General features: G+C 75.9%; 39 protein-coding genes and 1 pseudogene. 22 read left to right on the forward strand and 18 right to left on the reverse strand.

Features of this window, described 5'->3' with window-relative positions; genetic code table 11:
- Nucleotides 1-252: pseudogene (locus AB0D08_RS24210) on the reverse strand (SAM-dependent methyltransferase); the annotation flags it as partial.
- A gap of 66 nt (nucleotides 253-318) precedes the next feature.
- Complete coding sequence (locus tag AB0D08_RS24215) at nucleotides 319-1,482, reverse strand: glycosyltransferase (protein WP_033821573.1); 1,164 nt, start codon at nucleotides 1,480-1,482, stop codon at nucleotides 319-321.
- A gap of 56 nt (nucleotides 1,483-1,538) precedes the next feature.
- Here AB0D08_RS24215 and AB0D08_RS24220 point away from each other — a divergent pair, with 56 nt between their 5' ends.
- Both AB0D08_RS24220 and AB0D08_RS24225 read left to right on the forward strand, forming a co-directional pair.
- Entirely contained in the window at nucleotides 1,539-2,318 is a 780-nt protein-coding gene (locus AB0D08_RS24220; RefSeq protein WP_359891514.1) for an aspartate/glutamate racemase family protein, read from the forward strand.
- Nucleotides 2,319-2,343: 25 nt separating this feature from the next.
- Complete coding sequence (locus AB0D08_RS24225) at nucleotides 2,344-3,093, forward strand: tyrosine-protein phosphatase (RefSeq protein WP_233289111.1); 750 nt, start codon at nucleotides 2,344-2,346, stop codon at nucleotides 3,091-3,093.
- A 237-nt stretch (nucleotides 3,094-3,330) separates the two neighbouring features.
- On the opposite strand, the gene AB0D08_RS24230 is transcribed toward AB0D08_RS24225, so the two are convergent.
- Complete coding sequence (locus AB0D08_RS24230; RefSeq protein WP_359891516.1) at nucleotides 3,331-4,374, reverse strand: polysaccharide deacetylase family protein; 1,044 nt, start codon at nucleotides 4,372-4,374, stop codon at nucleotides 3,331-3,333.
- Between the two features lie 298 nt (nucleotides 4,375-4,672).
- Between AB0D08_RS24230 and AB0D08_RS24235 the strand changes: the two genes are divergently transcribed.
- The 6 genes from AB0D08_RS24235 to AB0D08_RS24260 all read left to right on the forward strand — a co-directional run bounded on the left by AB0D08_RS24235 (nucleotide 4,673) and on the right by AB0D08_RS24260 (nucleotide 9,169).
- Complete coding sequence (locus tag AB0D08_RS24235; protein WP_359891518.1) at nucleotides 4,673-4,912, forward strand: hypothetical protein; 240 nt, start codon at nucleotides 4,673-4,675, stop codon at nucleotides 4,910-4,912.
- A gap of 273 nt (nucleotides 4,913-5,185) precedes the next feature.
- Nucleotides 5,186-6,019 (forward strand): polysaccharide deacetylase family protein, encoded by an 834-nt coding sequence (locus tag AB0D08_RS24240; RefSeq protein WP_359891520.1) that lies wholly within the window; start codon nucleotides 5,186-5,188, stop codon nucleotides 6,017-6,019.
- 100 nt (nucleotides 6,020-6,119) lie between these two features.
- Nucleotides 6,120-7,220, forward strand: coding sequence for a glycosyltransferase family 4 protein (locus AB0D08_RS24245; protein WP_051812323.1), 1,101 nt, complete (start codon nucleotides 6,120-6,122; stop codon nucleotides 7,218-7,220).
- 37 nt (nucleotides 7,221-7,257) lie between these two features.
- Nucleotides 7,258-7,944 (forward strand): sugar transferase, encoded by a 687-nt coding sequence (locus AB0D08_RS24250; protein ID WP_082526486.1) that lies wholly within the window; start codon nucleotides 7,258-7,260, stop codon nucleotides 7,942-7,944.
- Nucleotides 7,945-8,051: 107 nt separating this feature from the next.
- Complete coding sequence (locus AB0D08_RS24255; protein WP_233289016.1) at nucleotides 8,052-8,672, forward strand: acetyltransferase; 621 nt, start codon at nucleotides 8,052-8,054, stop codon at nucleotides 8,670-8,672.
- A gap of 11 nt (nucleotides 8,673-8,683) precedes the next feature.
- Entirely contained in the window at nucleotides 8,684-9,169 is a 486-nt protein-coding gene (locus tag AB0D08_RS24260; RefSeq protein ID WP_033820287.1) for an NUDIX domain-containing protein, read from the forward strand.
- 55 nt (nucleotides 9,170-9,224) lie between these two features.
- On the opposite strand, the gene AB0D08_RS24265 is transcribed toward AB0D08_RS24260, so the two are convergent.
- Nucleotides 9,225-10,154, reverse strand: a complete 930-nt coding sequence (locus AB0D08_RS24265; protein WP_359891525.1) for an NAD-dependent epimerase/dehydratase family protein — start codon at nucleotides 10,152-10,154, stop codon at nucleotides 9,225-9,227.
- 138 nt (nucleotides 10,155-10,292) lie between these two features.
- Nucleotides 10,293-10,727, reverse strand: coding sequence for a PTS fructose transporter subunit IIA (locus tag AB0D08_RS24270; RefSeq protein WP_359891561.1), 435 nt, complete (start codon nucleotides 10,725-10,727; stop codon nucleotides 10,293-10,295).
- Nucleotides 10,728-11,138: 411 nt separating this feature from the next.
- On the opposite strand from AB0D08_RS24270, the gene AB0D08_RS24275 reads away from it, so the two are divergent.
- The 4 genes from AB0D08_RS24275 (at nucleotide 11,139) to AB0D08_RS24290 (ending at nucleotide 14,195) form a co-directional block, all read left to right on the forward strand.
- A complete protein-coding gene (locus AB0D08_RS24275; protein ID WP_051812317.1) occupies nucleotides 11,139-11,399 on the forward strand; it encodes a DUF397 domain-containing protein in 261 nt (86 codons plus the stop codon).
- A gap of 750 nt (nucleotides 11,400-12,149) precedes the next feature.
- Nucleotides 12,150-12,644 (forward strand): hypothetical protein, encoded by a 495-nt coding sequence (locus AB0D08_RS24280; RefSeq protein ID WP_033820289.1) that lies wholly within the window; start codon nucleotides 12,150-12,152, stop codon nucleotides 12,642-12,644.
- A 125-nt stretch (nucleotides 12,645-12,769) separates the two neighbouring features.
- A complete protein-coding gene (locus AB0D08_RS24285) occupies nucleotides 12,770-12,853 on the forward strand; it encodes a putative leader peptide (protein ID WP_359891564.1) in 84 nt (27 codons plus the stop codon).
- A 157-nt stretch (nucleotides 12,854-13,010) separates the two neighbouring features.
- A complete protein-coding gene (locus AB0D08_RS24290; protein ID WP_359891528.1) occupies nucleotides 13,011-14,195 on the forward strand; it encodes an acyl-CoA dehydrogenase family protein in 1,185 nt (394 codons plus the stop codon).
- A 90-nt stretch (nucleotides 14,196-14,285) separates the two neighbouring features.
- Here AB0D08_RS24290 and AB0D08_RS24295 read toward each other — a convergent pair whose 3' ends face one another.
- Nucleotides 14,286-15,473 carry a phosphotransferase gene (locus AB0D08_RS24295; protein WP_359891530.1) on the reverse strand — a complete coding sequence of 396 codons (1,188 nt, stop codon included), beginning with the start codon at nucleotides 15,471-15,473 and terminating at the stop codon, nucleotides 14,286-14,288.
- 420 nt (nucleotides 15,474-15,893) lie between these two features.
- Here AB0D08_RS24295 and AB0D08_RS24300 point away from each other — a divergent pair, with 420 nt between their 5' ends.
- From AB0D08_RS24300 to AB0D08_RS24310, 3 genes are all read left to right on the forward strand, one after another.
- Nucleotides 15,894-17,363 (forward strand): hypothetical protein, encoded by a 1,470-nt coding sequence (locus AB0D08_RS24300; RefSeq protein ID WP_359891532.1) that lies wholly within the window; start codon nucleotides 15,894-15,896, stop codon nucleotides 17,361-17,363.
- A gap of 340 nt (nucleotides 17,364-17,703) precedes the next feature.
- On the forward strand, nucleotides 17,704-19,140 hold the full coding sequence (locus AB0D08_RS24305; RefSeq protein ID WP_359891534.1) for a HEAT repeat domain-containing protein: 1,437 nt from the start codon (nucleotides 17,704-17,706) through the stop codon (nucleotides 19,138-19,140).
- Between the two features lie 168 nt (nucleotides 19,141-19,308).
- Nucleotides 19,309-20,061 (forward strand): DUF1775 domain-containing protein, encoded by a 753-nt coding sequence (locus AB0D08_RS24310; RefSeq protein ID WP_359891537.1) that lies wholly within the window; start codon nucleotides 19,309-19,311, stop codon nucleotides 20,059-20,061.
- Nucleotides 20,062-20,192: 131 nt separating this feature from the next.
- Here AB0D08_RS24310 and AB0D08_RS24315 read toward each other — a convergent pair whose 3' ends face one another.
- Nucleotides 20,193-21,038 (reverse strand): undecaprenyl-diphosphate phosphatase, encoded by an 846-nt coding sequence (locus tag AB0D08_RS24315; RefSeq protein WP_359891540.1) that lies wholly within the window; start codon nucleotides 21,036-21,038, stop codon nucleotides 20,193-20,195.
- Nucleotides 21,039-21,365: 327 nt separating this feature from the next.
- Here AB0D08_RS24315 and AB0D08_RS24320 point away from each other — a divergent pair, with 327 nt between their 5' ends.
- Together AB0D08_RS24320 and AB0D08_RS24325 are read left to right on the forward strand one after the other, a co-directional pair.
- Nucleotides 21,366-22,142 carry an SDR family NAD(P)-dependent oxidoreductase gene (locus tag AB0D08_RS24320; RefSeq protein ID WP_033824139.1) on the forward strand — a complete coding sequence of 259 codons (777 nt, stop codon included), beginning with the start codon at nucleotides 21,366-21,368 and terminating at the stop codon, nucleotides 22,140-22,142.
- 366 nt (nucleotides 22,143-22,508) lie between these two features.
- Nucleotides 22,509-23,915: a YncE family protein gene (locus AB0D08_RS24325; RefSeq protein WP_359891542.1), complete on the forward strand. Its 1,407-nt coding sequence runs from the start codon at nucleotides 22,509-22,511 to the stop codon at nucleotides 23,913-23,915.
- A gap of 376 nt (nucleotides 23,916-24,291) precedes the next feature.
- On the opposite strand, the gene AB0D08_RS24330 is transcribed toward AB0D08_RS24325, so the two are convergent.
- The 4 genes from AB0D08_RS24330 to AB0D08_RS24345 form a co-directional block, all read right to left on the reverse strand.
- Nucleotides 24,292-25,200, reverse strand: a complete 909-nt coding sequence (locus tag AB0D08_RS24330; RefSeq protein WP_359891544.1) for a biotin-dependent carboxyltransferase family protein — start codon at nucleotides 25,198-25,200, stop codon at nucleotides 24,292-24,294.
- Entirely contained in the window at nucleotides 25,193-25,822 is a 630-nt protein-coding gene (pxpB, locus tag AB0D08_RS24335) for a 5-oxoprolinase subunit PxpB (RefSeq protein WP_359891546.1), read from the reverse strand. Before pxpB ends, AB0D08_RS24330 begins: the two co-directional genes overlap by 8 nt.
- Nucleotides 25,822-26,598 (reverse strand): 5-oxoprolinase subunit PxpA, encoded by a 777-nt coding sequence (locus tag AB0D08_RS24340; protein ID WP_233289164.1) that lies wholly within the window; start codon nucleotides 26,596-26,598, stop codon nucleotides 25,822-25,824. Before AB0D08_RS24340 ends, pxpB begins: the two co-directional genes overlap by 1 nt.
- A 195-nt stretch (nucleotides 26,599-26,793) precedes the next feature.
- Nucleotides 26,794-27,324: a hypothetical protein gene (locus AB0D08_RS24345; RefSeq protein WP_051813190.1), complete on the reverse strand. Its 531-nt coding sequence runs from the start codon at nucleotides 27,322-27,324 to the stop codon at nucleotides 26,794-26,796.
- A 176-nt stretch (nucleotides 27,325-27,500) separates the two neighbouring features.
- Here AB0D08_RS24345 and AB0D08_RS24350 point away from each other — a divergent pair, with 176 nt between their 5' ends.
- The 3 genes from AB0D08_RS24350 (at nucleotide 27,501) to AB0D08_RS24360 (ending at nucleotide 34,939) form a co-directional block, all read left to right on the forward strand.
- Nucleotides 27,501-29,024, forward strand: a complete 1,524-nt coding sequence (locus tag AB0D08_RS24350) for a hypothetical protein (RefSeq protein ID WP_149038336.1) — start codon at nucleotides 27,501-27,503, stop codon at nucleotides 29,022-29,024.
- 394 nt (nucleotides 29,025-29,418) lie between these two features.
- Complete coding sequence (locus tag AB0D08_RS24355; RefSeq protein WP_033822290.1) at nucleotides 29,419-30,291, forward strand: hypothetical protein; 873 nt, start codon at nucleotides 29,419-29,421, stop codon at nucleotides 30,289-30,291.
- 73 nt (nucleotides 30,292-30,364) lie between these two features.
- Nucleotides 30,365-34,939, forward strand: a complete 4,575-nt coding sequence (locus tag AB0D08_RS24360) for a hypothetical protein (protein WP_359891549.1) — start codon at nucleotides 30,365-30,367, stop codon at nucleotides 34,937-34,939.
- Between the two features lie 46 nt (nucleotides 34,940-34,985).
- On the opposite strand, the gene AB0D08_RS24365 is transcribed toward AB0D08_RS24360, so the two are convergent.
- The 6 genes from AB0D08_RS24365 to AB0D08_RS24390 all read right to left on the reverse strand — a co-directional run bounded on the left by AB0D08_RS24365 (nucleotide 34,986) and on the right by AB0D08_RS24390 (nucleotide 43,216).
- Complete coding sequence (locus AB0D08_RS24365) at nucleotides 34,986-35,825, reverse strand: alpha/beta hydrolase (RefSeq protein WP_033822876.1); 840 nt, start codon at nucleotides 35,823-35,825, stop codon at nucleotides 34,986-34,988.
- A 37-nt stretch (nucleotides 35,826-35,862) separates the two neighbouring features.
- Nucleotides 35,863-36,453: a hypothetical protein gene (locus AB0D08_RS24370; RefSeq protein WP_051813461.1), complete on the reverse strand. Its 591-nt coding sequence runs from the start codon at nucleotides 36,451-36,453 to the stop codon at nucleotides 35,863-35,865.
- Nucleotides 36,450-37,529 carry a beta-ketoacyl synthase N-terminal-like domain-containing protein gene (locus AB0D08_RS24375; protein WP_359891552.1) on the reverse strand — a complete coding sequence of 360 codons (1,080 nt, stop codon included), beginning with the start codon at nucleotides 37,527-37,529 and terminating at the stop codon, nucleotides 36,450-36,452. The genes AB0D08_RS24370 and AB0D08_RS24375 overlap by 4 nt, the downstream gene beginning before the upstream one ends.
- A gap of 178 nt (nucleotides 37,530-37,707) precedes the next feature.
- A complete protein-coding gene (locus tag AB0D08_RS24380; RefSeq protein ID WP_359891555.1) occupies nucleotides 37,708-38,223 on the reverse strand; it encodes a hypothetical protein in 516 nt (171 codons plus the stop codon).
- A gap of 352 nt (nucleotides 38,224-38,575) precedes the next feature.
- Nucleotides 38,576-41,476 (reverse strand): SGNH hydrolase domain-containing protein, encoded by a 2,901-nt coding sequence (locus AB0D08_RS24385; protein WP_359891567.1) that lies wholly within the window; start codon nucleotides 41,474-41,476, stop codon nucleotides 38,576-38,578.
- 84 nt (nucleotides 41,477-41,560) lie between these two features.
- A complete protein-coding gene (locus AB0D08_RS24390; protein ID WP_033822874.1) occupies nucleotides 41,561-43,216 on the reverse strand; it encodes a cellulose synthase catalytic subunit in 1,656 nt (551 codons plus the stop codon).
- A 305-nt stretch (nucleotides 43,217-43,521) separates the two neighbouring features.
- Here AB0D08_RS24390 and AB0D08_RS24395 point away from each other — a divergent pair, with 305 nt between their 5' ends.
- Nucleotides 43,522-43,713, forward strand: coding sequence for a hypothetical protein (locus AB0D08_RS24395; RefSeq protein WP_033822873.1), 192 nt, complete (start codon nucleotides 43,522-43,524; stop codon nucleotides 43,711-43,713).
- Between the two features lie 12 nt (nucleotides 43,714-43,725).
- Here AB0D08_RS24395 and AB0D08_RS24400 read toward each other — a convergent pair whose 3' ends face one another.
- Nucleotides 43,726-44,046, reverse strand: coding sequence for a helix-turn-helix domain-containing protein (locus AB0D08_RS24400; RefSeq protein WP_033822879.1), 321 nt, complete (start codon nucleotides 44,044-44,046; stop codon nucleotides 43,726-43,728).
- Between the two features lie 153 nt (nucleotides 44,047-44,199).
- On the opposite strand from AB0D08_RS24400, the gene AB0D08_RS24405 reads away from it, so the two are divergent.
- Nucleotides 44,200-45,291, forward strand: a complete 1,092-nt coding sequence (locus AB0D08_RS24405; protein WP_359891558.1) for an NADH:flavin oxidoreductase/NADH oxidase — start codon at nucleotides 44,200-44,202, stop codon at nucleotides 45,289-45,291.
- The last annotated feature ends 56 nt before the right edge of the window (nucleotides 45,292-45,347 follow it).

The raw sequence follows: 45,347 nt of genomic DNA on the forward strand, positions 1-45,347 counted from the left end.
CACCCCGACCCCGCTCGGCGAGTCGACGTCCAGGGCCGCCTCCCACAGCCCGGTGGGGCCGACGGCCCGCAGCCCCGGGCGGGCGGACAGCGCGCGCAGCAGCCAGGCCCCCTGCCCGCAGCCGAGGTCCAGCAGCCGGCCGTCCCCGGCCGGCAGGGCCCGCTCCAGCAGACGGGCCACCGACCCGTCGGACAGCGGGGCGGCGACCGGGTGGTGCCGGTGGGCGATGCGGGAGATCTGTTGACGGTCCATCGGCCAAGTCTGACCCTTGCCGCCCGCCGCCGCCCGCTGTTTTCGCGTCCCCGGCCGGGCCCGGCCTCAGCCCTCCTGCGGCCGGGAGTAGGTCCGGCCCTTCCAGGCGGCCCCGCGCCCGCGCCAGTGCTGGACGGCGGAGTCCACCGTCATCAGCAGGTACAGCGCCGCCGTGAACGGCAGCAGCACCGCGCCCGCCACCGGCAGCCGGTAGTACCGCAGCATCGGCACGAAGGTTCCCGCCATCAGCGCCCAGGCCGCCGCACCGGCCACCGCCACCGCCGGGCGCCCGCCCAGCAGCCCGGCCACCGTCGCCACCGGCGGCACCAGGTAGACCAGCCCCAGGCCCAGCACCGTGCCGAGCAGCAGCAGCGGCGAGTGCCGCAGCTGCGCGTACGCGCTGCGCGACACCATCCGCCACAACTGCCCCAGCCGCGGGTACGGCCGCACACTGTCCACCCGCTCGGCCAGCCCCAGCCAGGTCCGCCCGCCGGTCCGCTTCACCGCCCGCGCCAGCGACACGTCGTCGATCACCGCACCGCGGATCGCCGCCACCCCGCCCGCCCGCTCCAGCGCCGCCCGCCGCACCAGCGAACAGCCGCCCGCCGCGGCCGCCGTCCGCGCCCCGGGCCGGTTGCTCCACCGGAACGGGTACAGCTGGGCGAAGAAGTACACGAAGGCCGGCACGATCAGCCGCTCCCAGCCGGTCACCACCCGCAGCCGCGCCATCTGCGACACCAGGTCCAGCCCGCCCGCCTCGGCCGCCGCCACCAGCTCCGCCAGCGAACCCGGTCCGTGCGCGATGTCCGCGTCGGTGAGCAGCAGGTACTCCACCGGCCCGGCCAGCTCCACCCCGTGCCGCAGCGCCCACAGCTTGCCGGTCCAGCCGTCCGGCAGCGGGGGAGGGACGGTCACCGTCAGAGCCGGACCACCGGCCGCGCCCAGCTCCCGGGCGAGCGCGCCGGTGCCGTCCGAACTGTGGTCGTCCACCACGATCACCCGCGCCTCGCCCGGATACCGCTGGGCCAGCAGACCCGGCAGGGAGAGCGGCAGCACCTCGGCCTCGTCCCGGGCGGGGACCACCACCGCCACCGACGGCCACCGCCGCGGCCCGGGCTGCTCGGGCCCCGGCGGCAGGCGCTGGTCGGTCCGCCAGAAGAGACCGTGGCAGCAGGTCAGCCAGACCCACGCCAGCAGGGACACCACCGAGACCCACAGCAGCACCGTCATCCCGGCAGTCTGCCGCAGCGCGGGCCGCCCGGCCCGGTCAAGTAGAGTCGTGCCTCGTGAAGATCGCACTGGTGGACTCCGGAATCGGACTGCTCCCGGCCGCGGCGGCCCTGCGCCGGCTGCGCCCCGACGCCGACCTGGTGCTCTCCAACGACCCCGACGGCATGCCGTGGGGCCCCCGCACCCCCGAGGACATCGCCGAGCACGCGCTCGCCTGCGCCCGCGCCGCCGCCGAGCACCGTCCCGACGCCCTGGTGATCGCCTGCAACACCGCCTCCGTGCACGGCCTCGCCCTGCTGCGGGCCGAGCTGGAGCCGGGACTCCCGGTGATCGGCACCGTCCCCGCGATCAAGCCGGCCGCCGCGGGCGGCGGCCGGGTCGCCATCTGGGCCACCCCCGCCACCACCGGCAGCCCCTACCAGCGCGGCCTGATCGCCGAGTTCGCGGCCGGCGCCGACGTCACCGAGGTGGCCTGCCCCGGGCTCGCCGACGCCGTCGAACGCGGCGACGACACCGCCATCGCCGCCGCCGTCGCCGACGCGGCCGCCCGCACCCCCGCCGGCACCTCGGCCATCGTGCTCGGCTGCACCCACTACGAGCTGGTCGGCGGGACCATCCGCGCCGCCGTCGCCCCCACCGCCGCCGACGGCCTCACCCTGTACGGCTCCGCCGACGCCGTGGCCGCCCAGGCCCTGCGGCGGATCGGCGAGCACACCGCCACCCCGGGCGGCGGCCGGCTCACCGTCCTGCGCAGCGGCCGCACCGAGGCGCTGCCGTCCGCGGCCGCCCACTACCCCGAGGGCCGGCTGCTGACGGCCACCGCCGCTTCCGCCTGACGGCCCGTCGGCCTACGATCCGGGCGTGACCGAACGCCACCTGCCCTTCGAACGACACCTGCCCTTCGAGCGCCTGCACAACTTCCGGGACCTCGGCGGCTACCGCACCGACGACGGCCGGACGGTCCGCGACCGGCTGCTCTACCGCTCCGACTCGCTCGGCAAGCTGGCCGGCGACGACCTCGCGCGGTTCACGGCGCTCGGCGTGGGGACCGTCATCGACCTGCGGTACCCGTGGGAGATCGAACGGTCCGGCCGCGTCCCCGACCTCCCCGGCCTGAGCTACCACAACCTCAGCATCGAGCACCGGCCGTACGACCAGGCTTCGCTCGGCCCCGAGACCGACACCGTGCCGTTCCTGGCGGGCAAGTTCGCCGAGGTCGCCGCGGACGGGACGGCGGAACTCGCCGAGGTGCTGCGGATCATCGCGGAGGCGGACCGGCCGCTGGTCTTCCACTGCGCGGCGGGCAAGGACCGGACCGGGATCGTCGCTGCGCTGGTACTCACCCTGCTCGGCGTCGACGAGGACCAGATCACCACCGACTTCGCCCTCACCGGCCTCGCCACCGACCGGTTCGTCGCCGACTGGCACACCCGCAACCCCGGCGCCACCCTCAGCTGGCCCGACTACGGCCGCGCCCCCGCCGCCATCATGACCAGCTTCCTCGCCGACCTCACCACCACCTACGGCTCCGCCACCACCTACGCCACCGACCACCTCGACGCCGACCCCGCCCTGATCACCACCCTCCGCACCCGCCTCCTCACCCCCTAGACGGGCGCCTCCCGGGGGGGGTTGTTCTATTTGGGGGGTGCCCGGGGGGTGTTCTTTGGGGGCGCGGGGAACTGCGCGAGGGGCGGGGGTTGTTCTTTGGGGCGCGGGGAACTGCGCGAGGGGCGGGAGGGGCAGGGCTGTGCCGGCCGACGGTGGTCGGGTGCTGCTCGGTGTGCCTTCCGCTGCGCGCAGTTCCCCGCGCCCCTGGGGGGTGCCCCCAGCGCCCCTGGCGAAGGCCTAGACGGCTACGCCGCGCCAGCGCTGGAGTGCCGGTTCGAGTCCGGACAGGATGGTGTCGAATCTGCGGGTGCCGGTGGTGGAGTCGACCTGGAGGCGGCTGATCCGCAGCGGGTGGGCGGGCAGCCGGGGGCCGAGGCGGTGGTCGGAGAGGAAGCCGAGGCGGTACCCGAGCTGCCGCAGGACCGCGTCGGCCCGCGGGTCGTACCCCCCGTCCGGGTAGGCGAAGGCGGTGGGCGGTTCGCCGAGCCACTTGCCGAGCGCCAGGTGGGCGCCGGCGATCTCGGAGTGCACGGTCGCGTCGTCGCAGCGTCCGAGCGAGGGGTGGCCGAGGGTGTGGTTGCCGATCGAGACGCCGTCGGCCTGCAGGGCGCGCAGGTCCTCCGGGGTGAGCTGCTCCTGGCGGGGCGGCCGGCGGTGGGCGCTGACCCGCAGTTCGTGCAGGCTGCGCCGGCGGTCCGGGTCGGGCAGGGCCTTGAGCCGGGCCAGTAGTTCGGCGGGCCTGCCGGTGGGGACCAGGCGGGAGCGGCCGCCGTTGCGCGCCAGGAACGCCGCCTCGTGCCACCAGAACGGCTGGTCGGTGCCGATCAGCTCGGCGATCACGAACGCGGCGGCGGGGATCCGCCGGACCGCGAGCGCGGGCAGTGCGTGGGTGAGTACGGACCGGTCGGTGTCGTCGAAGGTGATCAGGACGCTGCGCGGCGGGAGCGGACGGCCCTGTGCCACCGCCTGCTCGACGGCGGTCAGCGAGACCGGGGTCGCCAGCCGCCGGAGCCGGTCGAGCTGGGCGCCGAACGAGCGCGGGTCGGTCACGCCGTGGTAGGCGAGGACGGCGAGCCGCTGGGCGGCGCGGGCCCGGAACAGCGGCTGGGCCGGGGAGAACCTGAGCCAGCTGCCGCGGCCGTCGGCGCTCCGCGCGGTCGTACCGGACGGTCCCGGTGCGGCTACGGCTGCGGATGTGGCTACGGCTACGGCAGCTGCGGCCGGTGCGGTGACGGCTGTGGGCGGTGGGGTGGTGATGGTCGTGGTCTCGGAGTGCGGCACGGTTCCCCCCTCGGTCGCCGGTGCGGCGTGGCGGTACCGTCGGAAGGCGGAGCCCGGCCTCCGACCCCGGGCGCGGCGGCTCCGCCCCCGGGTTGATCCGGTCCGTGGCGGGGACTCCCAACCCATGCCACGGACGGCTCCTGGATCGCTCAATGTAGTGGAGACCACCGACGTACCGAGATGGTTGTACGGCGGACGGCGACTTTTCGCGGGGGCGCTTCCGGCTTCTTCGGGGCGCGTTCCGGGGCGCATTCCGACCGCTGTGCCGCTGCTCCGGCGTCGGGTTACCGTTGATGGCATGGCAGATACCGGAAGTCACCGCTCCGTCACCGGGCGGGTGCACCGCCAGCACCAGTGGCTGCTGGCCTTCGCCGGGGCGGCGTGCGTCGCGTTCGGCATCCTGGTGGCCGTGGTGGTCCCGGACAGTGGGGGGCCGGCCTGGGTGATGGCGGTGGCCGGCTGCCTGGCGGCCGGGCTGTTGCTGCTGGCCAGGGTGGTGCTGGCGAGGTTCCGGCCGCCGGGCGGGACCCCGTCGTAGCACGGGTGCGGGACGGGCGCGGGACCCCGCTGCAGGGCGGTCGCCGCACCGCCGGTTCACCGACCGTCGGCCGTCCGTTCGCAAACGTTCAGAATCCGGACATGACCGGTCGGACCGCCTGATTTTCGGCCTACCTACCCTCTTCTTTCACATTTCCCGGGCAGCAGCCCCATATTTCCCCCTACTGTGGGTCCCGCCGGTCTCCAGCGTCCGCTGGGGCCGGGCGAGAGTCCGCTGGCCGGCGCCGGGGAGGGTGCCGCAGAGGGGGTAACGATGGGCACCACCGCCGCGCCCGCGGCAGCCGCAGGCATCAGGGCGCAGGTCAAGCAGCAGCTCGCGCGGGCCGCGGGCCGGGCCCCGGGGGAGGGCGCCACGGTCCTCATCTACCACCGGATCGGCGGCGGCACCGGCGACGAACTCGACGTCACCACCGCCGACTTCACCGCCCAGGCCGATCTGCTCGCCGAGCTGCCGCCCGGCCGGGTGGTCTCGCTGGACGAGGCCACCGACCGGCTGCGGGCCGGCCGCCGCACCCCCAGTACCGTCCTCACCTTCGACGACGGCTTCGCGGACGTCCACGAGAACGCCTGGCCGCTGCTCAAGGAGCGGGCGCTGCCCTTCACCGTCTACCTGACCAGCGGTCAGGTCGGCGGCGAGATGCGCTGGGAGGGCTCCACCGCCAAGGGCGAGAGCGGCCGCGGCCTCAGCTGGGAGCAGCTGAGGGAGATGACCGACTCGGGCCTGTGCACGGTCGCCAACCACACCCGCACCCACGCCCGTCCGGAGCTGCTCACGCTGGCCGAGCTGGACGGCTGCAACGACGACGTCGAGGAGCACCTGGGCACCAGGCCGCGGCACTTCGCGTACACCTGGGGCGTCACCGTCCCGCACATGGAGGCGGCGCTGCGGGCCCGGTTCCGGACGGCCGCCACCGGCCAGGTCGGGCGCAACCTGCCCGGTTTCGACCCGGCCCGGTTCTGCCGGGTCCCGGTCCGCCGGACCGACCCGATCGACTTCTTCCGCGCCAAGTTCTACGGCCGGCTGATCCCGGAGCGGGCCTACGCCCGGATCGTCGCCACCGCGAAGGCGGTGGGCGCCCGTGCCTGAGCCCCTCGCACCCGAGTCCCCTAGGTCCGGGCCGGCCGCCCCGCGGCTGCGCGGCCCCGGCGGGCGGCCGCTGCGGGTCGCCCACCTGACCACCGTCGACATGAGCCTCCAACTGCTGCTGGCCACCGAGCTCAAGGTCGACCTGGAGGCCGGATTCGAGACCTACGGCATCAGCGCCCCCGGGCCGTACGTGCCGCAGCTGGAGGCGATCGGCGTCCGGCACGAGCCGCTGCACGCGCTCACCCGCTCCTGGGAGCCGCGGGCCGACGCGGCCGCCGGCCGGGAGCTGCTGGCCGTGCTGCGCCGGATCCGGCCCGACGTGCTGCACACCCACAACCCGAAGACCGGTGTGCTCGGGCGGGTGCTGGGCCGGGCGGCCGGGGTGCCGGTGGTGGTCAACACCTGCCACGGCCTGTGGGCGCAGGCCCACGACCCGCTGGCGAAGCGGGCGTTCGTGCTGGGGGCGGAGGCCTTCGCGGCCCGCTTCTCGCACGCCGAGCTGTACCAGAACGGCGAGGACCGCACCACGCTGGCGCGGGCCGTCCCCGGCAGGCGTTCCCGGGTGGTGGGCAACGGCGTCGACCTCTCCCGGTTCACCGCGGACCCGGCCGACCGGGCCCGGATCCGGTCGGCGCTCGGCGTCGGCGAGGACGAGCTGCTGGTCGGCGGGGTCGGCCGCCGGGTCGCCGAGAAGGGCATCCGGGAGTACGCCGGGGCGGCCCGGGCGCTGGCCGGGAAGGCCAGGTTCGTCTGGATCGGCCCCGAGGACCCGGACAAGCCCGACGCGCTCGGCGACGACCCCGCCGCCGGCGGCGTCGAGTTCCTGGGCAGCCGCAGCGACATGCCCGAGCTGTACGCCGCCCTGGACGTCTTCGTACTCCCCTCCTACCGGGAGGGGTTCTCCCGCTCCGCCATGGAGGCCGCCGCCAGCGGTCTGCCGATGGTGCTCAGTGACATCCGCGGCTGCCGGGAGATCGGCACCGACGGTGAGCACCTGCTGCTCGCACCACCCGGCGACGCCGGGGCCCTCACCACGGCGCTGGACCGGCTCCTCACCGAGCCGGCCCTGCGTGAGCAGTTGGGGACGGCGGCCCGTCGCCGTGCCCTGGCGCAGTTCGACCAGCGGGCGGTCGCCCGGGTCTCGCTGGAGACCTATGCGGCCGTGGCCAGGGCGCGCGGTCTGCCCTGGTTGGTCGGCTGAGCCGCACACCCGTCGCACCACGAAAGTTGGGGGAGTCATGCCTGTTGGGGGAGGAATCCGGCGAGGGGGGGACCTTGCCGTCGCCGCGCTGGCCGGGGTGGTCGCGCTCCCGCTCGGCCTGGTGATCGCACTGCTGATCCGCTGCACCATGGGCGGACCGGTGATCTTCCGTCAGACCCGGACCGGGCGGGACGGGAGGGAGTTCTCGATCCTCAAGTTCCGTACCATGCGGGACAAACGTTTCGCCGAGGAGGAGGACGCCCCCCGGATCACCCGGCTGGGTGCCCTGCTCCGCAAGACCAGTCTGGACGAGTTGCCGCAGCTGTGGAACGTGGCCCGCGGCGACATGGGCATCATCGGCCCCCGGCCGACCCTGCCCGAGCAGGTCGTCCACTACTCGGCCCGCCAGCGCGGCCGGCTCGCCATGCGGCCCGGTCTCACCGGCTGGGCCCAGGTCCGCGGCCGCAACTCGATCAGCTGGCCCGAGCGGATCGAGCTGGACCTGTGGTACATCGCCAACCGCTCGGCCCTGCTCGACCTGCGGATCCTCGCGCTGACGGCCAAGCAGCTGCTGCGCCCGCAGGGCATCACCGCGGCCGGCGGGGTCAACCCGGGCTTCCCGGCGCCGTCCGAACTGCCGGTCCAGCGGGTCGTGCTGCCGCGGCAGGCGACCGGGCCGCGGCTCGCCGGGCAGCCGGTGGTGGCGGTCGAGGAAGCCTCCTGAAGGGCTGAACCGGCTAGCGTGCGGTCCGTGCAGTACCCGGGGGCCGGGGTCCGTACCGCGGACCCCGGCCCTTCCCCTCTCCCCACCCGAGCGCCCTGGAGGCAGTGTTGACCGAGTCGTTGTGGATCGCGGGAGCCGGCGGGGTCGGCCGGGAGGCGCTCGACACGGCGCTGGCAGCCGGGGTACCGGTGGCCGGCTTCCTGGACGACCGCGCCCACGGCGGTACCGTCCGCGGCCTGCCGGTGCTGGCCCCGGACCGGCTCCCGGCGGGCGCGCGCTACCTGGTCGGGATCGCCGACCCCGCGGTCCGTCGCAGGCTGGCCGCGCTGCTGGACGGCCTCGGCGGGGCCGCCACCACCCTGGTGCACCCGCGGGCGCTGATCGCCCCGGAGACCGAGCTGGGCCCGGGCTGCTTGGTGATGGGGGGCGCGTACGTCTCCAGCGGTGTCCGGCTCGGTGCCCACAGCCAGGTGCACTACAACGCCACGGTCGGCCACGACAGCGTGCTCGGCGAGCGGGTGACGGTGTATCCGGGCGGCAACGTGTCCGGTTCGGTGCTGCTGGAGGACGACACCACGGTGGGCAGCAACGCGGTGGTGCTGCAGGGCCGCAAGGTGGGCCGGGGGGCGTTCGTGGGGGCGGCCGCGGTGGTCACCCGTGACGTGGCGGCCGACACCGTGGTGGTGGGCACCCCCGCGCGGCAGCTGCGGCGGTCCGACGCCCGATAGGCTCGGGTCCCATGGCCATCCCCGCGTTCCTCGCCGAACTCCGCGCCCTCGTCGGCACCCGCCCGCTCTGGCTCCCCGGCGTCGCCGCCGTCGTCCTGGACGACGATGGGCGGCTGCTGCTCGGGCGCCGCGCCGACGACGGCCGCTGGGCCCTGGTCGGCGGCATCCTCGACCCGGGCGAGGAGCCGGCGGACGGGGTGGTGCGCGAGTGCCTGGAGGAGACCGGTGTGCTGGTCGAGCCCGAGGCGCTGACCATGGTCTCGACCTCGCCGATGATCCACTACCCGAACGGCGACCAGGCGCAGTACCTGGACCTGACCTTCCGCTGCCGTTACCGCTCGGGCGAGGCCCGGGTGAACGACGACGAGTCGCTGGCGGTCGGCTGGTTCACCCGGGACGCCCTGCCCGAGCTGGACGCGTACACCGCCCGGCGGGTCGGCCTCGCCCTCGAGTTCAAGGGCGAGGCCGTGTTCTCCTTCGGCGGCCGGCCGGCCTGAGCGCGGGCCCGGGTGCCGGTCGGATCGTCCGCCAAAGCGTCCGTCGGACCGTCCGTCAGAGCGTGCGGAACCAGGCGGCGGTGCGCTCCAGGCCCTCGCGCAGCGGCACCGGCACCACCTCGGGGAAGAGCTCCCGCAGCCGGGCGTTGTCGGCCTGCGAGTCGCGGACGTCCCCCGGCCGGGGGCCGACGTGCTCGGCGGCCAGGTCGGCGCCGAGCACCGAGCCCAGCTCGGTGATCAGTTCCAGCAGGCTGGTCCGGGTGCCGAAGGCCAGGTTGACCGGGTCCGGGTGGACCACCCGCCGCACCACCGCCTCGGTGATCACCTGGGTGACCGTGCCGACGTAGGTGAAGTCCCGGCTCTGCCCGCCGTCCCCGTGCACGGTCAGCGGCCGCCCGGCCAGCGCCGCGTCCAGGAAGGCGGGCACCACGGCCGCGTACGCGTGTCCGGCCGGCTGCAGCGGCCCGAAGACGTTGAAGAAGCGCAGCGGCAGCACGCCCAGGCCGTAACAGTGGTGATAGGCCGCCAGGTAGGACTCGGAGGCCAGCTTGCTGACCGCGTACGGGCTCATCGGGGCGGTGCGCATGGTCTCGCGCTTGGGCAGCTCCCGGTTGGCGCCGTAGACCGAGGACGACGAGGCGGCCACCACGTACGGCCCGCCGGCCCGGCGGGCGGCCTCCAGCACCTCGAGGGTGCCGGTGGCGTTGGCGTGGTGGCTGGCCAGTGGATCGGCGATCGAGCGTGGCACCGACGGCAGCGCGGCCAGGTGCACCACGGCGTCGGCGCCGGTCAGAGCGGTGTCGAGCAGGTCGCGGTCCAGGATGGTGCCTTCGAGCAGGGTCACGTCGACCCCCTCCAGGTTGGCCTTCCGGCCGGTGACGAAGTTGTCCACGACCCGGACCTCGGACACCTCCGGACGGGCCAGCAGCGCCCGGGCCAGGTTGGCTCCGATGAATCCTGCCCCGCCGGTCACGACCACGCGCATGGCTGGGACTCCCCCCACAGATCGGCGGAGCCTCCCCAGCTCCGCGCACTGGCCCGATGCTAGCGACGGAGCACCCTGCGGCGTGGGCGTTCTCGCCACAATTGCCCTTTCCCACCTGAGAGTTTGCGCCCGGCGGGCTCAGAGCTTGTGCTGCCGGTAGGTCTCCTCGGCGGCGTCCAGCACGGCGGACAGGTCGCCGCCGGCGGTCGCGGTGACCACCGCGGCGACCGCTCCCTCCACGAACGGCGCGTCGGCGAACCGGACCGGGAACGGCAGCCCGTGCTCGTCCGCCTCCGAGAGCAGCGCCAGCACGGTGGAGACCGCAGTGCCGAGGTCGCACAGCACGGCCACCCCGTGTCCCTGGTCGACCCGCCGGGCGGCCGAGGCGATCAGCACGGCACTCGTGCCCGGACCGTCGCCGAGGCTGCCGCCGGTCGCGGCGACCGGCGCCGGGTCGCCGTTGTCGGCCAGGGCCAGCGCCAGCGCCCGTACGGCGAGGGCCAGTTCCTCGCTGTGCGAGACCAGCACCACGCCGACCCGGCCGAGCCCGGTCGGCCGGGACGGGCGCGGCACGGTGGCCGTCCGCGGGTCCGCGGGTGCGCCCGGCGCGGACGGTGCGTCGGAAATGGGGATGACATCGGCGCTCGCGGCATCCCGGCGGTGCATCGGCGGCTCCCTGGGTCGTGCGGCCTGGTCGTCCTGGTGCTCGTACGGCGCACGGGGCATCGGGACGGCGTGCGCGCCGTGGGTGCGGCGCGCGGGGGCCCGGACGGGCCCGGCATCGCGCCGGAGCACCACTCTCGCAGCCGAGCGCGCCCGAGGGGCCGAAACTCGCCGGGTCGCCGCATAGCACAACACGACACCCCGGCGGGTGCGGATCACCGGTTAATGGCCCGCACCGGTCGGGAAGTCCGCACGATCCCCCGCCGGCCGCCACCCGCCTGGCTACGCTGGGCCCTTCGGACGGATCGGGAGGAGCACGGCATGAGTACGAGTGTCGAGAGCAGCGGTACCGGGGTCCTGGCGGAGGCCGGCAAGCCGGTGCTGGACCTGACCGGGGCCGAGTGGCTCTCCAGCAGCCAGGGGTCCGTCCCCGGCGGCGGCGAGGTCCAGATCGCCTTCGTGGAGGGCTACATCGCGATGCGCGACGGCCGGGACCCGGACGGCCCCGCACTGATCTTCACCCCGGCCGAGTGGCGGGCCTTCGTCCTCGGGGCCCGGGACGGCGAGTTCGACCTCACCTGAGCCGGTGCCCGGCGGCGGGGGCGCGGCACCGCCGCACCCCCGGGGTGCCGTCCGCTGCACCCGACTGAACCGTCGGTGTCGGTTCGGGGTCCGGGGAGGTCACAAATGAATTCTGATGGACCGGTTCTTGTTGACTGTTCGACAAGCATCGGATCACAGTAAGAGCAGGCAGACGCCGTGCCCACCGCCCCCACGCGGTAATGGCACGGCGCCCGCTGTGTTGCCCGTCATCGGCGCCGATGACGAACTCCTCCCGTGTGTGTTCCCCAACCGCACCGAGGTGCGTTGCCGGTCCCGGCCCCACCAGAGGGCCGGCAGTCGCCGGGAGGACGGCCCCGCCCGCCGAGAGCTACTCGGAAGTCGGTGCCTCGCCCGGGATCCGCACGCCCCCACGCGGCGGTGTCCCGGGCAAGGTCCGCGGATGCGACAGGCCGGGGCCCCGCGAACCTGGTCTGTGGAGTTGTGTCCGCCGGTGCCGGTCGGGGGTTCCGTGGCCGACTCCGGTGAAGTGGGGCAGGTGTAGCTGGCCGAGCAGGTGGTCCGCACGACGATGCACACAGCGAAGGGACGCGCAAAAAGGCGCGCTGGGACAAGCCGCCCCCCGGTGGACCGAGCCCACAGCGGCTGTCGTGCTGAACCGAACGTAGCCCGGACGGTTGCTCAGAGTCAACATTGGTCCCTGAGCGTAGATCTCGGCCTGATCACCCCCCGGTCGCAGGTCGGCCGGTCGCGGGCACGTACGATGGTGTCATGTCATTTCTCCGCCGTCGCTCCGGCTCGCCCGCCGGCCCGGACTTCGACGTGCTCGCGATGGACCCGGGCGACTGGCCCGGCCACTTCGGGGCCATGGTGATGACCGGCACGGACGGCTCCTGCCAGGGGATCTTCCTCCGGTACGACCTGCTCGGCGGCAGAGGCCCCGCGATGTTCATCGGCAACCTGCCGGAGACCTCCCCGGCCCGCGAGTCCGAGGACGGCGTCCCGTTCGAGGTCCGCCAGCTGCTGGCGGCGCTCGAGCACGAGGAGCCGGTCGAGCTGGTCTCGGCCGAGGACTTCCCGGTCATGCTCGGCGACGACCTGCTGATCGTGAAGAAGGTCAAGGTCTCCGAGGAGCGGGTGTTCTGCTCCCAGTTCGGCCGCAACGACGGCGTCCAGGTCACCATCGCCTCCTGGGACCGGCCGATTTCGGACGACCTCTACCAGCTGCTCAAGCCGCTGCCGGCCGACATGTTCAAGCAGGGCTGAACCGAGCCCTCGAGCAGGGCCGGGCCGAGTCCTCGAGCAGGGCCGGCCCGCCCGGGCCTGCGGGGCCCGGTGACCGTTCCGACCTGGCTTGACGGTATCGATCAGCCCTTCGTACAGTCACGACCATGTCACGTCGCCTCCCGCTGCTGACCCGTCGCAGGCATGTCGACCTGCGGCGCACCGCCGGCGCGTCGTGTCCGGGCCGCTGAGGCGGAGCCCGACGCTCCGCCGCCGGCACCCGGTCGGCCGGTCGGCCGTCCACTCCCCGCCCCGGGGCCCGGGGTGCCGCATCCCGTCGGCGCACGCCCGTCCGCGTGCCACCCGCACCATGCCGCATCCCACGCTGCCGCCCGGAGGCACCCGCTCATGACCCAGACCGCCGGCCCCACCGCCGAGGACCGCACCGCCGTCACCGAAGCGCTGGGCCGGCTGCCCCGGGTGGTGGACCTGCTGGCCGCCCGGGCCGAGGAGCACGACCGCGACGGGACCTTCCCCTACCAGGGGATCGAGGCCGTGCACGAGGCCGGACTGCTCACCCTGACCGTCGGCCGGCGCTTCGGCGGCCCCGGCGGCACGCTGCTGGACACCGTCCGGGTGCTCGCCCAGCTCGGCCGGGGGGACGCCTCGGTCGCCGTGCTCACCGCCTTCACCCTGCTCCAGCACGCCGAGCAGGCCAGGACCGGGGCCTGGCCCACGGCCGGCTACCGCCGTTTCCTGACGGAGTCCCGGCGCGGACCGGCCCTGGTCAACACGCTGCGCGCGGAGCCCGGCGGGGCCGGCCCGCTGCCCGCCACCGTCGCCCGATGGGACGGCGGGGCCTGGCTGCTGACGGGCCGTAAGTCGGACTGCGCGGGCGCCGAGGCGCTCGCCTGGATGGCGGTCTGGGCCCGGACCGAGGAGGAGGTGCCGAGGGTCGGTGCCTTCCTGGTGCGCGGCGACAGCGAAGGCGTCGAGATCGACCCGACCTGGGACCAGCTCGGCCTGCGGGCCAGCGCCGGCCACGACGTGGTGCTGGACGGGGTCCGGGTGGCACCCGAGGGCGCGCTGCGGCTGACCGTCCCCGGCGCCGCCTCCGCGGCGGAGCAGGCGGCCGACGGGACCACCCGGGCCTGGCACGACCTGGCGCTGTGCGCCGTCCAACTCGGGGTGGCGCGGGCGGCGCAGGAGTGGCTGGTGAGGTTCCTCCAGCAGCGCACTCCGGCCAATCTCACCGAACCGCTGGCCACCCTGCCGCGGTACCGGACCGCGCTCGGCGAGATCGCGGCCGCCCTGATCGGCGCCGAGGAACTCGTGCACGGCCTGGCCGCCGGGATCGACCGGAACGAACCCGAGGCGGTCACCCGGACCGGCGCGGCCCAGCTGCTGGTCAACCGGGCCGTCACCACCGCCGTCCAGCAGGCGGTCTCGCTCACCGGGAACCCCGGCCTGAGCCGGCGTCACCCGCTGGAGCGGTACCTGCGGGACGTCCTCGGCGGCCGCACCTACTTCCCGGCGGACGAGCTGGTGCTCGACGCGATCGGCCGGGCGGCCCTCGACCGCCCGGCCCGGTAAGGACCGGCTCCGACCTTCCCCGGCCGGCTCCGACCGGCTCCGACCTTCCCCGACCGGCTGCGGCCCGCCGCGCCGCGGCGGGCCGTTCCGTCAGCGGGTGCCGACGGCCGCGCGGACCGCGCGCCGGGCCAGCGCCGCGTCGTCGTACAGCCGGCGGATCATGATCCGCTGCTCCTCGCCGGCGCCCGGCACGTCGTGCAGCCGGATCTCCCGCATCAGCACCGTGACCAGGTTGACCAGGAACGCGTCCCGGGCCAGGGTGCCGCCCGACTGGGCGAGTTGGCTGATCTGGCGGCGGGCCGCGGAGTCCCCGGAGAGCACGCTCCAGAGCACCGCGAGGTCGTACCCGGGCAGGTACCAGCCGGCCTCCTCCCAGTCGACCAGCACCGGCCCGGACGGGGCCAGCAGCAGGTTGCCGAGCAGTGCGTCGCCGTGGCACAGCTGCCAGGGGACGTGCGCCAGGCCGTGCAGCAGCTGGCGCAGGTCACCCGCGTCGCGGTCGGTGAGCTGGCCGACCGAGTGGTAGCGGGCCACCTCGAGCTGGTAGTCGAGCGGCTTGCCGAACACGTCGGTCGGCGGCCGCCACAGGTTGAGCGTGCGCACCGCGCCGAGCACGGCCCTGACCTCGCCCGGGGTGGGCGCGTTTACCGGATGCCGCTCCCGGGCGGCCGGGCGGCCGGGTACCCGCTCCAGGACCAGCACGCAGCGGTCCTGGTCGGCGGCGACCAGCCGGGGCAGCCGGACCGGCGGGCGGTGCCGGACGAAGGCCCGGTAGACCGCGATCTCGTGGTGGAAGCGCTCCACCAGCTGCTCGCTCTGCGGGCCGCGCAGCGCCTGCGGGGCCAGGCACTTGGCGACCACGGGGGCGCGGCCGATGGTGCCGGCGACGAGGATGTGGCGGCTGCCCTCCCGGAGCACCTGGCGGGGGAGGAAGGCGGGACATATCCGCGAGATGTTGGCGAGCGCGGCGCGCACGGCCGGGGTCTGCAGCGCGGCGGGGTCGACCCGGTCGACGAAGCCCTCGGGGGTACGGGAGTTCAGCAGCCGTCCGGCGGCGGCCCGGTGGCCGACCGGCTCGGCCTGCCGCGGCAGCAGCGCGGTGCGGCCGCCGAGCGCGCGGGGATCGCGCAGCTCGCCGCCGCGGGGAGCCGGCCGGCCGCCCGCAGCCGTGGGCGGCCGCAGCCCGGGACGGGGCTGGCCGGCGGGGTGACGCGGTGCGCCGCCGTCGAGTTGGGTGGGATTCGACGGGCGGGCGCCGGTGCTGGCGGAGGAGTACATGGGCTGGTGAGGGTCCCTTCCTGGCCGACGGCGGTGGACGTCCCGGCGGTTCCTGGTTCCGCCGGGGGCCGGCCGGGGTGGAGTGCGGGCGTCGGGCGCGGAGCCGGCCTGTCCGGGTCCGCCGCACCCTGGGGAAATGCGGCCGTCCCGATCTGCCGTGCCGTGCCCGACGCCCCCGCGCCACCCGGCCGCGCCACCCCTTGGGACGACGCCCCCGCACGGGTGTTGACGGCCCGTCGGTGCAGTCCCGGCCCGGATCCCGGGCCCCTCGACGCGAGGTCGAGGTGGCGCACTCCTACCTGACACCCGATCACCACTGGTACACCATGTGGCGGACCCTGGCGAAGCCTGGCGAATGGTCGCGTGGCACATGACAGAGCCATTAGTGTCGAAATCAGCCGAGGAACCTGGGGGCTTCACGTGAGCAAGGGGCCGAACAGCCGACTGGCCGACCTCTTCGCCCTGACCGGATGGTCCAAGGGCGAACTGGCGAGGCTGGTCAACCGGCGCGGTGCGGCGATGGGACAGCAGCAGCTGTCCACCGACACCTCGCGGGTGCGGCGCTGGATCGAGCAGGGGGAGATCCCCCGCGATCCGGTGCCCAGGGTGCTGGCCGCCGTGTTCACGGAGCGGCTCGGCCGTGTCGTCACCACTGAGGACTTAGGTCTGGAACGACACCGGCCCACCAGGTCGGGCTCGACTGCCGCGTCGGAACGAGCCTGGGAGCCGGATCGGACGGCTGCGGTCCTCACCGAGTTCACGGGAATGGACCTCATGCTGAACCGACGCGGTCTGGTGGGCGCGGGCGCCGCGCTCGCGGCAGGCGCAGCCATCGCAGACAACCTCCACGACTGGCTGAACAGCGGCGACGTGGCGTACGCGGCCGACCGGCCGGGCCCCCGGCAGGTGCTCACCCAGGGCGGCCCGCGGCCGGTGGTCGACGTGTACGACGCCGGCCCGGTCGGCGCCGAGGAGGTGACCGCGCTCGAACGCTCCGTCGAGGTGTTCCGGGCCTGGGACGCCTCCCGCGGCGGCGGACTCCAGCGCAAGGCCGTGGTCGGCCAGCTGAACGAGGTCGGCGGCCTGCTGACCCACCGGCACCACCCCGTGCTGGAGCGCAGACTCTGGACGGTGGCCGCCAACCTGGCCGTCCTGGCCGGCTGGATGTCCCACGACGTGGGCCTGGAACCCACCGCCCAGCGCTACTTCGTGATCGCAGCGCAGGCCGCCAAGGAGGCCGACGACCGCCCCCGGGCCGGCGAGGCGATCTCCCGGGCGGCCCGCCAGATGCTCCACCTCGGCCGGGCCGACGACGCCCTCGAGCTGATGCAGCTCGCCCGTTCCAGCACCGGGGAGCGGGCACAGCCCCGGACCCGCGCCATGCTGCACACCGTGGAGGCCTGGGCGCAGGCCTCGCTCGGCCGCGCGGAGGCGACCCGGCGGGTGCTCGGCGAGGCCGAGGACCTGTTCGTCCAGGAACCCCAGGAGGCCCCGCCGAGCTGGATGCAGCTGTTCGACGAAGCCGAACTGCACGGCATGCAGGCCCTGGTGTACCGGACCCTCGCCGAGCACGACCCGGGCGCGGCCCGGCTGGCCGAGGTGCACGCCGGCCGCGCCATCGACCTGCGGGCCGGCTCCGGCCGGGAGCGCTCCGCGCTGCTCGACCGGATCACCCTGGCCTCGGTGTACTGGATCTCCGGCGAACCGGACGCGGCCCTGGTCCAGGCGAAGCTGGCGCTGGCGGCGATCAGCCAGACCTCCTCGCTGCGCACCTGGGACCGGCTGCGCGAGATGTACCGGCTGGCCGGCCGCTACCAGGGCCTGCCCGAGGTGGCCGAATTGCGGGCCGAGATCGACGCCGTGCTGCCCGAACGGCGTCTGGCGGTCTGACCCGGACCGGTGGTCCGCCGGGCCGGGCCGACGCGGACGGTACCGGCACGAAGCGTCCCGGTCCGGGCACGCCGGGTGAGGGGCCGCGCGGCCGCCGGGAGGGCGGCCCCGGGCCCGGGCGCGGGCCCGCCGCGGACCCGTGGCCGCCCGCCGCGCGGCACCGGGCGGAACGGGCGCGGACCCGCCCGGGCCTGGCCGTTTTGAGTCGCCCTGTGTGCGGATGTGCCCCCCAGGCGGTAGCCTTCGGTGATTCCGGCGCCCGGGCGCCTGAGCAGGACCAACCGACCCCGGCGACGGAAATCCCGTTGCCTCGACGACCGCCGCAACGGATGCTGACCTCATGTTCGAGCCAGTGATAGCGCCCAGTGCCAGCCTCCTCGGCCTCCTCCAGCGAGGCCGCGGTGACGGGCAGCTGCATGCCCTGGCCGCCGACCGCGACGAGGCGATCGCCGCCCTCGAGCAGTGCGTCACCGAGGACCCCCGCGCCGACTGGCAGATCGAGAACCGCTCCCTCTACTACGCGCGCCTCTACATGGAGCTGGAGGCGCCGCTCACCGGCGTCGAGCTGCACCTGCACTCCGTCGAGGACGGCATCGACCGGGACGACGCCCGTACCGGCCTCGCCCTCGCGGTCCTCGGCCACCTCGCCGCCTACGGCCGCCGGGACGCCCTGGACCTGCTGCGCGGCTACGTCGCCGTCGGCGTCAACTGGGCCTGGGCGCTCGACGAGCTCGCGCTGCGCGACGACGACCGTTCGCTGCTCGCGCTCGCCCCCTCCGTGCTGCGCAGATTCCCCGACGGCCCCGAGGGCGACGCCCTGCTGAGGGCCGCCGTCCGCGCCGCGTACGAGCCCCGGCCCTGGCGGCTGTGGGCCGCCCACCACCCCCGGATCGCGGCGGCGAGCGAGCAGTCCCCGTTCGACCTGTGGCAGCGCCAGATGCGCCGCGGCGTGGTCACCCCGGGCTGGAGCACCGCCGACGTGCTCGCCTGGGCCGACCAGGCCGACCCCGCCAGTGACGACCCCGAGGCGCCCGCCCGCCGCGCCGCCGCCGCGGCCCGCTGCCTGACCGCCGTGGTGCGCCCGGAGGACCGCCCGGCCCTGCTGGCCGCCGCCCGCACCGGCGGACCCGGCGCCCGCACCGCCGTCCTGCGTCACCTCGTGGAACAGCGCGACCCGGCCGCCGCCGAACTGATCGAGGCCGCCGCCGCCGACGTCGACCAGCGGGTGGTCGCGGCCGCCCTGGAGGTGCTCGGCCGGATGCGCGGCCCCGAGGCGCTGGCCCACGCCCGCCGCTGGGCCGACCCGGCCACCGGCGGTGCGGACAGCGCCCTCGGCGAGGCCGCCTGCCAGCTGCTCGCCGACGCCGGCGAGGCCGCCGACGGCCCGCTGGTGGTCGCCGCGCTGCGCCGCTGGATCTCGGTGCGCGGGGTCACCGGCACCGGACTGGCGTCCCTGGTCGACGGTGCGGGGCGGCTGGCCGCCGCCGGCGCCGTCCCCGCGCTGCGCCACGTCTACGGTGAGGCCGTCTCCTCCGAGCTGCGGGGCCGGGCCGCCCGGGCGCTCGCGGTCACCGACGCGCACTTCGGCGAGGGCCCCGCGGTCGAGTGCCTGTGGGACTGCGAGGAGGCCACCCGCGAGCTGGCGGCCCGTCATGTCACCACCACCGGGGACGTCCGGGTGCTGGAGCGGCTGCGGCGGCTCGCCGCGGATCCGGCCGAGGAGGCCGAGGTGCACGCCGCCGTGCGCGGCCGGCTGACGGCCCGCGACCTCACCTGACGGCCCCGGGTCCCGGCCGGCCGCCCGCCGGCCAGGGCCGAAGGCCGACCGGCCGGTCGGCGGCGGGAGGGCGGCGCCGACCGGGGTCGTCCCGCAGATGCCGGCCGGCGCCGGACCGTCGGGCATCATGGAGCTGCCCCGTCGGCCCCGACCTGGAGAGTTCCGGACATGAACCGTTCCCGCCTGCTCGCCCGCGCAGCCCTGCCGACCGCCGTCCTGCTGGGCTCCCTGGCCCTGGCCGGTCCCGCGTCGGCGCACGTCGAGGTCGAGTCGCCGACGCCGCAGGCCCTCGCGGTCGGCGCCGTGGTCGCCTTCTCCGCGGAGGGCGAGTCGACGTCGGCGGGGATCAAGGAGGTCCGGGTGGTGCTCCCGTCCGGTCTGATGCCCGGCGACGTGAGCCTCGCGGACGGGCCGAGCGGCTGGACCCTGAGCCCGACCGAGGACGGCTACACGGTGGCGGGCCCGGCGCTGGCCCCCGGCGCCGACGCCGAGTACAAGATCAAGGTCCGGCAGCTGCCGGACGCCCCGGAGCTGGCCTTCAAGTCACTGGTGACGTACACCGACGGCCAGGTCGACCGCTGGATCGAGCTCCCGCAGGGCGGCGCGCAGCCGGCCCACCCCGCGCCGGTGCTGAAGCTGACCGCCGCCGCGCCGGGCGCCGTCGCGCAGCCGGGCGCCCCGGCCCCGGGCCCCTCGACACCGGCCGCGACGCCGGCCGCCACGACGCCGAGCCCGGCCGGGGCGGGCGCCACCGCCTCCGGCCCCGCACCGGCGCCCGTCCAGGCGTCGCCGACCGCCGAGGCGCAGAGCGGGAAGCAGGGCTCGGCCGGGGTCACCACCCTGGTGATCGGTGTGGTCGCGGTGGTGCTGGTGGCGGCGGCCGGCTGGTACGTGCGGCGCCGCGGGGCCGCACGCGGCTGAGCGGCCGCCGGGCGCCGGGGGGCGGGGGAGGCACGCTCCCGCCCGTCCGCACGCGGCTCCGGACCGGTGAACCGCGCCCTCGGTTCCCGGCCGGTGACGCGCGGGGTGCCGGGCCGGTCGCCGGTGGGTGCCTAGCCGGTCGTACCGGCGTCCGGGGCCAGGTACCCCGTGGAGACCAGGGCGATCAGCACCACGCCGAGCAGGACCCGGTAGACCACGAACGGCATGAAGCTGTGGTGGGAGATGTACTTCAGGAACCAGGCGATGGCCGCGTAGCCGATCGCGAAGGCGATCAGCGTGGCGAGGATCGTCGGTCCCCAGGCGGGCGCCGGGCCCTCGCCGATCTTGAACAGCTCGAGCGTGCCGGAGGCCAGCACCGCGGGCACGGCCAGCAGGAACGAGTACCGGGCGGCGGCCTCCCGGCTGTAGCCGAGCAGCAGGCCGGCGCTGATGGTGCCGCCGGACCGGGACACCCCCGGGATCAGCGCCAGCGACTGGGCGAGGCCGTAGCCGATGGCGTGCGGCAGGGTGAGGGCGCTGATCGGGCGGGCGTGCCGGATGGCGCGGCTGCGGTCGGCGACGGCCAGGATCAGCCCGAACACGATCAGGGTGGTGCCGATCACCCGCAGGTCGCGCAGCGAGGACTCGATGGTGGTCTGGAACGCCGCGCCGAGCAGGCCGATCGGCAGCGTCCCCACGATCACGAACCAGCCCAGCCGGGCGTTCGGATCCTGCCGCAGCGCGGGCCGGACCAGTGAACGGGCCCAGGTGGAGACGATCGCCGCGATGTCCCGGCGGAAGTAGATCAGTACCGCCGACTCGGTGCCGAGCTGGGTGACCGCGGTGAACGCGGCCCCCGGGTCGTCCCAGCCGAGCAGCGCGGAGAAGACCCGCAGGTGGGCGCTGGAGGAGATCGGCAGGAACTCGGTGAGTCCCTGGACCAGGCCGAGCACGGCCCCGTGGAACCAGTCGATCACCGGGCACCGGCCGGGACGGTCGGTCGGCGGTTGCGCATTGTCGGTCCAGCTCCTCGTCGCGGTGGCCGTGGCCGCTCCGGCACCCGGGCGGGACGCGGTGGACGGCGCCGAGCACCCTGCGGCGCGGGTTGTGACGATAATCCGCCGAGATGGCCGGGAACTTGCGAGCTGATCAAGATTCCGTACGGACCGGGCAGTTCGGTCCCGGCGGCGGTCCGGCCGTCGCGCCTTCGGCGTCCCGGCGGCCGGTCGGGCCACCCTGGTCCGGAGGGCCGGGCGGGCCCGCAGGGGCCCGGACGGGCCGGATCCACGGACGGGAGCGGGCGGATGACGGGATCGACGGGCGGGCGGCTGGCGGGCAGGTCCGCGGTGGTGACGGGTGCCGCGCTGGGCATCGGCCGGGCGACCGCGGAGCTGTTCGCCGCCGAGGGCGCCCGGCTGGTGGTCACCGACATCGACGCGGCGGCCCTGGAGGTGCTCCGCGCCGCGCTGGCGGCCGACGGCGCCGAGGTCCGCGCGGTGGTCGGCGACGTCTCGGTCCCGGCCGACGCCCGGCGGATGGTCGAGGAGGCGGTGGCCGGGTACGGCGGCATCGACGTGCTGGTCGCCAACGCCGGCATCCTGCCGCTGCAGAACGTGCTGGACGCCACCCCCGAGGACTGGGACCGGGTGATGGCCGTCGACGGCCGCGGGATGTTCCTCACCTGCAAGTACGCGATCGAGCACATGGCGCCGGTCGGCCGCGGCTCGATCGTCTGCCTCTCCTCCATCTCCGGGCTGGCCGGCCAGTCCGGCCAAGCGGCTTACGGACCGGCCAAGTTCGTCGCCTCCGGGCTGACCAAGCACCTCGCGGTGGAGTGGGCGGGCAGCGGCATCCGGGTCAACGCGGTCGCCCCCGGTACGATCAGGACCGACCGGGTCCGCCGGCTGCCGCAGGAGCCCGGCGGTCAGGAGTACCTGGACGCGATCGTGCGGCAGCACCCGCTCGGCAGGCTGGGCGAGCCCGAGGAGGTGGCCCGGGCGATCCTGTTCCTGGCGTCGGACGAGGCTTCGTTCGTGACCGGCGTGGTGCTTCCCGTGGACGGCGGGTACCTGGCGCAGTGAAGTCCCCGCGCAGGTAAACCCCCTGACGGCTGCTCGGCCGCGTGTCACCCGGACCGGTGGCACCCCGGACCCGCTCTTGTGCCGATCACTCAGCGCCTCTAGGTTGCTACTCGTCGCGACCGCGCCGGGGTGTGGGCCCGCTCATCGCCCGGGGCACGGCCGCTTCCGTACGCCCGTCCCCGCACCTCCGCTCCTGCATCTCCGCTCTCCGCACCTCTGCCTCCGCACGCCTGCCTCCGCGCGCCCGTCCACGTTGGCCCGTCCACGCGTGCCCCGACGGTGCCGGGCCCCCCGCCCGGTCCGTCGGACGCCCGCGCCGAACGGTTCCACCGTGACCCGTGCGATGCCGTCGAGAAGGAGTACCGCATGTCGCGCCCTCGCCCCCGCGCCGTCCGCCCCCGTGCCGGGTGGTCGGCCCTGGTCGCCGCCGCCGTCGGCTTACTGGCGGTGGCCGGTCCCGGCACCGGGACCGCGCACGCCGTCACCGCCCTCACCGACCGCGCCTACGTGGTCAACACCGACGACGACACCGTCTCGGTGGTCGACGCGACCACCCACGGGGTGATCGCCACCGTCCCGGTGGGCGCCGGCCCCGACGGTGTCGCCCTCGGCCCGGCCGGGACCAAGGCCTATGTGGCCAACCTCCGCAGCGGGACCGTCTCGGTGATCGACACCGCGGCGGGCGCCGTCACCGCCACCGTCCCGGTCGGGCAGTTCCCGAGCGGGGTCGCCGTCGACGCGGCCGGCACCCGGGCGTACGTCGCCAACGCGGGCGGCGACTCGGTCTCGGTGATCGACACCGCCACCGCCACCGTCTCCGCGACCGTCCCGGTCGGCCGCAACCCCAACGCCGTCGTCCTCGCACCCGCCGCCGCCCGCGCCTACACGGCCGACGCCGGCGGGGACACCCTCTCGGTGGTCGACACGGGCGCGGGTGCGGTCACGGCCACCGTCCGGGTCGGCTCCGGCCCGGTCGCGGCGGCGGTCAACCCGGCCGGCACCCGGGTGTACGTGGCCAACTCCTACGCCGCCACGGTGTCCGTGGTCGACACCGCCACCAACACGGTGACCGCCACCGTCCCGGTCGGCCGGATCCCGCACTCGGTGGCCGTCAACCCGGCCGGCACCCGGGCGTACGTCGCCAACCTCTCGGACAACACCCTGTCCGTGATCGACACCGCCACCAACGCCGTCACCGGCACCATCGCCGTGGGGCCGGCCCCCGCCGCGGTCGCGGTCAGCCCGTCCGGCGGCTTCCTCTACGTCACCTCGGCCGGCGGGAACAGCCTCGGCGTGGTCGACACCGGCACCGGGCTCGCCACCACCAGCACGGCCGTCGGCAGCCTCCCCTCGGGGGTGGCCTTCGTACCCCGGCCGCTCACCCCGCCCCGCGCCGACCTCGCGGTCGGTCTGACCGCCCAGGCCCCCGCCCTGCTCCCCGGTGCCATCGGCTACACCCTGACCGCCCGCAACAACGGTCCGCAGGCGGCCGCTTCGGCCACCGTCACGGCGACCCTGCCGCCCGGCGCCACCGCCACCGACCTCAGCGCGGGGTGCACCACCTCAGGCCGTACCGTCACCTGCTCGGCCGGGGCGCTCGCCAACGGCACCACCGCCACCTGGACCTTCCGCAGCGCGGTCGGCCTGCTCGGCCTCGGCCCGGTCACCACCACCGCCACCCGCACCGCCTCCGCCCCGGCGGACCCGACCGCCGCCAACGACACCGCCGCCGCCACCTGCACCGTGGTGTCGGTCCTGCTGGTGCGCTGCTGACGCGGGCTCCCCGCGCCGGGCCGTGAACGGGCGGGGGCGTACCACCTGCCGCCCCATGAGCTCCCCCGCGCCCCGGGAGGTCCGCGGGTGAACCCGGCGGCCACGCCCTGACGGTCTCAGCTCTTGCGGACGCAAATCCCGCGCCGACGGACTGAGGTGAATGGGCGTCGGCCTCGGGGGTGCGCCGTGTGGGTGGTCCGGTACCTCATCGCCTGGGCCTTGGTGCTACCCGCCGGGCTGCGGACGGTCGTCGCGGCGCGCCCCGCTGCCCGCTGCCCGGCCCGGTCCGCTGTGCCTGGCGCACGTTCCCCCCCCTCACTCCGTCGTCCCGGAGGGGGACGGCGGGAATGCGCAGACGGTTCCGGCCGGCGGAGGGTCAGCCGGGCAGCAGCAAGAAGCGCAGCGGGGTGCCCGGGCGGGCCTGGGCGGCCGGTGGGAGGTCGGCGGCCGGGACCACCCCGACCACGGGGTAGCCGCCGGTGGTGGGGTGGTCGGCGAGGAAGATCACCGGCTGGCCGTCCGGCGGCACCTGGACGGCGCCCAGGACCAGCCCGGCGCTCGGCAGTTCGCCGGCCCGGGCGCGGCCGACGGCCGGGCCCTCGGTGCGCAGCGCCACCCGGTTGCTGGCGGCGGCGACCCGGTAGGTGTCGCGGGCCAGCGCCGCCACGCCGCTGAACCAGTCGGCGTGCGGTCCGAGCCGCAGCCGCAGCACGAGTTCGGCCGGGGGAGCGGGCAGCGGCACCAGCGCGGCGCGCGGCCCGGCGGGCGCGGCGCCGACCGGCAGCCGGTCCCCGGCCGCCAGCGGTGCGGGCCCGAGCCCGGACAGCAGGTCGGCCGAACGGCTGCCCAGCACCGGCGGTACCGCGAGGCCGCCCGCCACCGCCAGGTAGCCGCGCACCCCGTGGGTGGCCGCGCCGACCTCGACCACCGCGCCGGCCGGGACCCGTACGGCGGTGCCCCAGCCCGCCGGCCGGCCGTCGACGGTCACCGGCGCCGGCGCTCCGGTGACGGCCACCAGGACCGGCGCGAGGGCCCGCAACGCGACCCCGCCGAGGGTGGTCTCCAGCGCCGCCGCGCCGTCGGGGTTGCCGACCAGCCGATTGGCGGCGCGCAGGGCGGGCTCGTCGAGCGCCCCGGCGCGCGGCACCCCGAGGTGCGCGACGCCGCGCCGGCCCAGGTCCTGAACGGTGGTCAGCGGGCCGGGCCGCACCACCTCGAGTCCGGCCCCGGCCCGTACGTCCTCCGGTACGGCCGCGGGCCGGGCCGCCGCCGCCCGTTCAGCCATGCCCCACCACCGGGGTGAACCGCACCCGGACGCCCGGTGCGAGCAGCGCCGCCGGCTCCCGTCCGAGGTCCCACAGCACGGCCTCGGTCCGGCCGAGCAACTGCCAGCCGCCGGGGGAGGAGCGGGGATACACGCCGGTGTACGTCCCGGCCAGGGCGACCGAGCCCGCCGGGACGGAGCTTCGCGGGGTGGCCCGCCGGGGCACCTGCCACCGCTCCGGGAGGCCGGTCAGGTAGCCGAAGCCGGGGGCGAAGCCGCAGAACGCCACCCGGTACTCGGGCTCGCTGTGGATCCGGACCGCCGCCTCGGGCGACACCCCCCACAGCGCCGCGACCTCCGCCAGGTCGGCGCCGTCGTAGCGGGTCGCCAGCTCCACCGACGGACCTGCCGCGGGCGGGTGTTCGGGGAGCTCCCAGCCCGTCAGCAGCCGGGCCAGCGCGGCCCGGTCGGCGACCCCGTCCAGCAGGACGGTCCGGGCCGCCGGGATGATCTCCGTGATCGGCGGCAGGTCGGCCCGGCGGGCGGTCAGCAGGGCGTACAGCGCGGCGACCTGTTCGGCCGACCCGACCTCCACCAGCAGCGCGTCCTCGCCGACCAGCCGGACGGCCGGATGACCGGCCATCAGACGAACGCCTCCACCCGCACCCCGGCCGAGGCCAGTGCCCCGCGCACCCGCCAGGCCAGCTGCGCGGCGCCGGGGGTGTCCCCGTGCACGCACAGCGAACGCGCCTCGACGTCCACCAGTTCGCCGCCGACCGCCGTGACCTCGCCGTCCCGCGCGATGCTCACCGCCCGTGCGATCACCGCCTCCGGGTCGTGCACCACGGCCTCCGGGTCGCGCCGGGGCACCAGGGTGCCCGCCCAGGTGTACGCCCGGTCGGCGAAGGCCTCGGTCACCACGGGCAGTCCGACCCCTTCCGCCACGGCGAGCAGCCGCGAGCCCGGCAACCCCAGCACCGGCAGCGGACCGTCGCAGACCGCCCCCGCCCGCAGGACGCCGGAGACCACGGCCTCGGCCTGCTCGTTGTCCTGCACCACCCGGTTGTAGAGGGCGCCGTGCGGTTTGACGTACGAGACCCGGGAGCCGGCCGCGCGGGCGAACACCTGGAGTGCGCCGATCTGGTACGCGATCTCGTCGGCCAGTTCCTCCGGCGGCACGTCCATCGCGCGGCGCCCGAAACCGGCCAGATCGCGGTACGACACCTGGGCGCCGATCCGCACCCCGCGCTCGGCGGCCAGCGCGCACACCCGGCGCATGGTCGAGGGATCCCCGGCGTGGAAGCCGCAGGCGACGTTGGCGCTGGTCACCACCGACAGCAGCGCCTCGTCGTCCGTCAGGGTCCACCGCCCGAACCCCTCACCGAGGTCCGCGTTGAGATCGATCACCGTCTCGGCCACGCCAGTTCCCGCCTCCCAGCAGCTCCTGAGGGTGATCGTAGGGCCTGATCGTTTCCGCGGGGGTACCAGCGGGTCCGGACGCCGGAGGGCGCGCGCCGTGGCGCACGCCCTCCCCTGCGCACCCGCCGTCCGGTGCCACCCGACGCCACCCGGCACCGGGCGTCCGCGGGCGGGCCGGGCGGGCGGAGCGGCCGGTCAGGCGGTCAGGTCGAGCGGGCGGGTGCGGACCGCCTCGGCCCACTCCAGCCGCCGGATCCCGCGGTCCACGATCAGCAGCGGGATCACACCGATCACCCCGAACGACATGTCGACGAATCGCCAGTACAGCGGGATGCCGCGGAGCGGACCGCAGATCAGCGCCAGCGGGATGACCCCGGCGCAGGCGATCATCGCCCAGCGGATCACCCAGACGTTGCGCACCGGGTCCCGCAGCGGACCCCAGAAGGCCACCGCGATCACCAGGTGGGCGAAGGCCAGCCAGTCGGTCCCGTACGCCAGGAACGGGTAGCGCTGGTTGGTGTCGGCCACGCCCTCGCGGACCCGTTCGCTCCAGCCGGCCAGGGCCGGGAAGTGGTCGCCCACCGCGCTGCCGCCGATCAGGTCGGCCGCCCAGCGGGTCTCCGACTCCAGCGGGAAAGCGGTCAGTCCGCTCAGCGCCAGGCAGACGATGAAGATCCACAGCCAGCACCGGACGCTCCGGCGGATCCTGTCCGGGTTGTCGGTCATTTCGCACGCCCCCATGTCGAGCGGCAGCCCGGGATCCGGTCCCGACCTGCGCGGAACCGACTCTAGACACAAAATTGAACACGTTCAACACGGCTTCGGGCGGGGCGGAACCGGCACATCAGCGCTCGTTTCGGATGTGTCGGTGCGAACCTCTAATCTTGTCCACCGTGACCGCCATCGCAGACCAGCCCGCAGACCAGCTGCTCCGGCCCGCCGCCGCAGCCGCCCGGCCCGCGCCCGGACCCGCCGCCGACGAGGGCCTCGCCCGCAGGCTCAAGGCGCTGGCCTGCACCGCGCCGCTGCACGACCTCGACAGCCGGAAGGTCAACCTGGCCGGCGAGTACGGCTCGTACAGCATGGCCGAGGTCGGCCTCGCCGCCATCGACCTCGTCACCCTCAACATGGACTTCGACACCGGCGCCGACCGGGACATAGTGCTCGGCCGCCTGCTGCCCCGGATCGCGGCGCAGAACCCGCGCCGGGCCGCCGCCGAGCACGAGCGGGTCGCCCGCTGGGTGCTCGAGTCCCTGATCAACGTCGGCAGCGTCGACCGCGGCTTCCGCGCCGTCTACGGCACCTTCGACCCGGACGGCGGCTACGTCCGGCGCGACTACGACTTCAAACTGATCGAGGAAGTACCCGGCCCCGACGGCGGCGTCTACCTGCGCACCACCGACGAGGCCGTCAACGTCCTGGTCGGCGCCCTCGACACCGACGTCACCTCCGCCCAGATCGCCGCCGAGGTCAAACTCGAGGTACTGATCCGCCGCGGCCGCCTCGCCGACGCCCAGCTCGCCGCCGAGCAGGCCCGCTACCGCACCGTCCAGTACGCCGAGACGCTGCGCCGCGCCCTGGAGGCCACCCGGCGCAACGTCCGCGCGGTCGACTGGATGGAGACCGTCCCCGACCTGATCGACGAGGCGCTCGACCACATCGCGGACCGCTACCGCCACGAGAACGCGATCCTCACCAACATCCGCAAGGCCCGCGACGAGACCGAGGAGCCCGAGCACAAGCGCCGCGCCGCCGAACTGGTCGACATCGTCAAGGACTGCATCCGCCGCCACACCCAGCTGCAGACCCGCCTCCTCGAGGCCGGCCCGCTGTTCCGCGCCGAACAGGACCGGCAGGCCTTCGCCACGCCCGGCGCCCGCAGCGGCATCGACCTGTACGGGCACCTGCTCGCCCCGCTCCTGGAACTCCCCGTCGGCCGGGCCACCGGGCCCACCGACGCCTTCTTCGCCCGCGGCGCCGGACTGCGCACGCCCGTCTCGGTCCGCGTCACCGACCTGGTCGACCTGCTGCTCACCCCGCCCGTCGAACGCGAACACCTGGGCGCCGAGCTCCCCGAACCCGACCTGGTCGCCACCCCGGACGACAGCCGCTTCTCCGAGGCCCAGCTCGAATCCGCCCTCGAACTGCTCGATCTCCCCGCCGACGCCCCCCGCCGGCTCTCCGGCCTGCTCGCCGACGCCCGCCGCCAGGACCCCGACCTCCCGTACCTGGTCGCCCTGCTCGCCGTCCACGCCGCCAGCCCGCCGGTCGGCACCGCCTACCGCCAGGGCGAGGAACGCCTCCTGTTCGCCGTCGACGACGGCACCCGCCTCGACGACCCCGAATTCGGCGGCGCCGACCTCATCGTGGGCAGCGCCCTCCTCGACGCAGCCGGCATGGCCGCCGACCGCAAGGAGGCCACCTGATGCCCACACCCCCTTCCCCGGGGCGCGGGGGACTGCTTTCCCAGGGGCGCGGGGAACTGCGCGAACAGCCACCCCTACCTGCCGCACCTGCCCTCCGTCCCCGGATGGCACTCACCCAGGGGCGCGGGGAACTGCGCGAACAGCCACCCCCACCCGCACCGGACATCCGTCCTGAGGCGACCACATCCGTGCTCCCCGCTCCGGGGTGCCGAGTGTCGTACGCACCTCGGTGCGGCTCCGTAGCCTCCCGTTTCGCGCAGTTCCGCCCCCAGCCTCCGGCCGGGGGTGCCCCCAGCGCCCCTGGGAAGCGGCCTGCCCGTCGTTCGCCCCTCGGAGGGGTGCGCCCCGTCCGCGCCGAGTACCGTCCGTCCCGCACCAAGGAGCCCCGCCCGTGATGACCCCCCACGACACGGCCTGGCCCTCCGAGAGCGAGCCGGCCGCCCCGGCCGCCCTCACGCCGGCCGATGTCACCGACGCCGCCCGCCTGGTCTCCTTCGGCCTCCAGGCGAAGCTGCTGCCCGCCCGCGACGCCGAGTACGCCGAGCTGGTCCGCCGCCACCGCGAGGACCCGGGCTTCGCCCGCCTCGCGGACGCCGTCGCGACCGGCATGGGCCTGGTGGTCCTGGAGGTGTCGCCCCGGGCCGGCATGGCCGTCGCCGCCGCCGAGGACTCGGTCTTCGCGGTCCGGATGGGCGACTACTCGCGCCGTGCCGCCTCCGAGTCCACCGACCGGTTCCTGCACGGCCTGGCCCACCTGGCGGTCGCCGCCCTCGCCTTCCCGCGCCCGGAGGACCTCGCCGACGAGGGCTACCTCGGCCGGGTCACCGTCAACGGCGTGGACGCGTTCGTCCGCCAGGCGTGCCGCCGCCTGGAGGAGCGGGCCGAGGCGGAGGGCGCCAACTCCGACCCGGCCAGCGACGCGCCCGGGCTGGAGGCGGCCTGGCGGGTGTGGGCCCGCCGTTCGGCGACCGGCGCCACCAAGGACGCCCGCCGACTGTCCGGCTCCACCATCGGCATCGTCTCCAAGGCGGTGCTGTTCCTGGTCGACTCCGGCTTCCTGCAGAAGACCTCGGACGACGCCGGCGGCACGTACCGCACCACCGCCCGCTACCAGCTCCAGGTCCGTGACCTGGCCGCCAGCGCCGCGATGGCGGAGCTGACCGACCTGGGCGTGGTCCCGGTGACCGACGGCACCCCGACCCTCCTCCCGCCGGACACCTCCGACGACCTGGTCGCCGACGCGGGCCTGCCCTTCCACTCCCTCTGACCCCGGCCCGGCCCGCCCGGCCGCGCGCCCGCGCCCCTGCTACCCGCCCCCGCCCACTGGAGAACCGCCGCACATGTACGAGCTCAACCGGGTCCGCCTGTACTCGATCGGACCGGCCGGTGCGCGCTACGCCGACACGGTGCTCGACCTGCGCGGTGTCGGCGAGCCGGTGGCCGAGCCCCGGCCGCAGCAGATCGGCCTGTTCGGCGAGGAACCCGAGGGCCCCCAGCGCCGTCCGGCGCCCGCCGGCGTGCTGTTCCTGGAGAACGGCGGCGGCAAGTCCGTCCTGCTCAAGCTGATCTTCTCGGTGATGCTCCCCGGCCACCGCAACACCCTCGGCGGCGCCAGCTCCGGCGTGCTGCGCAAGTTCCTGCTCGCGGACGACTGCGGGCACGTCGCCCTGGAGTGGCAGCACACCGTCACCGGTGAGCTGATCGTGGTCGGCAAGGTCAGCGAGTGGCGCGGGCGGCAGGTCTCCTCCGACCCGCGGAAGTTCGCCGAGACCTGGTACTCGTTCCGTCCCGGCCCCGGCCTCACCCTCGACTCCCTCCCGGTGGCCGAGCGCCCGAGCCTCGGCCCGGACACCAAGGCCCGAGGCCGGCGCCGCACCATGAAGGGGTTCCGCGACTCGCTCACCGAGGCCGGCAAGACCCATCCGCACCTGGACCTGGTCTTCGAGGACATCCACGACCGGTGGAACGAGCACCTCGGCGAGCTCGGCCTGGACCCCGAACTCTTCCGCTACCAGCGCGAGATGAACGCGGACGAGGGCGAGGCGGCCGGCCTGTTCGCGGTCAAGCACGACTCCGACTTCACCGACCTGCTGCTGCGGGCCGTCACCGACACCCGCGACACCGACGGCCTGGCCGACCTGGTGCACGGGTTCGCCGCCAAGCTGGGCCGCCGCGCCGAACTCACCGCCGAGCGGGACTTCACGGCCGGCTCGGTCGACCTGCTGCAGCGGATCGTCGAGGCCACGGCCGCCCGCGAAGGCGTCCGCGAGACGCACCGCGCGGCCGAACGCCGCACCCGCCGGCTCGCCCAGGCGCTCGGCGCCCGGGCCGGCGTCGAACGGGACCGGGTGCACGACCTGGCGATCGAGGTGGCCTCCGCCGCCGGCGCCGTCACCGCCGCCGAGGCGGACCGCACCCGGCACTCGCTGATCACCGCCGAGCTGACCCACCGGCACGCCACCCTGGGGCTGGCCGCCGCCACCGTCGAGGCCGCCGGACTGCGCCGCGAGCTGACCGAGGCCCGTACCCTGCACTCCGCCTGGCAGGCCGCCGAGGCGGTGCTGCGCCAGCGCGCCGCCGCCGACCGGGTGGCCCGGGTCTCGGTCGCGATCCGCGAGGCCGAGCTGGACGCCGCACCCGCCCTCGCCGCCCGCGCCCAGGCCGCCGGTGCGCTGGCCCGGGCCCTGGAGTCGGCCGCGCTCGCCGCCGAGACCAGGGCCGACCAGGAGGAGCTGCGGGCCGGCGAGCTCCAGGAGGACGGTTCCACCGCGCAGGCCGAGGCGACCGCCGCCGCGACCGCCGCCCAGAAGGCCCGCAGCGAGGCGGAGCACCTGCGCCAGCGCCTCGCCGAGGTCGAGCAGGAGACCCAGGCCGCCGTGGAGGCCGGCTGGATCGACCCCAGTTCGCAGGAGCCGGACCCGGCCCGCGCCGCCCTGCACGCCTCGGACGCCGAGAAGGCGGCCACCGCGGCGCTCGTCCAGGCCCGCAGCGCCGCCGAGCAGTCCGCGGCCCGGGTCCGGGAGGCCGCCGCCGCCGAGGCCCGCGCCGAGCTGGCCGCCGCCCGCGCCACCGACGCCCGCACCGCCGCCGAACGAGCCCTCGCCGCCGAGCAGCGCACCGCCGCGCAGCTGGCCGCCGAGCCGCGGCTCGCCGACCTGCTGTCGCTCAGCCCCTACCAGGAGGGCGGCGACGAGCAGGAGGGCTTCCTGACGCCGCGGATCCTCGACGCCAACGCCGAGGACCTGCGCGACCGGCTCGACCAGGCGGTCGCCACCGCCGAGCGGACCCTGTTCGACCTGCGCACGGCCGCCGCCGACGACTCCCGCATCCTGGCCGCGCTCGGCGACGGCGGTCTGCTGCCGCCCGGGCCCGACGTGCTGGCCACCGTCGAGTACCTCGGAGAGCACGGCATCCCCGCCCTGCCCGGCTGGCGCTACCTCGCCCAGTCCGTCGACCCGGGCGACCACGAGGCGATCCTGGCGGCCCGCCCCGAGCTGGTCGACGGCGTGGTGGTCACCGACCCGTCCTCGCTGGAGCGCGCCCGCGACGCGCTGCAGGCCGCCGCGCTGCTCCCGCGTTCCACCGTCGCGGTCGGCACCGCCGCCGCGCTGATCGCCCCGATCGAGGCCGAGCCGGCCTTCTTCCTGGTCCCGCCGAACCCGGCCATGCACGACGAACGGGCCGCCGACGACGAGCGCCGCGAGCTGCGCACCCGGGCCACCGCCCGCGAGGAGCACATCCGCGAGCTGGCCGCCCGGCTCGGCGGCGACCGGGCGCTGGCCGCCCGGCTCGCCTCCTGGCACATCCAGTGCCCGCCCGGCACGCTCGCGGAACTCGCCGACGCCGCCCGGGCGGCCGCCGAGCAGGCCGAGACAGCCGCCGCCGGGCTCGCGACCGTGCGCGCCGACCACACCGAGGCCGAGGCCGACCACGCCGTCGCGGCCGCCCGCCACGAGGAGCTCCGGGAGACCGCCCAGCAGGCCCGCCGGTCCGCCGACGCCCTGGCGGGCCTCGCGTTCCGGCTGCGCGAGCGCGCCAACTGGACCCGACGGCAGCGCGAGCTCGCCGACGACGCCGCCGAGTGCGAGCGCCGCCGCACCACCTGCGCCGAACGCGCCCGTACCTGCGACGAGGACCGCCGGGCCGCCCAGCGCGCCGCCGACGACGCCCGCCGCACCGCCCGGACCCTGCGCGCCGAGCGCGCCGAGCTGGCCGGCCTCGCCGAGGACGCCCCCGAGCAGGCCGCCCCGGCCGCCTCGCTGCCCGCCCTGCGCGAGGCCTACCGGGCCGCCTCCCAGCTGTACGAGAAGGTCGGCGTCGGCGCCGACCTGCGGGCCGAGCAGGCCCGCGCCGAGGGCGACGAGGCCGCCGCCGCGGCCGAACTCGACCGGCTGACCAACAAGGTCCGCACCCGCGCCGAGGAGCTGCTCGCCAGCCCCGACGGCGCCGACGGCCCGGCCCGCCAGGCCGCCGCCGCGCGCGCCGAGGAACTGGTCGCCACCATCGAGGCCCGCTCCGCCACCGCCAGCGAGCAGCTCGGCCGGCTGCGCGGCGAGGCCGAACGCTCCGCCCCCGCCGACGGCGAGTCCCACACCGAGCTGCCCGCCGAGCTGGTCCCCACCGACCCCGACCACGCCCAGCTGCTGCTGCGCACCGCCACCGGGCTGCTCGCCGAGCGCCGCGAGCAGGTCGACGCGGCCCGGACCGTCCACGCCGACCTGCAGCGCACCCTGGAGACCGCCCAGTCGGCCACCACCGACTTCGAGGAGCTCGCCGCCCAGCTCAGGGACGGCCTGCGCGACCACACCGAGGAGGGCGAACCGCAGCCCGCCGAGCCCTACCTCGGCGGCCTCGCCGACGCCCGCGCCGCCGCCACGGACACCCGGCGCGCCCTGCGGACCGCCGCCGCCGACCTGACCGGCGCCGAACTCGCCGTCCGCGACGCCTCCGACGCGCTGGTGCGGCACGCCAACGCGGCCCGGTACGAGGCCGTCCGCACCCCCGCCCGGCACCAGATCCGCGAGCTGCCGGCGGCCGCCCTGCCGGACCACGCCGCCGCCTGGGCCGCCGCCTTCGCCCCGCGGCTGCGGGTGCTCACCGACGAGCTCGCCCAGCTGGAGCGCAACCGCAGCAGCATCGTCGACCGGCTGCGCGGCCTGGTCGAGTCCTCGCTCGCCACGCTGCGCGCCGCCCAGCGGCTGTCCCGGCTGCCTGAGGGCCTCGGGGAGTGGTCCGGCCAGGAGTTCCTGCGGATCCGCTTCGAGGACCCGGACCACACGGTGCTGGTCGAGCGGCTCGGCGAGGTGATCGACGAGGCCACCCGGGCCGCCGTCAAGAAGAACTCCGACCTGCGCCGGGACGGCATGTCACTGCTGCTGCGCGGGGTCGCCGCCGCGATCGGCCCGCGCGGGGTCGGCGTGGAGATCCTCAAGCCGGACGCGGTGCTGCGCGCCGAGCGGGTCAGTGTCGGCCAGATGTCCGACGTCTTCTCCGGTGGCCAGCTGCTCACCGCCGCCATCGCGCTGTACTGCACGATGGCCGCGCTGCGCGCCAACGACCGCGGCCAGTCCCAGCTGCGGCACGCCGGCACGCTGTTCCTCGACAACCCGATCGGCCGGGCCAACGCGACCTACCTGCTGGAGCTGCAGCGGGCGGTCGCGGACGCCCTCGGTGTGCAGCTGATCTACACCACCGGACTGTTCGACACCACCGCGCTGGCCGAGTTCCCGCTGGTGATCCGGCTGCGCAACGACGCCGACCTGCGGGCCGGCCTGAAGTACATCTCGGTCGAGGAGCACCTGCGTCCGGGCCTGCCCGCCGCGCCCGACCCGGACGGTCCGGCGATCCACGGCGAGATCACCGCCACCCGGATGTTCAAGCGTCCGGCCGAGGCCCCGGCCGCCGCGGAGGCCTGAGCACCGCCCACCCGCACCGCGCACCTGCGCCGGACGACCGCGCCGTTCAGGCGTCCGGCGCGGGGCCGCGGGCCGCGGTCAGGGCCGCGGCCAGGGCCTCCGTGAGGTACGAGGCGACCAGTGCGGGCTCCTCGGCGGGGGTGAAGAAGCTCTCGCCGGGCAGGGTGATGACCCGGATCCCGGGCCGGGAGAGCAGCAGGCGGCGTTCGTCGGCGGTGATGCCGCCGTCGCCGCTCTCGCCGTGCACCACCCAGGCCGGCCCGTCCGCGCCGCGCAGCCGCGGCGCGACCGAGCCGTACCGGTCGAGGTACCCCAGGTAGCCGCGCAGGACGCGGCGCATCACCCGGGGGTCGTTGCGGCGCAGGTCCGCGACCAGTTCCGCCTTGCGGTCCGGCGGCAGCGGGCTGTCCTTGGCCGCGCCGTCGACGATCTTCAGCATCGCGCTGTACGGCAGGTGGCCCAGCACCAGCGCGAGCCGGTCCAGGGTGCGCAGGAACCGGCTCTCGTCCTGCCGGGAGAAGCTGGGGGCGAGCAGGATCACCGGCCCGCGGAAGCGGCCGGAGGCGGCCATCTCGATCGCCACGTTGGCGCCCATGCTGTGCCCCACCACGACGTCGGCGCCGAGGCCGGCCGCGCACTCGGCGGCGAGGCGGGCGTAGTTCTCCAGGCCGCAGTCGCGCGGCGGGGGAGTGCCGCCGTGCCCGGGGAGGGTGACGGCGGTCAGGCGGACCCCGGCGAGTGCCGGTTCGGCCATCAGCTCGCGGTACTCGTCCGCGGTGCACAGGCCGCCGGGCAGCAGCAGGGCCCGCTGCTCGGCGTCGTCCGGACCGGAACTGATCCGGTCCCAGCTCAGCCACGACCATCCGTGGCCCGTCGGTTCGGCCATGTCTCCACGGTAGGTCCGCCGTCCGGGGCCCGCCCGGTCAGCCGCCGGGGGCGAGCAGCAGCGCATGGGCGGTGTCCCCCGGCTGCCCCGGGTGGGCGAGGTCGGCGCAGACCAGCAGCACCTCGGCCGCCTCGCCTAGCGTCAACAGCCGTGCGGCGAGGGTGAGTCCGTCGGTGAGCCGGTCGCCGACTGGAGTGATCGAGAGCATCGGTCCGGCCAGCCCCCAGCGGGCGGCGACCTGGCCGAGTGCGGCCGTCGGCGCGGACTGGAACAGCAGGGGTTTGGCCACCGGTTCGCCGCGGGCCAGGGCCAGGGCGACGGCGTGGGCGGTGGCCGGGTCCGAGCGGAGCGAGGACAGCAGGACCGCGGTCCGCTCGCCGCGGGCGGGCGGTGCGGGCGGCTCGCCGTAGCGGGCCCGCAGGCAGTCCTCGGCGACGGCCGTGACCAGCGGCGGGAAGCGGGAGACCAGGAACCTGCCCTGGTCCGGGCGGGCCGTGGGCGCCCCGGGCGGCGGCCAGTGCGCCTCGGCCAGCACCCGCGGGGCGGGCGGCCGGGGCGGCCCGTGGCTGCGGCCGGGCGCGGGGCAGGGCTTGAGGCAGGGCTTGGGGCCCGGCGGGGGGCCGGTCACACCCGCTCCAGCAGCAGTGCGGTGCAGGTACCGCCGAATCCGGCGCTGAGGCTGAGCGCGTACCGGGCCCGGGTGGGCCGGGCCCGGCCGAGGACCAGGGTGAGCGGGCAGGCGGGGTCGGGGCCCAGGTGGCCGGCGTTGACCGGGAGCAGCCGGTGCCGCAGGGCCAGTGCGCAGACCGCCAGTTCGACCATGCCGGCGGCGGTCAGGCAGTGGCCGTGCAGGGGCTTGGTGGAGCTGACCGGGACCCTCGCGGCGTGCGGTCCCAGGGCGCGGTGCAGTCCGGCGGCCTCGCTGGGGTCGAAGGCCGGTGTGGCGGTGCCGTGCGCGTTGACGTAGCCGACCGCGTCCGGGCCGAGGCCGGCCCGGTGCAGGGCGGCGGCGACGGCCCGCGCGGTGCCGAGCCCGGCCGGGTGCGGTCGTGCGACGTGGTGGGCGTCGCCGGCCTGGCCCCAGCCCGCGATCCGGGCCAGCGGGGTGGCGCCGCGGCGGCGGGCCTCCGCCGGGCTCTCCAGGACCAGTGCCCCGGCGCCGTCGCCGAGCAGCGGTCCCCGCCGTCCGGTGCTGAACGGGCGGGCGATTCCGTCCGGCGCCAGCACGCCGGAGCTGTCGAAGGAGGCGAACGTGTCCTCGGTGACCAGGTGCCCGGCCGCCACCACCAGCCGCGGGTGTTCGCCGAGGGCGAGCTGGGCGGCGGCGTCCGCGACCGCCGAGGCGGCCGCGGCGCAGGCGCCGGTGTGGATCCGCTGGAGGCCGAGCAGGCCGCAGTCGGCGGCGAGCGGGGCGGTGGGCGGGTCCACGGCGGTGGTGAGGTGGCGGGCCAGCAGCAGTGGGGTGACGGCCCGTTCGGCGCCGGTCAGGCCGGCCCCGGTGCAGGCCCGGTCCACCAGCGCGGCCAGTTCCGCCGTCAGGTCGGGGCTGCCCGGCAGCGTGGCCGCGTACCGGGCGCGGCGGCCGGTGACCTCGAAGCGGGTGACCGGGGAGAGCGCGGGTTCGCCGCTCAGCAGGCCGGTCCAGAGGTGCTCGGGTCCGCTCCCGTACGCCGTCAGGGTGGCCAGCCCGGTGATCACCGCCATCCGGTGGCCTCCCGCGGTGGCCGGCGGAGGGCGGCGGGGCGTGGACGAGTGCCGTGCTCGAAGACGTGCATCGTGCCCGAACGCTATCACCCGCCGTGCCCAACTCCGGGGAGGAGAAGCCTCGTTGTGCCGGGGCGTCGGCCCGGCCCGGAGGCCCGGCGGCGGCCGTGACGGCGGCTCAGGAGACGCGCTTGAGCTGCCAGGCGTTCTTGGCGGTGCTCGGGGTCGAGGTGGGCTGGCAGCCGCCGTCGTAGTACTCGCCCACCGAGACCCAGCCGGCCGGCGGCAGCATCGAGGAGCAGGCGTTGACGACCGTGCCGACCGGGTAGCCGGTGAGCTGCTTGAGCTGCCAGGAGTTCTTGTTGAAGCCCTGGTTGGGCGCGTAGACGCAGCCGCTGTTGTAGGAGATGGAGACCGCCACCCAGCCGGCGGGCGGGAGGCTGGAGGCGCAGGCGGTGACGGTGGTCCCGGCGGCGTAGCCGGTGAGCTGCTGCACCTTGCGGATGTTGGGGCTGAAGGTCGATCCGCAGCTGAAGCTGTTCCACCACTGGACGTCGACCCAGCCGCTCGGCGTCAGCGAGGACGAGCAGAGGGTGGCGGTGTCGCCGGGAGCGGCCTGCGCGGTGGACAGCGGGACGGCGGTCAGTGCGGCGGCGGCGCCGAGGACGACGGCGGCGGCACGGAGTCGGGTCATGGGTGGCGGGCTCCTGTTCGGGTCGGTCCGGGGCGGGGGAGGGCGGCCCCGGGCTTCCATTCCTAACCCGGCGGATCGACGGCGAACAGCCTGTTTCCGGCCCTCCGGGCGGGGTGCGGATCGCGCCATCGCCGCAGGTCGGAGGGGTCCGGCGGGCCGGATCCCACCGGTGCACGGCGCATCAGCCGGCGATAAGTCACTCTTTCTCCACGTCAGCAGATGTGCATGTGCTGAGGGCTGCCTGCACCGCCCGGCCCGCTGCCTGCACCGCCCGCCCGGCCCGCTGCCCGGACCGGCCGGTCCCCGCGGCTGCTGCTCCCGGGGCCGGCCCGTCCGGGCGATGACGGGTGCCTCAGCCCCGGGTCGCCGCCGACACGTAGCGCACCCGCATCGGGTGCCCCGGCTCGGTCGCCGCGGTGAGCGGGGCGCCGTACGCGTCGGGCAGGCCGCCGCCCACCGCCACGTCCAGCACCACGAACATCCCGTGGTGCACGGCCCGGTCCCAGGCCTCGGCCCCGACCTGATCGGCGGTCACCCGGTGGTACTCGGCGCCGTCCAGGTACCAGCGGACCTGCTCCGGCGCCGTCGAACGGTCGACCTCCACCGCGTACGTGTGGAACCCGCCGCCCCAGCAGTCCGCGCACGGCCGAAGGCCCGAGCCGAGGCCCGCCGGCTCCCGGCACGGCCCGCCCTGCGCCGTACCGCAGTGCAGCGTGCCGAAGACCGACGGCCGGCCGCCCACCGCCTCCAGCACGTCCAGCTCGCCGACGCCCGGCCAGCCCGTGTACCCGTCGCGCAGCGCGCCGCCCAGCGTCCAGAACGCCGGCCAGTACCCGCCGGCGGCCGGACCGCCCACCGCCGGCAGCGCGATCGAGGCCTCGATCCGCAGCACACCGCCGGGCGGCGCGGCCAGGTCCGCGCGCCGGGTCTCGATCCGGCCCGAACTCCACCGCCCGCCGGCCAGCGTCGGCCGGATCTCCAGCGCGCCGGCGCCGTCCAGCCGGACGTTCTCGGCCGAGTCGGTCATCGTCTCGACCTCGCCGGTGCCCCACTGGGCGGCCGGGCAGCCCGGGTAGCAGGTGCCGAGGTCGTACTGCCACAGGTCCGCGGAGGGCCGGCGCCCGGCCGGGCCGTCGAACTCGTCCCGCAGCACCTCGGTCCAGCCCGCGCCCCCCGCGGGCGCCCCGCCCCCGGTGAGCACCCCGGCCTCGACGAGCAGCCGCTCCAAGCGCGGCGCCAGCACCACCGCCGCCGTGTTGGTCAGGTGCGCGTCGTCCCGGTACAGCACCACCCGGTCCAGCACCGCGGGGCAGCTGCGCCCCGAGCCCGGGCACAGCACCGGGTTGACGGAGACGCTGCGCACGCCCGGCACCGAGCCGGCGGCCACCGCCTCGGCCAGCGGGTCCGGCCACAGGCCCGCCGGGCGGGCGAACCCGCAGGCCGCCGGATCCGCGGTGTGCCCGGACAGGCAGGCGGGCACGTCCAGGCCCGGCACCGGGGTGTCCTGGAGGTAGACGATCGGCACGCCGAGCGCCCGCAGCGGCTCCAGGGTCTGCTGCCAGCCGCGCAGCAACTGCTCGCGGTCCGCGGTGTAGCGGTTCAGCGAGGCGACCACGATCAGCTTCGGCTTCGGCCCGCCGCGCAGCCGCTCCAGCGCGGCCGACCGCCACTGGTCGCACTCCTGGTAGACGCGGCCGAGCTGCGGGTTGACCACCGGCACCTGCGGCAGCGGGCAGCCCTGCTTGACCAGCTCCTCCAGCGCCCAGTGCCGCTGCGCCGCGATGCCGAGCAGCGGGGAGAACCACTGCCCGGCGTGCGAGTCGCCGAGCAGCACGATCCGGTCGGCCGCGGCCGGGTCGCCGAACCGGCAGTCCGGGCTGGTGACGGCGGCCGGCGGCACCTCGCAGGCACCGTCCGGCGGGAAGTCCTGCCGGGCCTGCACCGGGTTGGGCACCACCGGGCCGCGGGTGGCCCCGCCCGGCAGCAGCAGTGACGTTCCGTCGGGATTCCCGGCGGCCAGCCCGGCCAGGTCCACCGGTCCGGCCGGGCCGAGCACCCGCAGCGTCCCGGTCCCCACCACCAGCGCCAGCACCACCGGCAGCACCACGGCCGTCAGGCCCAGCGACAGCCCGCGCCTGGGCAGCTCCGCCACCACCCGGCTGTGCCGCAGCGGCCGCTCCACCCAGCGCATCGCCGCGTACGCGGGCAGCGCGGCGGCGCAGGTCAGCAGCGTCCGCACGGGCCGGCCGAGCACGCCGAAGCGGGCCTCGGCGAGCACCAGCACCGGCCAGTGCCACAGGTAGAGGTTGTACGAGAGCCGGCCGAGCGCCCGCGGCGCCCGGGTGCCGAGCAGCCGCCCGACGGTGTGCGGGCCGCGGCCGTCCCGGTCGGCGGTCCCGGCCAGGATCACCGCCGCCGTGCCGGCCGTGGGCAGCAGCGCGGCCCATCCCGGGTACGCGGTGGCGGCGTCGAAGCCCAGCACGGACCAGCCGATCGCGGCCAGTCCGGCCCAGCCGAGCAGTTCACGGGCCGCGCGCGGCCCGCGCAGCCGGTGCCAGGGCGCGACCGCGAGCAGCGCGCCGGCCCCGAACTGCCAGGCCCGGGACGGGGTGCCGAGGTAGGCGAGGGAGACCGAACCGGCGGTCCAGTGCAGCGCCAGCGCGAACGAGGCGGCGGTCAGGCCAGCGGTCACGGCGCCCAGGACCGGGCCGAGCACCGGTGTCCGCGCCCGCCGGCGGCGGGCGGTCACCAGCACCACCAGGGCCACCAGCGGCGCCCACGCCAGGTAGAACTGCTCCTCCACCGCCAGCGACCAGAAGTGCAGCAGCGGGCTCTGTTCCCGCCCGGCGGCCAGGTAGTCGGTCTGCAGGCCGATGAAGCGCCAGTTGGCGACCGACAGGGCGGCCGCCAGCACGTCGTGCTCCAGGTCGGTACGGCGCAGCGGCACGGTCAGCCAGGCACCGGCGACCGCCACCACCGCCAGCACCAGGGCGGCGGACGGCAGCAGGCGGCGGGCCCGGCGGGAGAAGAACTCGGCGAGGTGGATCCGGCCGTGGGCGGCGGCCTCCCGGACCAGCAGGCCGGTGATCAGGTAGCCGGACAGGACGAAGAAGACGTCGACGCCGACGAACCCGCCGGCCAGGCCGGGGACGGCGGCGTGGAAGCCGAGGACGGCGAGGACCGCGACGGCGCGCAGCCCCTCCAGGTCGGGGCGGAAGCGGCGTTCGCCGGGGGCGGGCCGCGGGGTGAGCACGGTGAGCGGGTCGGTCTGCTGGTCGGGCCGCTGGTCGGGCCGCTGGTCGGGGTCAGCGCTGATGGACACGGGTGTGACGACCTTTCAGCCCAGCCAGGGCAGCATCGGCGCCACCCAGCCGGAGGCGAGCAGTGCGGTCAGGGCGAGCGAGCTGGTCACGGCCAGCGCCTCGGGCCAGCGGCGCGGGCGCATCGAGGGCCGGGCGCGGCCGGGGCGCTGCGTGCCGCGCAGTTCGACGGCGAGGTCGCGGACCAGCGGCAGCCCGATCTGGGCCTGGACCAGCAGGTACAGGCCGAGGCCCCAGGTCGGCCACCAGCCGTACGCGGCGACGGCGAGGGCGAGGCCGACGGCGGTGGCCGCGAGGACGCCGGCCGTCCAGAGCATGGTCACCAGCACCACCCGCCGGGCCATCCCGCCGGGGCGGGTCCGGCCCGCTCCGGTGGGTACCCAGGCGGCGCTGCGCCCGCGCAGGGTGTGCAGCAGGGCGGCGCCGGCCGCGAAGGCCATCAGGGTGTTGGCCCGGATCACCTCGATCCGCCAGCGGGTCCGGCTGACCCGGGGCAGCAGCACGTGCCACAGCCACAGCAGCGAGATCAGCGGCAGCGCGTACCAGGCCCGGACCTGGCCGGGGAACCAGAACAGCATCACCAGCGGTGGCAGCGGGGCGGTGAGGATGTTGACGAACATGGTCAGGTAGCCGACCACGCCCTCGTAGTAGCACAGCCGCATCCGCCAGGGCAGTCCCAGCCGGGCCAGCTCGGAGCCGCCGAGCAGGTGCAGGTTGCCCATCGCCCAGCGGTACTGCTGGTTGACGAAGGGGGCGAGGCCCGCCGGGGAGGTGCCCTTGGCGACCAGCACCGGCACGTACACGGTGCGGTAGCCGCGCCCGTGCAGGGCGAGGCCGGTGTACATGTCCTCGCTGTGGTCGAGCCGGGCGAAGCCGCCGGCGGCCTCGATCGCGGCGCGCCGGTAGACGGCGTTGCTGCCGCAGCAGATCGCCGCGTCGCTGGCGTCGCGGGAGGGCTGGATCCAGCGGAAGAACCACTCCTGGGCGGCCCCGGCGGCGCGTTCGATCCAGCCCATCGAGGGGTCGGTGTCGAAGCACTGCGGGCTCTGCACGATACCGACCCCGGGGTCGGCCAGGTACGGCACCAGGTGGTGCAGGAAGTCGGGCCGGGGGGCGAAGTCGGCGTCCAGGATGGCGATGAACTCGCCGTCGCCGAGGCCGAGCGCGTGGTTGAGGTTGCCGGCCTTCTTCAGGTGGCCGCGGTCGGGCCGCACCACGTACCGGTAGCCGTGGGCGCGGGCCAGGCCGGCCACCTCGGGGCGGTCCGCGTCGTCGAGCACCCAGACGGTCAGCGCACCGGGCCAGCGCAGGCCGGCGACCGCGCGGTAGGCGTTGGCGAGCACCGGCAGCGGTTCGCCGCAGGTCGGCAGGTAGAGGTCGACGGCCGGGGCGGTGGCGGGCCGCCAGGCGGCCAGCAGCAGTTCGTGCGAGCGGCGGGTGAAGCGGCGCCCGCGCAGCCCGTTGACGCAGGACAGCACCAGGGCGACCAGGTTGAGCGCGAGCACGGCCAGGAACGGCCAGAGCGCGGCGGTGCGCAGCGAGAAGGACACCATGGTCAGCGCGGAGCAGACGAAGGCGAGCGAGGAGCAGATCGGTACCCAGCGGCGCTGTGGGCCGAAGTACCAGTAGAGCTCGCGGTCGGTCGGTGGCGCCGGTAGGTGATCGGCAGTCATAGGGCCCCCACAGCCGTCGAATTGGGACGTCTCGAGGTCAGGCTACCGGATTGGTATAGACCATCTGTCGATCAAGGATGAACACCCGGACAACTCCGGTGACGGGCGCGTTGCGCCCGGCGCGGGCGGGCCCGCGGCGAGGCCGGTGCGGCCGACGCGCGGCGGAGGGATCACTCCATCGTGGGCGTGGCGCAGGTCGGACCGGCAGCTGGTTGATGATTTGTCGGCATTCGTCCATGCTGGACGCCCGGGCGGAACTTCCCCGAGCAGAGGGTCTTCGTCCACATCGGCACCGGAGGGCGGCCGTGACAGAGAACTTCGGCGTGGAGCTTCGCGAGCAGCTGGCATCGGCCCGCCGGGCGCTGGAGCAGGCGCGGGCCGAGGGGGACGAGGACGGGGTGGAGGCCTACCGGGGCCGGATCACCGCCCTGCTGCGGATCGCCGCCCGCAACGGCATCGACCTCCCGCACACCGCCGAGGAGGGTCGGGAGGACTGACCGTCCGGCCCCTCAGGGCCGGGCGGCGTCGCGCTGCGCGGCCAGGGCGGCGACCACGCTCTCCAGCAGGCCGGGGTACAGCCGGGCCAGGTCGTCCCGGCGCAGCGCGTTCATCTTCGAGGTGCCCTTGCGCCACTGCCGGATCACGCCGGCCTCGCGCAGCACCCGGAAGTGGTGGGTGCTGGTGGACTTGGTCACCGGCAGGTCGATGGCGAGGCAGTTCAGCGCGGCCCCCGGCGCGGCCAGCTCGGCCACGATCCGCAGCCGGACCGGGTCGGCGAGCGCGTGCAGCACGCACTCCAGCCGGATCTCGTCGGTGCCGGGCTCGGGCAGGGTGGTGCACGCCTCCGCCGCCCCGGGCGCTGTCTCCGCTGTGGTCTGGTGCACACCTCATGGTACGAGAGTTCTCGTAGTTTGACAGTTCTCGTAGTACGGCGGCTATCGTACGAACGTCACCGTGACCCCGCCGCCTTCCGGAGGACCCGCATGAGTGCCCTGTTCGAGCCGCTCACCCTGCGCTCGCTGACCATTCCCAACCGGGTCTGGATGTCGCCGATGTGCATGTACTCCGCCGCCCCCGAGGGGCCCGAGGAGGCCGTGGCCACCGACTTCCACCTGGCCCACCTCGGCTCCCGCGCCGCCGGCGGCACCGGACTGGTGATGGTCGAGGCCACCGGCGTGAGCCCCGAGGGCCGGATCTCCCCGTACGACCTCGGGCTGTGGAACGACCGGCAGCAGCAGGCGCTGGCCCGGGTCGCCGCCCTGATCGCCGGCCACGGCGCGGTCCCGGCGATCCAGCTCGCCCACGCCGGCCGGAAGGCGGGCTCCCGGCAGCCGTGGCTCGGCGGCACGCCGCTCGACGCCGCCGAGGGCGGCTGGCAGCCGGTCGGCCCGTCCCCGCTCGCGTTCGCCGCCCACCCGCTGCCGCACGAGCTGACCGTCGAGGAGATCGCCGAGGTGGTCCGGTCCTTCGCCCGGGCCGCCGAGCGCGCGCTGGCCGCCGGTTTCCGGGTGGCCGAGGTGCACGGCGCGCACGGCTACCTGATCCACTCCTTCCTGTCCCCGGCGGCCAACCACCGCACCGACGGCTACGGCGGCTCCTTCGCCGGGCGGGCCCGGCTCGCCCTGGAGGTGACCGCCGCGGTGCGCGCCGTCTGGCCGCAGGAGCTGCCGGTGTTCTTCCGGGTGTCCGCCACCGACTGGCTGCCCGGCGAGCCCAGTTGGACCCTGGAGGAGAGCGTCCTGCTGGCCAAGGAGCTCGCCGCCGCCGGCGCCGACCTGGTCGACGTCTCCAGCGGCGGCCTCGCCCCGCACGCCGAGATCACCACCGGCCCCGGCTACCAGGTGCCCTTCGCGGCCGGGATCCGGGCCGCGGCCGGGCTGCCGGTCAGCGCCGTCGGCCTGATCACCGAGCCCGAGCAGGCCGAGCGGATCCTGCGCGACGGTCACGCCGACGCCGTGATGCTCGGCCGCGAACTGCTGCGCAACCCGTACTGGGCGCACGACGCCGCCCGCGCCCTGGGCGCCGAGCGCCGCTGGCCCCGGCAGTACGGCTTCGCCGTCGGCAGCCGCGGCTGACCCCGGGGCGGGCCCCGGGGCCCGTCAGCCCCGCGAAGGCGCCCGGCGGCCGTCCA

This window comes from Kitasatospora sp. NPDC048540 (genome assembly GCF_040651175.1).
Taxonomy (GTDB): domain Bacteria; phylum Actinomycetota; class Actinomycetes; order Streptomycetales; family Streptomycetaceae; genus Kitasatospora.

What these genes read in the sequence shown, in the direction of transcription:
- AB0D08_RS24360 (WP_359891549.1), top strand. Translation starts at nt 30,365, where the DNA reads ATGTACGAGCTCAACCGGGTCCGCCTGTACTCGATCGGACCGGCCGGT.
- AB0D08_RS24215 (WP_033821573.1), bottom strand. Translation starts at nt 1,482, where the DNA reads ATGACGGTGCTGCTGTGGGTCTCGGTGGTGTCCCTGCTGGCGTGGGTC.
- AB0D08_RS24320 (WP_033824139.1), top strand. Translation starts at nt 21,366, where the DNA reads ATGACGGGATCGACGGGCGGGCGGCTGGCGGGCAGGTCCGCGGTGGTG.
- AB0D08_RS24345 (WP_051813190.1), bottom strand. Translation starts at nt 27,324, where the DNA reads ATGACCGACAACCCGGACAGGATCCGCCGGAGCGTCCGGTGCTGGCTG.
- AB0D08_RS24380 (WP_359891555.1), bottom strand. Translation starts at nt 38,223, where the DNA reads ATGACCCGACTCCGTGCCGCCGCCGTCGTCCTCGGCGCCGCCGCCGCA.
- AB0D08_RS24365 (WP_033822876.1), bottom strand. Translation starts at nt 35,825, where the DNA reads ATGGCCGAACCGACGGGCCACGGATGGTCGTGGCTGAGCTGGGACCGG.
- pxpB (WP_359891546.1), bottom strand. Translation starts at nt 25,822, where the DNA reads ATGGCCGGTCATCCGGCCGTCCGGCTGGTCGGCGAGGACGCGCTGCTG.
- AB0D08_RS24295 (WP_359891530.1), bottom strand. Translation starts at nt 15,473, where the DNA reads ATGTACTCCTCCGCCAGCACCGGCGCCCGCCCGTCGAATCCCACCCAA.
- AB0D08_RS24280 (WP_033820289.1), top strand. Translation starts at nt 12,150, where the DNA reads ATGTCATTTCTCCGCCGTCGCTCCGGCTCGCCCGCCGGCCCGGACTTC.
- AB0D08_RS24285 (WP_359891564.1), top strand. Translation starts at nt 12,770, where the DNA reads ATGTCACGTCGCCTCCCGCTGCTGACCCGTCGCAGGCATGTCGACCTG.
- AB0D08_RS24330 (WP_359891544.1), bottom strand. Translation starts at nt 25,200, where the DNA reads ATGGCTGAACGGGCGGCGGCGGCCCGGCCCGCGGCCGTACCGGAGGAC.
- AB0D08_RS24290 (WP_359891528.1), top strand. Translation starts at nt 13,011, where the DNA reads ATGACCCAGACCGCCGGCCCCACCGCCGAGGACCGCACCGCCGTCACC.
- AB0D08_RS24325 (WP_359891542.1), top strand. Translation starts at nt 22,509, where the DNA reads ATGTCGCGCCCTCGCCCCCGCGCCGTCCGCCCCCGTGCCGGGTGGTCG.
- AB0D08_RS24405 (WP_359891558.1), top strand. Translation starts at nt 44,200, where the DNA reads ATGAGTGCCCTGTTCGAGCCGCTCACCCTGCGCTCGCTGACCATTCCC.
- AB0D08_RS24275 (WP_051812317.1), top strand. Translation starts at nt 11,139, where the DNA reads ATGAGTACGAGTGTCGAGAGCAGCGGTACCGGGGTCCTGGCGGAGGCC.
- AB0D08_RS24250 (WP_082526486.1), top strand. Translation starts at nt 7,258, where the DNA reads ATGCCTGTTGGGGGAGGAATCCGGCGAGGGGGGGACCTTGCCGTCGCC.
- AB0D08_RS24265 (WP_359891525.1), bottom strand. Translation starts at nt 10,154, where the DNA reads ATGCGCGTGGTCGTGACCGGCGGGGCAGGATTCATCGGAGCCAACCTG.
- AB0D08_RS24390 (WP_033822874.1), bottom strand. Translation starts at nt 43,216, where the DNA reads ATGACTGCCGATCACCTACCGGCGCCACCGACCGACCGCGAGCTCTAC.
- AB0D08_RS24240 (WP_359891520.1), top strand. Translation starts at nt 5,186, where the DNA reads ATGGGCACCACCGCCGCGCCCGCGGCAGCCGCAGGCATCAGGGCGCAG.
- AB0D08_RS24375 (WP_359891552.1), bottom strand. Translation starts at nt 37,529, where the DNA reads ATGGCGGTGATCACCGGGCTGGCCACCCTGACGGCGTACGGGAGCGGA.
- AB0D08_RS24245 (WP_051812323.1), top strand. Translation starts at nt 6,120, where the DNA reads ATGAGCCTCCAACTGCTGCTGGCCACCGAGCTCAAGGTCGACCTGGAG.
- AB0D08_RS24310 (WP_359891537.1), top strand. Translation starts at nt 19,309, where the DNA reads ATGAACCGTTCCCGCCTGCTCGCCCGCGCAGCCCTGCCGACCGCCGTC.
- AB0D08_RS24235 (WP_359891518.1), top strand. Translation starts at nt 4,673, where the DNA reads ATGGCAGATACCGGAAGTCACCGCTCCGTCACCGGGCGGGTGCACCGC.
- AB0D08_RS24305 (WP_359891534.1), top strand. Translation starts at nt 17,704, where the DNA reads ATGTTCGAGCCAGTGATAGCGCCCAGTGCCAGCCTCCTCGGCCTCCTC.
- AB0D08_RS24355 (WP_033822290.1), top strand. Translation starts at nt 29,419, where the DNA reads ATGACCCCCCACGACACGGCCTGGCCCTCCGAGAGCGAGCCGGCCGCC.
- AB0D08_RS24260 (WP_033820287.1), top strand. Translation starts at nt 8,684, where the DNA reads ATGGCCATCCCCGCGTTCCTCGCCGAACTCCGCGCCCTCGTCGGCACC.